Origin of the sequence: Pedobacter paludis (assembly GCF_003173575.1) — a bacterium.
In the GTDB taxonomy this organism is placed as follows: Bacteria; Bacteroidota; Bacteroidia; order Sphingobacteriales; family Sphingobacteriaceae; genus Pedobacter; species Pedobacter paludis.
Window position 1 is genome coordinate 57,672 of the sequence record NZ_QGNY01000007.1, and the last position, 57,671, is coordinate 115,342.

Annotated in this window: 51 protein-coding genes and 5 tRNA genes (2 of these 56 cut by a window edge); 30 read left to right on the plus strand and 26 right to left on the minus strand. The window is 38.7% G+C overall.

Annotated features, from left to right (window positions below; genetic code table 11):
- The 3 genes from DF947_RS17855 to asnS form a co-directional block, all read left to right on the plus strand.
- Positions 1 to 597, plus strand: partial view of a transglutaminase family protein gene (locus DF947_RS17855; protein ID WP_109931453.1) — the 3' portion only. Its footprint begins 390 nt before the window's first position; the window shows 597 of its 987 coding nt (coding positions 391-987); its start codon lies off the left edge, out of view; its stop codon occupies positions 595 to 597.
- Between the two features lie 306 nt (positions 598 to 903).
- Entirely contained in the window at positions 904 to 2,550 is a 1,647-nt protein-coding gene (locus DF947_RS17860) for a M28 family metallopeptidase (RefSeq protein ID WP_109931455.1), read from the plus strand.
- 197 nt (positions 2,551 to 2,747) lie between these two features.
- Complete coding sequence (gene asnS / locus DF947_RS17865; protein ID WP_109931457.1) at positions 2,748 to 4,196, plus strand: asparagine--tRNA ligase; 1,449 nt, start codon at positions 2,748 to 2,750, stop codon at positions 4,194 to 4,196.
- A 267-nt stretch (positions 4,197 to 4,463) separates the two neighbouring features.
- Here the strand turns inward: asnS and DF947_RS17870 are convergent, their stop codons facing one another.
- Positions 4,464 to 6,116, minus strand: a complete 1,653-nt coding sequence (locus tag DF947_RS17870; protein WP_109931459.1) for an FMN-binding glutamate synthase family protein — start codon at positions 6,114 to 6,116, stop codon at positions 4,464 to 4,466.
- 83 nt (positions 6,117 to 6,199) lie between these two features.
- On the opposite strand from DF947_RS17870, the gene DF947_RS17875 reads away from it, so the two are divergent.
- From DF947_RS17875 to DF947_RS17885, 3 genes are all read left to right on the plus strand, one after another.
- Positions 6,200 to 6,820 carry an L-threonylcarbamoyladenylate synthase gene (locus DF947_RS17875; protein WP_109931462.1) on the plus strand — a complete coding sequence of 207 codons (621 nt, stop codon included), beginning with the start codon at positions 6,200 to 6,202 and terminating at the stop codon, positions 6,818 to 6,820.
- Between the two features lie 480 nt (positions 6,821 to 7,300).
- Positions 7,301 to 12,229 (plus strand): T9SS type B sorting domain-containing protein, encoded by a 4,929-nt coding sequence (locus DF947_RS17880; protein ID WP_109931464.1) that lies wholly within the window; start codon positions 7,301 to 7,303, stop codon positions 12,227 to 12,229.
- Between the two features lie 8 nt (positions 12,230 to 12,237).
- On the plus strand, positions 12,238 to 13,158 hold the full coding sequence (locus DF947_RS17885) for a PorP/SprF family type IX secretion system membrane protein (RefSeq protein ID WP_109931466.1): 921 nt from the start codon (positions 12,238 to 12,240) through the stop codon (positions 13,156 to 13,158).
- 1,052 nt (positions 13,159 to 14,210) lie between these two features.
- On the opposite strand, the gene DF947_RS22305 is transcribed toward DF947_RS17885, so the two are convergent.
- Positions 14,211 to 14,351 (minus strand): hypothetical protein, encoded by a 141-nt coding sequence (locus DF947_RS22305; protein ID WP_158526292.1) that lies wholly within the window; start codon positions 14,349 to 14,351, stop codon positions 14,211 to 14,213.
- Between the two features lie 102 nt (positions 14,352 to 14,453).
- On the opposite strand from DF947_RS22305, the gene nhaA reads away from it, so the two are divergent.
- Complete coding sequence (gene nhaA, locus DF947_RS17895; protein WP_109931471.1) at positions 14,454 to 15,608, plus strand: Na+/H+ antiporter NhaA; 1,155 nt, start codon at positions 14,454 to 14,456, stop codon at positions 15,606 to 15,608.
- Between the two features lie 572 nt (positions 15,609 to 16,180).
- On the opposite strand, the gene DF947_RS17905 is transcribed toward nhaA, so the two are convergent.
- From DF947_RS17905 to DF947_RS17940, 7 genes are all read right to left on the minus strand, one after another.
- Positions 16,181 to 16,450: a hypothetical protein gene (locus DF947_RS17905; protein ID WP_109931475.1), complete on the minus strand. Its 270-nt coding sequence runs from the start codon at positions 16,448 to 16,450 to the stop codon at positions 16,181 to 16,183.
- A 134-nt stretch (positions 16,451 to 16,584) separates the two neighbouring features.
- Positions 16,585 to 17,268 (minus strand): hypothetical protein, encoded by a 684-nt coding sequence (locus DF947_RS17910; protein WP_109931477.1) that lies wholly within the window; start codon positions 17,266 to 17,268, stop codon positions 16,585 to 16,587.
- Between the two features lie 100 nt (positions 17,269 to 17,368).
- Complete coding sequence (locus DF947_RS17915; RefSeq protein WP_109931479.1) at positions 17,369 to 17,956, minus strand: Crp/Fnr family transcriptional regulator; 588 nt, start codon at positions 17,954 to 17,956, stop codon at positions 17,369 to 17,371.
- Positions 17,957 to 19,442: 1,486 nt separating this feature from the next.
- Entirely contained in the window at positions 19,443 to 20,849 is a 1,407-nt protein-coding gene (locus DF947_RS17925) for a TolC family protein (protein ID WP_109931483.1), read from the minus strand.
- Positions 20,836 to 24,033 (minus strand): efflux RND transporter permease subunit, encoded by a 3,198-nt coding sequence (locus DF947_RS17930; RefSeq protein WP_109931485.1) that lies wholly within the window; start codon positions 24,031 to 24,033, stop codon positions 20,836 to 20,838. The genes DF947_RS17925 and DF947_RS17930 overlap by 14 nt, the downstream gene beginning before the upstream one ends.
- Positions 24,034 to 24,057: 24 nt before the next feature.
- On the minus strand, positions 24,058 to 25,260 hold the full coding sequence (locus tag DF947_RS17935; protein ID WP_109931487.1) for an efflux RND transporter periplasmic adaptor subunit: 1,203 nt from the start codon (positions 25,258 to 25,260) through the stop codon (positions 24,058 to 24,060).
- Between the two features lie 69 nt (positions 25,261 to 25,329).
- A complete protein-coding gene (locus tag DF947_RS17940; RefSeq protein ID WP_109931489.1) occupies positions 25,330 to 25,935 on the minus strand; it encodes a TetR/AcrR family transcriptional regulator in 606 nt (201 codons plus the stop codon).
- Positions 25,936 to 26,192: 257 nt separating this feature from the next.
- Between DF947_RS17940 and DF947_RS17945 the strand changes: the two genes are divergently transcribed.
- A complete protein-coding gene (locus DF947_RS17945; protein ID WP_109931491.1) occupies positions 26,193 to 26,645 on the plus strand; it encodes a GNAT family N-acetyltransferase in 453 nt (150 codons plus the stop codon).
- Here DF947_RS17945 and arsC read toward each other — a convergent pair.
- From arsC to DF947_RS17960, 3 genes are all read right to left on the minus strand, one after another.
- Complete coding sequence (arsC, locus tag DF947_RS17950; RefSeq protein ID WP_109931493.1) at positions 26,642 to 26,986, minus strand: arsenate reductase (glutaredoxin); 345 nt, start codon at positions 26,984 to 26,986, stop codon at positions 26,642 to 26,644. The two genes, DF947_RS17945 and arsC, sit on opposite strands and share 4 nt — an antisense overlap.
- Before the next feature lie 9 nt (positions 26,987 to 26,995).
- Positions 26,996 to 27,586 carry a DUF502 domain-containing protein gene (locus DF947_RS17955; protein ID WP_109931495.1) on the minus strand — a complete coding sequence of 197 codons (591 nt, stop codon included), beginning with the start codon at positions 27,584 to 27,586 and terminating at the stop codon, positions 26,996 to 26,998.
- A gap of 153 nt (positions 27,587 to 27,739) precedes the next feature.
- Positions 27,740 to 30,199: a bifunctional UDP-N-acetylmuramoyl-tripeptide:D-alanyl-D-alanine ligase/alanine racemase gene (locus DF947_RS17960; protein ID WP_109931497.1), complete on the minus strand. Its 2,460-nt coding sequence runs from the start codon at positions 30,197 to 30,199 to the stop codon at positions 27,740 to 27,742.
- A gap of 61 nt (positions 30,200 to 30,260) precedes the next feature.
- On the opposite strand from DF947_RS17960, the gene DF947_RS17965 reads away from it, so the two are divergent.
- From DF947_RS17965 to DF947_RS17975, 3 genes are all read left to right on the plus strand, one after another.
- A complete protein-coding gene (locus tag DF947_RS17965; protein WP_109931499.1) occupies positions 30,261 to 30,749 on the plus strand; it encodes a regulatory protein RecX in 489 nt (162 codons plus the stop codon).
- A 94-nt stretch (positions 30,750 to 30,843) separates the two neighbouring features.
- Positions 30,844 to 30,919: transfer RNA gene (locus DF947_RS17970), tRNA-Gly, on the plus strand.
- Between the two features lie 68 nt (positions 30,920 to 30,987).
- Positions 30,988 to 31,071 (plus strand) — tRNA-Leu (locus tag DF947_RS17975).
- 109 nt (positions 31,072 to 31,180) lie between these two features.
- Here DF947_RS17975 and DF947_RS17980 read toward each other — a convergent pair.
- Positions 31,181 to 32,071, minus strand: a complete 891-nt coding sequence (locus tag DF947_RS17980; protein WP_109931501.1) for a winged helix-turn-helix domain-containing protein — start codon at positions 32,069 to 32,071, stop codon at positions 31,181 to 31,183.
- A gap of 232 nt (positions 32,072 to 32,303) precedes the next feature.
- On the opposite strand from DF947_RS17980, the gene DF947_RS17985 reads away from it, so the two are divergent.
- The 3 genes from DF947_RS17985 (at position 32,304) to DF947_RS17995 (ending at position 32,866) form a co-directional block, all read left to right on the plus strand.
- Positions 32,304 to 32,379: transfer RNA gene (locus DF947_RS17985), tRNA-Gly, on the plus strand.
- A 68-nt stretch (positions 32,380 to 32,447) separates the two neighbouring features.
- Positions 32,448 to 32,531 (plus strand) — tRNA-Leu (locus DF947_RS17990).
- 110 nt (positions 32,532 to 32,641) lie between these two features.
- A complete protein-coding gene (locus tag DF947_RS17995) occupies positions 32,642 to 32,866 on the plus strand; it encodes a hypothetical protein (protein WP_109931503.1) in 225 nt (74 codons plus the stop codon).
- A 124-nt stretch (positions 32,867 to 32,990) separates the two neighbouring features.
- Here the strand turns inward: DF947_RS17995 and DF947_RS18000 are convergent, their stop codons facing one another.
- Positions 32,991 to 33,197, minus strand: coding sequence for a hypothetical protein (locus tag DF947_RS18000; RefSeq protein ID WP_109931506.1), 207 nt, complete (start codon positions 33,195 to 33,197; stop codon positions 32,991 to 32,993).
- Positions 33,198 to 33,360: 163 nt separating this feature from the next.
- On the opposite strand from DF947_RS18000, the gene DF947_RS18005 reads away from it, so the two are divergent.
- The 6 genes from DF947_RS18005 (at position 33,361) to DF947_RS18030 (ending at position 36,176) form a co-directional block, all read left to right on the plus strand.
- Positions 33,361 to 34,128, plus strand: a complete 768-nt coding sequence (locus DF947_RS18005; RefSeq protein WP_109931508.1) for a S24 family peptidase — start codon at positions 33,361 to 33,363, stop codon at positions 34,126 to 34,128.
- Between the two features lie 31 nt (positions 34,129 to 34,159).
- Positions 34,160 to 34,609, plus strand: a complete 450-nt coding sequence (locus DF947_RS18010) for a hypothetical protein (RefSeq protein ID WP_109931510.1) — start codon at positions 34,160 to 34,162, stop codon at positions 34,607 to 34,609.
- Between the two features lie 6 nt (positions 34,610 to 34,615).
- Positions 34,616 to 35,029 (plus strand): ATP synthase subunit B family protein, encoded by a 414-nt coding sequence (locus DF947_RS18015; RefSeq protein WP_109931512.1) that lies wholly within the window; start codon positions 34,616 to 34,618, stop codon positions 35,027 to 35,029.
- Entirely contained in the window at positions 35,029 to 35,226 is a 198-nt protein-coding gene (locus DF947_RS18020) for a helix-turn-helix domain-containing protein (protein ID WP_109931514.1), read from the plus strand. The genes DF947_RS18015 and DF947_RS18020 overlap by 1 nt, the downstream gene beginning before the upstream one ends.
- A gap of 323 nt (positions 35,227 to 35,549) precedes the next feature.
- Positions 35,550 to 35,939: a c-type cytochrome gene (locus DF947_RS18025; protein ID WP_109931517.1), complete on the plus strand. Its 390-nt coding sequence runs from the start codon at positions 35,550 to 35,552 to the stop codon at positions 35,937 to 35,939.
- Between the two features lie 166 nt (positions 35,940 to 36,105).
- Positions 36,106 to 36,176 (plus strand) — tRNA-Cys (locus DF947_RS18030).
- Positions 36,177 to 36,186: 10 nt separating this feature from the next.
- On the opposite strand, the gene DF947_RS18035 is transcribed toward DF947_RS18030, so the two are convergent.
- The 3 genes from DF947_RS18035 to DF947_RS18045 all read right to left on the minus strand — a co-directional run bounded on the left by DF947_RS18035 (position 36,187) and on the right by DF947_RS18045 (position 40,162).
- The gene (locus tag DF947_RS18035; RefSeq protein WP_109931519.1) at positions 36,187 to 38,733 is read right to left on the minus strand and encodes a glycoside hydrolase family 38 C-terminal domain-containing protein; all 2,547 of its coding nucleotides are present in this window, start codon (positions 38,731 to 38,733) and stop codon (positions 36,187 to 36,189) included.
- 132 nt (positions 38,734 to 38,865) lie between these two features.
- Entirely contained in the window at positions 38,866 to 39,054 is a 189-nt protein-coding gene (locus tag DF947_RS18040; protein ID WP_109931521.1) for a Sec-independent protein translocase subunit TatA/TatB, read from the minus strand.
- A 103-nt stretch (positions 39,055 to 39,157) separates the two neighbouring features.
- Positions 39,158 to 40,162, minus strand: coding sequence for an LLM class flavin-dependent oxidoreductase (locus tag DF947_RS18045; RefSeq protein ID WP_109931523.1), 1,005 nt, complete (start codon positions 40,160 to 40,162; stop codon positions 39,158 to 39,160).
- A 227-nt stretch (positions 40,163 to 40,389) separates the two neighbouring features.
- Here DF947_RS18045 and DF947_RS18055 point away from each other — a divergent pair, with 227 nt between their 5' ends.
- The gene (locus DF947_RS18055; RefSeq protein WP_109931527.1) at positions 40,390 to 40,908 is read left to right on the plus strand and encodes a protease; all 519 of its coding nucleotides are present in this window, start codon (positions 40,390 to 40,392) and stop codon (positions 40,906 to 40,908) included.
- A gap of 62 nt (positions 40,909 to 40,970) precedes the next feature.
- Here the strand turns inward: DF947_RS18055 and DF947_RS22520 are convergent, their stop codons facing one another.
- Genes DF947_RS22520 through DF947_RS22530 form a run of 3 tightly spaced genes read right to left on the minus strand, consistent with a single transcriptional unit; the run spans position 40,971 to position 42,992 of the window.
- Positions 40,971 to 41,819: a M3 family metallopeptidase gene (locus tag DF947_RS22520; protein WP_240615407.1), complete on the minus strand. Its 849-nt coding sequence runs from the start codon at positions 41,817 to 41,819 to the stop codon at positions 40,971 to 40,973.
- Positions 41,755 to 42,723: a M3 family metallopeptidase gene (locus DF947_RS22525; protein WP_240615408.1), complete on the minus strand. Its 969-nt coding sequence runs from the start codon at positions 42,721 to 42,723 to the stop codon at positions 41,755 to 41,757. Before DF947_RS22525 ends, DF947_RS22520 begins: the two co-directional genes overlap by 65 nt.
- Positions 42,684 to 42,992: a hypothetical protein gene (locus DF947_RS22530; protein WP_240615409.1), complete on the minus strand. Its 309-nt coding sequence runs from the start codon at positions 42,990 to 42,992 to the stop codon at positions 42,684 to 42,686. Before DF947_RS22530 ends, DF947_RS22525 begins: the two co-directional genes overlap by 40 nt.
- Before the next feature lie 226 nt (positions 42,993 to 43,218).
- Between DF947_RS22530 and DF947_RS22310 the strand changes: the two genes are divergently transcribed.
- From DF947_RS22310 to DF947_RS18090, 6 genes are all read left to right on the plus strand, one after another.
- Positions 43,219 to 43,380, plus strand: coding sequence for a hypothetical protein (locus DF947_RS22310; protein WP_158526293.1), 162 nt, complete (start codon positions 43,219 to 43,221; stop codon positions 43,378 to 43,380).
- Positions 43,381 to 43,569: 189 nt separating this feature from the next.
- On the plus strand, positions 43,570 to 43,989 hold the full coding sequence (locus DF947_RS18065) for an SRPBCC family protein (RefSeq protein WP_109931529.1): 420 nt from the start codon (positions 43,570 to 43,572) through the stop codon (positions 43,987 to 43,989).
- A gap of 408 nt (positions 43,990 to 44,397) precedes the next feature.
- Positions 44,398 to 45,789 (plus strand): TolC family protein, encoded by a 1,392-nt coding sequence (locus DF947_RS18075; RefSeq protein WP_109931533.1) that lies wholly within the window; start codon positions 44,398 to 44,400, stop codon positions 45,787 to 45,789.
- A 13-nt stretch (positions 45,790 to 45,802) separates the two neighbouring features.
- A complete protein-coding gene (locus tag DF947_RS18080; protein WP_109931535.1) occupies positions 45,803 to 49,087 on the plus strand; it encodes an efflux RND transporter permease subunit in 3,285 nt (1,094 codons plus the stop codon).
- A gap of 13 nt (positions 49,088 to 49,100) precedes the next feature.
- Positions 49,101 to 50,201 (plus strand): efflux RND transporter periplasmic adaptor subunit, encoded by a 1,101-nt coding sequence (locus DF947_RS18085; RefSeq protein ID WP_109931537.1) that lies wholly within the window; start codon positions 49,101 to 49,103, stop codon positions 50,199 to 50,201.
- Positions 50,202 to 50,228: 27 nt separating this feature from the next.
- Complete coding sequence (locus DF947_RS18090; protein ID WP_109931539.1) at positions 50,229 to 51,167, plus strand: helix-turn-helix domain-containing protein; 939 nt, start codon at positions 50,229 to 50,231, stop codon at positions 51,165 to 51,167.
- On the opposite strand, the gene DF947_RS18095 is transcribed toward DF947_RS18090, so the two are convergent.
- A complete protein-coding gene (locus tag DF947_RS18095) occupies positions 51,164 to 51,433 on the minus strand; it encodes a 2OG-Fe(II) oxygenase family protein (RefSeq protein WP_109931541.1) in 270 nt (89 codons plus the stop codon). The genes DF947_RS18090 and DF947_RS18095 overlap by 4 nt on opposite strands.
- Positions 51,434 to 51,562: 129 nt before the next feature.
- Between DF947_RS18095 and DF947_RS18100 the strand changes: the two genes are divergently transcribed.
- The 3 genes from DF947_RS18100 (at position 51,563) to DF947_RS18110 (ending at position 54,267) form a co-directional block, all read left to right on the plus strand.
- Positions 51,563 to 52,315, plus strand: a complete 753-nt coding sequence (locus DF947_RS18100; protein ID WP_109931543.1) for a peroxiredoxin family protein — start codon at positions 51,563 to 51,565, stop codon at positions 52,313 to 52,315.
- A gap of 23 nt (positions 52,316 to 52,338) precedes the next feature.
- Entirely contained in the window at positions 52,339 to 53,340 is a 1,002-nt protein-coding gene (locus DF947_RS18105; RefSeq protein WP_109931544.1) for a phosphotransferase enzyme family protein, read from the plus strand.
- 63 nt (positions 53,341 to 53,403) lie between these two features.
- Entirely contained in the window at positions 53,404 to 54,267 is an 864-nt protein-coding gene (locus DF947_RS18110; protein WP_109931546.1) for a dienelactone hydrolase family protein, read from the plus strand.
- Between the two features lie 89 nt (positions 54,268 to 54,356).
- Here DF947_RS18110 and DF947_RS18115 read toward each other — a convergent pair whose 3' ends face one another.
- The 5 genes in view from DF947_RS18115 to DF947_RS18135 are tightly spaced (at most 24 nt apart) and all read right to left on the minus strand, a layout consistent with a single transcriptional unit that may run on beyond the window.
- Positions 54,357 to 55,319, minus strand: coding sequence for a hypothetical protein (locus DF947_RS18115; protein WP_109931548.1), 963 nt, complete (start codon positions 55,317 to 55,319; stop codon positions 54,357 to 54,359).
- A gap of 8 nt (positions 55,320 to 55,327) precedes the next feature.
- Positions 55,328 to 56,425 (minus strand): toxic anion resistance protein, encoded by a 1,098-nt coding sequence (locus tag DF947_RS18120; RefSeq protein ID WP_109931551.1) that lies wholly within the window; start codon positions 56,423 to 56,425, stop codon positions 55,328 to 55,330.
- A gap of 24 nt (positions 56,426 to 56,449) precedes the next feature.
- Positions 56,450 to 57,064 carry a TerD family protein gene (locus tag DF947_RS18125; RefSeq protein WP_109931553.1) on the minus strand — a complete coding sequence of 205 codons (615 nt, stop codon included), beginning with the start codon at positions 57,062 to 57,064 and terminating at the stop codon, positions 56,450 to 56,452.
- A gap of 3 nt (positions 57,065 to 57,067) precedes the next feature.
- Positions 57,068 to 57,622: a TerD family protein gene (locus tag DF947_RS18130; RefSeq protein WP_109931555.1), complete on the minus strand. Its 555-nt coding sequence runs from the start codon at positions 57,620 to 57,622 to the stop codon at positions 57,068 to 57,070.
- A gap of 3 nt (positions 57,623 to 57,625) precedes the next feature.
- Positions 57,626 to 57,671 carry the final stretch of a phosphoribosyltransferase family protein gene (locus tag DF947_RS18135; protein ID WP_109931557.1) on the minus strand. The gene runs 791 nt beyond the window's last position, so 46 of the gene's 837 nt are visible here — the last part of the coding sequence; its start codon lies beyond the right edge, outside the window; it ends in the stop codon at positions 57,626 to 57,628.

The window sequence follows — 57,671 nt, forward strand, 5'->3', positions numbered from 1 at the left end:
TTAAGCATCAGAGGTGCCGAAGATACACCTTACCAAACTGCAATAAAATATTGCGCTCATGTATTTCAGAATTATGAATACATAAAGGGAATAACGGCGGTTGATACAACAATTGAGGAAATTATGAAATTAAAGGCAGGTGTTTGCCAGGATTTTGCCCATGTACTAACTGCAATGCTACGTTTAACCGGAATCCCAGCTCGATACGTAAGCGGTTACATTTGCCCAAATCGGGATGGAATGCGTGGCGAAGGGGCTACACATGCTTGGGCAGAGGCATATTTACCAGAATACGGATGGTTGGGTTTAGACCCTACAAATAATTGCATCGCAAACGAAAACCATGTACGTTTGGCCGTGGGGAGAAACTTTACCGATTGTTCGCCGGTTAAGGGTGTTTATAAAGGCGGTTTCGAGCATATTATGGAAGTAAATGTTTCTGTAGGATACAACGATGAAGACTTTAACGATAACGAAAATTATTTCCAGCCGAAGGAAATCAACTATTCCAAACCATCAGCAACCCTTACTACGGCCAGAAAGCAAAATAGCTATCAGCAATATATGGAGGCAATCCAGCAACAACAACAACAATAATCAGAATTTAGCAGGATTAGATTCTTCATTAAAGTCATCGGATGAATACCTGCAGTTTGCTTATATTCATCCGATGACTTTTTATCAGCTCGATATTCTATCGAATTAATAGCCATTAAACTAATGAAGTCATCTGATGAATACCTGCAGTTTGCTTATATTCATCCGATGACTTTTTATCAGCTCGATATTCTATCGAATTAATAACCATTAAACTAATGAAGTCATCTGATGAATACCTGCAGTTTGCTTATATTCATCCGATGACTTTATTACTTTGCTTATTCTATTGAACCAATAACTAATATGAATAAAATTAAAACAGGACTTTTAGCAGTTTTAAGTATTACTGCATTATCCAATTGTAAAGAAGATAAAAAAGCAGAAAGCTTAGGCCCAATTGAATCAAAAACAATCAAATCTCATATAGCTGTTTTGGCAAATGATAGTTTACAGGGACGAAAGCCTTTTACCATCGGAGAAACCAAAACCGTAAATTACTTGTCGGCACAGTTCAAAAAAATGGGTATTGAACCAGGCAATGGAGAGAGTTATGTGCAGAAAGTACCCATGGTAGAAATCACTTCTACCCCATCTTCAACAATGGAAATTACTGGTGGTAAACAAAACGTCAGCTTAAAGGCAGTGGAGGATTTTGTAGCTTTTACAAGAAGAGAGCAAGATACCATTCAACTTAAAAATTCACCCTTGGTATTTGCAGGTTATGGCGTTGTTGCCCCAGAATACAAATGGAACGATTATAAAAATCTTGATGTGAAGGGAAAAACCGTAATTGTTTTGGTAAACGATCCCGGATTTAAGTCAAATGAAAAAGGATTTTTCAGAGGAGACACCATGACCTATTACGGCCGTTGGACATATAAATATGAAGAAGCAGCGAGACAGGGTGCCGCTGGAGTCATTATTGTTCATCAGACAGAACCGGCAAGTTATGATTGGTCGGTTATAAAAAATAGCAATACCGGCGCAAAGCTATATCTACAGGAAAAGGACAAGCACATGTCTAGATGCAAAATAGAAGGATGGATGACAGAGCAAGCGGCGGCTAAGTTATTGGCAAGTGCTGGTATTACGGGCGATATACGTGCGTATGCCCGAAAAAAGGATTTCAAAGCCGTGCCTTTAAATCTAAATGTTTCTGTAAACCTGAGCAATAAACTAAAATATGCCACTTCTCAAAATGTAATTGCTAAGATAAAAGGCAGCAAAAGGCCAAACGAATACATCATCTATTCAGCGCACTGGGATCATTTCGGCATTGGACCAAAAATAAACGGAGATTCCATTTATAATGGTGCTGTAGATAATGCAAGTGGTGTCGCCGCAATGCTAGGCGTAGCAAAAGCATTTCAGGATTCCAAAGAGAAACCAGAGCGATCAATTATATTTTTGGCCGTAACAGGCGAAGAGCAGGGCTTATTGGGTTCAGAATATTATGGCTCCAACCCCATTTACCCTCTAAATAAAACTGTAGCCAATTTAAATATGGATGCTTTAGGTTTCTATGGAAAAACCAAAGATGTATCCATCAAAGGAAAAGGCCAAAACGAGGTAGAAGATTATGTAGTTAAGGAATTAGAACAGAACAAAATGATTGCAGTGGGCGACCAAAGACCAGGTGCCGGAAGCTATTACCGCTCCGATCACTTTAATTTTGCAAAAGTGGGCGTACCGGCAATAGATATTGTAAACGGAGTGGAGAGTATTGCTAAAGGTGCGGATTATGGAAAAGCACAGAAAAAAGAATATAACGAAAAACATTACCACCAGCCCTCTGATGAATATAACGACAAAATGAATGTTGATGGCTTTGCCCAAATTGCAAACATTTTATTTAATGTAGGCTTTAAGCTCAGCAATGAAACTACATTTCCCGAATGGAAGAAAGGTTCAGAATTCAAAGCCATTAGGGATAAATCGATGGGAAAATAGTTAGGATTTAATCCGATCAAAAGCATTCTTTTGCTAGAACGATCAATTAACCAATAAACGATTTTAGCAATCAATAGGTTAAAGCAATTCCAACAACTAACCAATTTCCACAATTAACCGCTCCATCAATTAAACAATTTGCCAGGCTTAACATTCTAACAATTTTTCCTAAATTTGCGCCTTTTACAAATAACAATATGATTAAGAGACAGCAAATTAAAGATTTATTAAAATCGACAGCATTTGACACAGAGGTAACGGTTATGGGATGGGTTAGAACCTTCCGGAATAATCAGTTTATTGCATTAAATGACGGATCTTGCATGGGCAATATCCAGGTTGTACTAGATTTTAATAATTTACCAGAGGAGCTGTTAAAAAGAATAACAACCGGCGCTGCAATTGCGGCTACTGGTAAATTGGTAGAATCTTTAGGTAAGGGACAAAGCGTAGAAATTAAAGCAACAACTGTAGAAATTTTAGGGGATAGCGATCCCGAAAAATTTCCTTTGCAGCCTAAGAAACACAGCCTTGAGTTTTTACGCGAAATTGCGCACTTACGTTTCCGCACCAATACTTTTAACGCAGTTTTCAAAGTGCGTCATGCTTTAGCTTTTGCAATTCATCAGTTTTACAACGAGCGTGGTTTCGTGTATATGCATACACCGGTAATTACGGCAAGTGATGCCGAAGGGGCAGGCGAAATGTTTAAGGTAACCACTTTAGATTTCGACAATACACCAAGAACTGCAGATGGAAAGGTCGATTTCTCCGAAGACTTCTTTGCTAGAGCAACTAATTTAACGGTGTCTGGACAGTTAGAAGGCGAATTGGCAGCCATGGCATTCGGACAGATTTATACATTCGGCCCAACATTTAGAGCAGAAAACTCGAACACCACCCGGCACTTGGCAGAATTTTGGATGATAGAACCTGAGGTTGCCTTTGCCGATTTAGAAGACAATATGCAACTTGCAGAAGACATGATGAAGTATGTAATTAAATATGCTTTAAACAACTGCAAGGATGAATTAGAATTTTTAAATACACGCTTGGCAGAAGAAGATAAACAAAAACCTCAAAACGAGCGCAGTGAATTTACTTTGTTGGAGAAACTGGATTTCTGCTTGGCTAATGATTTTGAACGATTAACCTACACGGAAGCAATCAGAATTTTAAAATCATCTAAACCCAATCAGAAAAAACAATTTAAATATTTAATTGATGAGTGGGGAGCTGATTTACAAAGTGAGCATGAGCGTTATCTTGTTGAAAAACACTTTAAAAAACCGGTAATTCTAACGGATTATCCGGCAGATATCAAATCGTTCTACATGCGCCAAAATGAACCGGATGCAGAAGGAAGACAAACTGTTGCAGCGATGGACATTTTGTTTCCCGGAATTGGTGAAATGATCGGTGGTTCACAACGTGAAGAGCGTTTAGATCGCTTAACCAAACGCATGGAAGACATGAATATCCCTCAGGATGAACTTTGGTGGTATTTAGATACACGTCGTTTTGGTTCTGCACCACACGCAGGTTTTGGCTTAGGCTTCGAACGTTTGGTATTGTTCGTTACCGGCATGACCAACATCCGTGATGTAATTGCTTTCCCAAGATTCCCTAAAAATGCAGAGTTTTAAACCCCTAAATTCCCTAAAGGGTACTTTTATAAATTAATAAAAAACCGTTTGAGTAACTCAAACGGTTTTTTTATCTAACAATCAATCGTCATTTCGACTGGAGTGCAACGAAACGGAGAAATCTTTAAAATATAAAATATTCTGTCATCCGGAGGCACGAAGGATCTGATTCATCGGAGGCAGATTAACCAATCGGTTGTTGTCTCACCACCCATCTCAGCCAAATATTCTCAACAATCAAAATAATTATTCTTCAGCATATTATCCCTAATCATGCATGGCATCACCATATGGATTAGCATGTGCATAATCAATTGCCGAAACTTTATAATCTGTTGGAGCAAAGCTTTTTGAGCTGCTGAGCGCCATGCCCAATTCGAAACGGGTTGGATAAGGCGTTTGCAATAAACTTCCTGCCGGAATGTATGGAAAACTTTCCAGATAGGTTTGCATAACACTTGGGCTAACCCTTCTATTGATATAAGCCCGACTCAACTGACTCGTTTCTCTCAAGCCAGCAGCACCCAAAAGCTCTACTGCACTGGCCACCGTTAAGTTGTGGAAGTTTTTAACACGAACCGTTTTATCTTCTACAACCAAGCCCTTCATTAAACTTTGGTCTTGTGTAGCAACCCCTGTAGGGCAAGTATTACTGTTACATTCCAGCGCTTGGATGCAGCCTAGAGCGAACATCATGCCACGGGCGGCGTTGCACATGTCTGCGCCAAGCGAAATATTCTTAACCAAATCAAAACCAGTGGCTACTTTACCAGAGGCAATAATTTTGATGTGCTTTTTAAGGTCGAAACCATTTAAAACATCGTAAACAAAGGCAACACCCTCACGCAACGGCATCCCTACAGAATTTGAAAATTCCTGTGGCGCAGCGCCCGTTCCGCCCTCGCCCCCATCTACGGTAATAAAATCCGGATAAATTCCAGTTTCGATCATGGCTTTGCAAATGGCATAAAACTCACTCTTCCGTCCAATACAAAGTTTAAAACCAACTGGCTTACCATCAGATAAATCTCTTAACTTTTTAACAAATTCCAATAAGCCTATCGGCGTATTGAAGGCCGAATGTGCCGGTGGCGATAAAACATCCTTTCCTTCGGGCACTAAACGAATCCGGGCAACTTCAGGGGTTACCTTTTTTGCAGGCAACATACCGCCGTGTCCTGGCTTTGCGCCCTGAGACAGTTTAATTTCGATCATTTTAACCTGATCCGTTTTCGCCCGCTCAGAATAAGCTTCATAATTAAAGGTGCCATCGGCATTGCGGCAACCAAAATATCCTGTACCAATTTGCCAGATTAAATCGCCCCCCGGCTGGCGGTGATAATCACTGATTCCGCCTTCACCCGTATTATGGGCAAAGTTGCCCATTTTGGCGCCACCATTTAAGGCTAAAATTGCGTTCTGACTCAAAGACCCAAAACTCATGGCCGAAATATTATAGATACTCGCCGAATATGGTTTTTTACAATCCGGTCCGCCTACCAAAACCCTAGGATCTAAATTTAATTCGTGATGGGAAATGGCGGCAATACTATGGCTCAACCATTCATAGCCATTATCGTAAACGTTCAATTGCGTTCCAAAAGGAATGGTATCATTATCTTTTTTTGCCCTTTGATAAATTAGCGAACGGTTTAAACGACTGTACGGCGTTCCGTTGGTATCGCTTTCTACAAAATATTGGTAAACCTTTGGACGAAGTTCTTCCATGAAATACCTCAAACGTCCAAAAACCGGGTAATTTCTAACAATACTGTGTTTTGGCTGATATAAATCGTACACACCTAGAATTACAAACGGACCGGTAAAAATAAATGTCCACCATAAAAATGGATGATAAAGGCCCAACATTATGGTTAAGGCAACTAAAAATGCGGCAATCGCGACGAAAGCTTTTCTCATAATTATAGATTAGCGTATGTTTTGTTAATGCAAAGATTAGGATTATTAAACAACTGACACCATTAAATTGTTATTTTTACGCTATGCTTATTAAGATCTATCCAGAAAACCCCAACGAAAGAGCCATCGAACAAGTGGTAGAAGTTCTGAGAAAAGGGGGAATCATCATTTATCCTACAGATACGATTTATGGTTTGGGCTGTGACATTACCAATCCAAAAGCAATCGAAAAAATTTGCCGTATTCGTGGCATAAAACCCGAAAAGGCCAATTTTTCTTTTATTTGCCATGATTTAAAGCACATTTCTGATTTTATAAAACCCATTGACAATACAACTTTCCGAGTTTTAAAAAAAGCGCTTCCAGGGCCATTTACATTTATCTTCAATGCAAACAACAATGTTCCAAAGCTTTTAAGCTCCAACAAGAAAACAGTTGGTATCCGTGTTCCAGATAATAACATCGCCCGCTGTATAGTAGAAGAACTGGGAAATCCCATCCTATCCACTTCAATTAAAGACGACGATGAATTGATTGAATATTCGACCGATCCGGAATTGATCCACGAAAAATATGAAAATCTGGTCGATTTGGTGATTGACGGCGGCTATGGAGATAATGAAGCATCAACTGTAGTGGATTGCACCAATGGAGAATTGGAAATCATTCGGGAGGGTAAAGGAAATATCGACGATTTTCTGTAAAAAAACAATCAAAAAAAGCCTTTCTACTCAATTCTCAATTAATTTTATCCACATTGGATTAAAATAAACTAGAAATATATAAATTTATATTTTCATTTCCTGATTACGCAATCATTTTTATCAAGCAAGCTCCTGATTTAACATCCTTGTAATATTAAATTAATACTAGCCCCCTATTTTTACATCCTAATCATCCCATATGACGACACAATTACTTCAATAAGGCTGTCATCCAGCAAAAAATCGTTTGCTATGCAAATTGGTTTCCCTTAATATTTTCAGTTAAAGCAGTAATCTCCCACATGGGATAAAATACCTGTGAATATTTAAATCGTCCAACAACCATCCTTATTCCCTCTTATGTTAAAACGCTACCACTTCAGATTAAAATCTTAATCAAAATCTTCATTAATAGCATTTTTTGCTGAACATCATGATCAAATAAGATTATAAAACATTTTATATCCCTATAAAATTTATATGAAAAAACTTTTACTATTATCTCTATTATTTACCCTGTATTTCTCTGGAACGTCGCTAGCACAGATAGCCACTTGGGATTTTACCGGGCAATCTACCCTTGCAACCTCTACCGCATCATCTTCAGATCCAGGCTTGGCCAGTGTTCCGGTTTTAACACGCGGAGCAGGTGCAGTTGCCAGTGCAGGAAACAATTCATTCAGAACGGTTGGATTTCAAAACAATGGCATTTCTGTTGCAAACACAGATTATTTTCAGGTTACGATCGCCGCCTCTGCGGGCAATAAAGTTTCTTTGTCTTCTCTAGATGCACTTTTTGCCGGAACAGCTACTTACTATGCCAATGCGGGTGTAAGCTCGCAATATGCATATAGTTTGGATGGAACAAATTTTACATTAATTGGTGCTCCATCTGCGATTACAAGTGCAACAATAGCACCCAACGCTGCCCCAACAGTAAATTTATCAGGCATTACTGCATTACAAAATGTTGCATCCGGAACCACAATAACCATTCGCTATTATGCCAGCGGACAAACCGCAACGGGTGGATGGGGATTCAATTCCCCTGCAGCCGGAAGACCGGGCTTTAGCATCGGTGGTACCGTTACCACATCCGGAACGGTTGATACCACACCACCAACCAATGCAAGCGGTTATCCAAAAACGGCTTCGATAACGAGTACAACCGTTAACTTGCTCAGCAACATTAACGAAGCAGGAAATACTTATTACGTATTAATTCCGGCAACCGGAACGGCACCAAGCACTACAGCCCAAATAAAGGCCGGAAGAGATGGAAATAATGTGGCTGCATTTAAATCTGGCACAATTACAAATTTAGCCAATACAGACGCAACTGCAACCATTACGGGCTTAACACTGTCTACAGCTTACAGAATTTACACTGTATCAGAAGATGGTGCAACAACACCGAATGTACAAACCAGCTTTACCACTTTAAATTTTTCTACGCTTGGTGCTGCGGATATAACGCCTCCTGTTAATGCGGCCAATTATCCTAAAACCAGTAATGCAACCCTAACTTCGATTGATTTTACACACAACATCAACGAAGCAGGAACAACCTATTATGTATTGTTACCATCTGGTTCAACCGCCCCAACACCTGCTCAGGTAAAGGCTGGCCAAGATGCTACAGGCGCCGTTGTAACAAAATCAGGTTCGTTAACCAATGTTGCCAATGTAGATGCGACAGCAACCATTAGCGGTTTATCATCAGGAACAACTTATACCTTATATGTTGCAGCTCAAGACAATATTGGAAACCTACAAACGGCGGTTGCAAATTTAGATGTAACCACAACCAATCCTCCCTTGGTAAGTGCGCCAATAATCATCAGTCAATACTACGAAGGCACTTCGGTAAATAAATGGATCGAATTAACCAACCTAAGTAATGCGCCTATAAACACGGCCTCCCCTCAATTAAAACTAGCTTTATACAACATTTCTGGCGATGCTGGAAACATCAACATTACCGGAGCGCCATCTCAGATTGTAAATTTAAACTTTACCATTCCAGCACGGGGAAGCGTTTTATTGGGCAACACCGGCAATAGTAACACAGAAGTTCCATACCTAACTACCGCTAGTGCTGTATTGAATAGCAATACCGTAATCAATTTTAATGGTAATGATGGCGTTGCGCTTCTAGATGCAAACAACAATATTATCGATGCCTTCGGACAAGGGGTAAATGCGAAGGATGTTTCTTACGTAAGAAGTTTAAATGTAACGGCACCAAGTCCAGCTTATATTGATGATGATTGGACCAAAACCCCACTTGCTACCGTACAAAACGCCATTGATGATGATGATGTAAATAGATTGGGCGTTCATTTTCCGCCAAATTTACCACCATGTGCCGCACCTTCAAACCCTGCTACGGCATTGGTTTTCAGCAGCGTAACCACAAACAGCATTTCGGCAAGTTTTACAAAATCTACTGATGCAAACGAATATTTAATCATCAGAAGCTTAAATACAACCTTATCTGCACTTCCTGTTGATGGAACAGTTTACACGGTAGGTTCGGCTTTTGGAGGCGGTGTTGTAGCCAATAGAATTGTAACCAATACTTTTACGGATAATGCCCTCGCCGATGCAACAAGCTATAGTTATTTTATTATTCCCTTAAATAACATTTCATGCACCGGCGGACCAAAATATTTAACCAGCAATATTTTAACAGCTCGTCAGGCTACAAAAGCATTGTTGCCATGTGCAACACCAACTGCACAACCTACAAACTTTACCGTAACCTCATCAAATTACAATTTTATTCAGGCTGCATTTACGGCATCTACCAGCGCAGATGAATATCTCGTGGTAATGAGCACAACGAATACTTTATCTGCCGCTCCGGTGAATCAGACCACATATGCGGTTGGCGATCAATTAGGTGGTGGTATCGTAGTTAAAAGAGGAACCGGAAATACTTTTATTAGAAACGGATTAAGCCAAAACACCAATTACTATTTCTTTATTTATTCAATTAATAGTGCATGTAGTGGAGGCCCATTATACTTAACCGCTCAACCGCTCTTGGGCAATTTAAAAACAGGAATTCTAGATGTAAACAAGCTGAATTTTTATTATGGAAACCTACACAGCCACAGCAGTTATTCTGATGGAAACAAAGACGATTTAACTAAAAAACCAGAGGATGATTATGCTTTCGCCAAAAATTCGATGAATCTTGATTTCCTGGGCATATCCGAGCACAACCATACACAAGCAGGCATGTCTTTAGCCAGCTGGCAACCCGGTATTGATGCGGCCAAAAAAGCAACAACCTCTACATTCGTTGCCATGCACGGAATGGAATGGGGCGTAATTAGTGGTGGCGGACACGTAATTGTTTATGGAATTGATTCCTTAATTGGATGGGAATCTGGAGAGAATCAGATTTATGTTCCTAAAAGTGTATATACGGGCCCGACGGGATTATTTAGAATCATCAACAGATACGGATTAAATGCGGTGGCAACCTTGGCGCACCCAAACACAACAGACTACAATAATATTTCAGCCACTTACGATTTAAGTGCAGATAGTGCAATTGTTGGAACGGCGCTAGAAAGCGGACCGGCATTTTCAACCAATGTAACTTATTCAGACCCGGCAAGCTCGATGAGTTACTTAAGTTATTACAATCGCATGCTGGCCAAAGGCTATCACCTGGGGGCGAGTATCGATCATGATAATCACAATTTAACTTTCGGAAGACACACACGGGCACGATTGGTTGTACTTGCTCCTGCACTTACTGAAAACGATTTGCTTGATGCAATCAAAAAAATGCGTTTTTATGCCTCGCAGGATTCAGCGGCAAAAATCGTTTTCACCATAAATAAACAACCTGTTGGCAGTGTATTTAAAACAGCTGGCGCACCACAAATTGAAGTCAGCTCCATTACCACAAGTCCGGTAACAAGCATTAAAATTATTTATGGAACACCCGGAAGCGGTACAAACCCGGTAGAATTAACGGCTGGCGCTTCAACAAGTTTAACCTATACGCATAATGCATTGACGAATTTAGCTACAGGTTATTATTATGCTGATATCGTAGAAGCCGATGGAAGTAGAATTATAACTTCGCCCATTTGGTATACCCGTGATGATGCAGTTGTAAAAAAAGCACAGAACATTACCTTCGCCGCAACAAGAACAGCAACGTATGGCGATGCCGATTTACCCGCAGCTGCGACAAGTGATAATACAAACATCAACATTACCTATACCAGCAGCGATACCAATATTGCAACAATCACCAATACAGATATCCACATTGTAAAAGCAGGTACGGTTACCATTACAGCGAACCAGCCGGGCGATACATTTTACAATCCGGCTGTAGCCAAGCAACAGGTTTTAACCATAAACCCAAAAACCATTAATGTTACGGCCGATGCGAAAACTAAAATAGAAGGAACGGTCGATCCTCCACTTACCTATATCTCTACTCCTGCATTGTTAGGATCAGATACGTTTAGTGGCGCATTGGTTCGCGTGGCTGGAGAAACAGGGGGCGATTATGCCATTAACCAAGGCACTTTGGCCATCAATGCCAATTATGCAATAAACTTTAAATCGGCCAACTTTCACATCACGCCTAAACCGGTGGCAACCATTTCTGGCAATACGGCACTATGCATCAACAGCACCGCTCCAACAATTACCTTTACAGGTACAAAGGGAACCGCACCATATACCTTTACCTACAACATTAACGGCGGAACAAACAGAACGGTTTCCACAACCGGAACAAATACTACGGCTACGGTTACCGCAACAACAAGCGCAGTGGGCAATTTTGTGTATAATTTGGTGAGCGTGGCTGATGTAAATACCAGTCAGGCGCAAACGGGTACGGCTACGGTAACCATCAATCCACTTCCGGTGGTGTCCATTAGCAGCAATAAAGGCCTATCAATTTCTAAGGGCGATGTCATTATTTTAACAGCAACAGGAGGCAATCAATACAGCTGGACTGGTAGCGAAATCATTAGCGGACAAAGCACTGCAACAGTAACCATTAGGCCAAAGCAAACTGGCACTTATAAAGTTACCGTAACCAATACCAGCGGCTGCAGCATCGATCAAACCATCAGCATAACCGTAATTGATGATTATAAACTGGATGCAAGTAATGTGGTAACACCTAATGGGGATGGAATAAACGATAAGTTTATCATCAAAAACATCGATTATTATCCTAATAATACCCTTAAGATTTTCGATAAGGCTGGTCGGGTTTTATATACCGTGCATACTTACGCCAACGATTGGGACGGAACAATTAACGGAAGTCCACTTGCGGAAGGAACGTATTATTACATTCTGGACTTAGGCAGCAACTTAGGCAACTTTAAAGGTTTTATTAACATCATTAGAGACTAATTAAAAACATGAAAGCAATTACAAAAAATATAAAGCAAATTAGTCGCTTAACCCTCTTATTTGCAGCGAGCACCTTAATATTTAACAAAGCAAACGCTCAGATTTTACCTTTAAATGCACAGTATTTTCAAAATAAGTATTTGGTAAACCCATCAATGGCGGGTGTAAACGAAGGCTTTAACATCAATGGAAGTTTTAGAAAGCAGTGGTCCAACATTCCAGGCGCACCGATTACACAAAGCGTAACTTTAGATCAACAAGTAAATAAAGTTGGCTGGGGGGTAAATTTCTACAACGAAAAATCGGGAGGTATCCAGCGTACCAAAGCCGTAGGAACGTTTGCCTATCACCTGCCCTTGAATGGCGAAGATCAGAAATTAAATTTCGGAGTCTCTTTTGGCGCCAGTCAGGATAAACTGGATTTGAGCAGTATTAGAAACATCGATTTCAACGATCCATCAATTGCCCGTTTTAACGATAGAGGTTATTATTTGGATGGAGATTTTGGAGTTTCCTACACTTCTAACGGATTAAATATAGAAGGAGCAGTTCCAAACATGCGTTCTGTATTCAGAAATGATGATTTAAGCTTTGCCGATAAACCCACATTTTATTCTGCCATCAGCTATAAATTTGCCTTAGGAACAGGCTTAAACGGAATTACTTTAGAGCCCAAAGGCGTTTTTAGAGGAATCAAAAATTACGATAATTTATGGGATGCGGGCATCAACGCCAATTTTGCAAATGATAAATTATACGTGATGGCCATGTATCACAATACCGAAAATGCAACGGTTGGCTTCGGAATGAACTATAAATCGACACTTTATTTTATGGCCTATTACAATACGGCAACTTCGGCCATCAGTGGATATACCGATGGAGATTTCGAAATCAATGTAAGGGTAAACATTGGCAAGAAACCATAACATGTCGTCACTCTGAACTTGTTTCAGAACCTTAGCCTTAAAAGTTAAGCCACAGATTCGCAGATTTAAAAATCCAAGAATCTGTGGCTTTTTTCTTAAAATTAATACACTCACCTCGCAATAATGGATTGGTCTACTTAAAGAAAAACACCCCGCACTACGGGCACCCCTCCAAAAGAGGGGAATTATAAAGCGCTTGGATCCCCCACATTCTAATATCCTTCCCCTTTAAGGGTGGAAAATTGGGAACTCCAAATAATAGCTCCCTCTCCTTCGGAGAGGGTTGGGGTGAGGAATTAACCACCCCGCCCCTCCTAAATTAAGAGTGGGAGTTCCCCTCATAGTCTTTAACCCTTGAACTGAAATTAACTCCAAAAAAGGAATATAAGCACCTAGGTTTTTCTGCATCATGCTACCTTCACCCTTCAGGGGGAAGGTGCCCACCGGGCGGATGGGGGTTTTTGCACCCTACCTTCCGGCATAGGAAGTGCTGGAAGGAGAAAACGTTAAAGCTTTGCAAAAACGTTCAATCCACCACAGCCCAAGGCATCACCTCCTTCCCGATCTTTCGTCGGGAAGGAGGTGATGCCGCTCTAAAAGCTTTGACGAGTTTATCCGACATCAGTTCCAAGCCTTTCAATTATGCCCTATTGTTTAAGGCTTAATGGAGGGCATGCTTTCGCTGCGCTCAGGTTTTTTACTTTTTTGATCAAGCAAAGAAGTAAGTGTCCCTCGACGTCGGTGAGCCGAGAAAAGAAACATTTTTGGGATAAGGGAAACCATAAAAGCATTAAGATACGCGGATGACGAGATGGTCTAACTTCAAGAGAAACACCCCGCCCTACGGGCACCCCTCTAAAAGAGGGGAATTATAAAGCGCCTAAATCCCCCACATTCTAATATTCTTCCCCTTTAAGGGTGGATAAATTGGGAACTCCGAATCATAGCTCCCTCTCCTTCGGAGAGGGTTGGGGTGAGGCTTTACTACCTTCACGCTTCAGGGGGAAGGTGCCCACCGGGCGGATGGGGGTTTTTGCATCCTGCATTCCGGCCTAGGAACTGCTGGAAGGAGAAAACGTTAAAGCTTTTGCAAAAACGTTCAATCCACCACAGCCCAAGGCATCACGTCCTTCCCGATCCTTCATCGGGACTTGTGATGCCGCTCTAAAAGCTTTAACGAATTTATCCGACATCAGTTCCAAGCCTTGATTTTTGTTTCTTTTTATAAAGAAAAAGAAAAAAGCCCTCGGTGGCAAACCGTAACAAAACAATAATAATTCCTTATTTTTACAACAATGGCTAAAATCATCAACTTAGAAGTATTCAAGCGTTTTTTCAAATCAGAACAAATCGGCGGATTTATACTTTTAACCTTCGTGATCATTTCCTTAATCCTTGCAAATACAGCCTTTAAAGAAAGTTTCGCCAATTTCTTGGAAATCAAATTGGTTTTTGGGCCGGTAAATTACAGCATTCTGGCTTGGATTAATGATGGATTAATGGCTGTTTTCTTTTTATTGGTCGGTTTAGAAATCAAAAGAGAATTAATTGAAGGCGAGTTATCCTCAACTAAAAGTGCAACCTTACCCGTAATTGCTGCGCTAGGCGGAATGCTTGTTCCTGCAACCATTTATTTCCTCTTCAATAAAGGAGCGGGTACCGCTTCTGGATGGGGAATCCCAATGGCCACAGATATTGCATTTGCCTTAGCCATCATTGCCATGCTTGGAAAAAATGTACCCACAAGTTTGAAAATATTTTTAGCCGCTTTGGCAATTGTAGATGACTTGGGTGCGATATTGGTCATTGCCATTTTTTACACCAATGAAATTCATTTTGAATACCTGGCAATGGCTGGAGGAATTTTCATTCTACTAAGTTTAATGAATTATTTCGGCGTAAAAAACCTTTTCTTCTATATCATCCCTGGAATATTCCTTTGGTACTTCATTCATCATTCTGGTATTCATGCTACAGTTGCCGGGGTGCTTCTGGCTTTTACCATTCCCACAAATGAAACAGATGTTTTATCGCCTTTAGAAAAATTGGAGCACTTTTTAACTGTTCCAGTCAATTACATCATTATGCCAATATTCGCCTTGGCAAATACCAACATTACCTTTCAAAAAGAAATGATTTCGGGTCTGATCTCTCCGCTCGGACTTGGAATAATTATCGGTTTATTTGTCGGTAAAACGATTGGCGTAACTTTTTTCAGTTGGCTTGCCGTAAAACTTAAGTGGGCAGATTTACCAACTGGAGCTGGCTGGAAACATATTTTAGGCTTGGGCATGTTGGCCGGAATCGGCTTCACGATGTCGATTTTTATTGCCCTGCTTTCTTTTAGTGAAGCACTGCACATTGCTGAAGCAAAGTTTGCCATATTAACCGCATCGGTATTATCGGGCGTGGTTGGTTTTGTATTTTTGAAATCGGTGAAGAAAGTTTAAGCGATCACAAAAACCATCATTGCTAGGCCGGACATGAGCGAGCCGAAGCAATCCCCCTTGCCATCCTGAGTTTACGAAGCATCTCCAACCTAATAGCACTTCCTCTAAATAAGCACCAGCCCCTAGCTACCTTAAACATCTTTCTTACCACCAACAATGAACACCAACCATGAACGGTCATCCTCAGCTTGACTGGGGATCTTAATGCAATAATAAGCACCGTCATTGCGAGGATGGACATGAGCGAGCCGAACAATCCCCCTTGTCATCCTGAGTTTACGAAGGATCTCCAACCTAATAGCACTTCCTCTAAACAAGCACCAAACAGGAACGATCTTAAACATCTTTCGTACCACCAACTATGAACGGCCGTCATCCTCAGCTTGACTAGGGATCTCAATGAACTTAAAAAGCCACCGTCATTGCGAGGATGGAAATGAGCGAACTGAAGCAATCACCCTTGTCATCCTGAGCATACGAAGCCATAGCCAGCGCTTTAAAATTCCCGCCTATGCGGGAATAACCACCGCCCGATTCAAATCATTTTTCCTTGCAAAGCACAATCTGAGCAACTAACCATAAATACTAAGCAAAATCAGCCAGGTAACAAAGCCAACCGGCGCCAACACACCCGCACTTATAAAAAAAGATTTCACAAACGCTTTCTTACCCAGCACTAAAAAAACAATTGCTGTAACCAGGTTTAACATCACGTGAAAAAAAATACATACCCCCATCCCTACAGCGATGCTAAATCCCCTGTCTGCTACAGCGCTGGTGCGGACAATTAGTAAAGCATATACAGCAAATACCAATAAGTTTATCCCGATGATTTTGAACATAATTTGGTTTTTTATTGTTCATGACTAGCTTCAAATGAAGCACTTACCTATTCCTAAGCATCAAACCGATAAAAATGTTTTAATCAACGGGATTTAATTGTCAGCCTCTGGCTCCGAGACTATAAAATCAATCCTTATGATCCGAACGGCATCTTCAATAACTGCCTGATTGTGGCAACCGTTGAAAGCAAAACCAATGGAACCAATACAGCGGGCAATAAAATAAAGGGAAAATAGCCTAACGCAACATTAGGCTGCTCAAAGCCGAATAAAACAAACCTTGCTGGTAAAGAAAGAATAGCCGATGAAACTACGTTAAGCAACAACGCCAGACAAACCAGGTTCCATGTTATAATAACCCATTTGTTCAGTTTCTTGTTCACAAATCCAAAGTAGTAAATAAACGGAGCGGAGATCCCGGAAAAGACATCAAAATTCCGCCCGTGGAAGGTCATAGCCTCAGGAACGCCTTTGCTTAAGTAGAGCCAAAACAAAACCAATTCCACCGGTATTCGGATCACATGGAAAACAGTTAATGTAGGAAGGTTCAATCCATCCAGAAAAGTTCTTCCGCTTTTGGTTACCAGTCTTGAGATCAGAAACAACAGTGGTGGCACAATCAGAAGCGGGAAGCGTTCGGTGAGCGTATTCGGGTCTTTGTAGAAACCGCTTATGGCCAGTATCGATTGAAGTAAAATCCAGAGCAAAAGTGCTGTTAAGAAAGTTCGTGAATAATTAGTAGCCCGGTAAAATAACCAGATGGCAATTACAACAGTAATACCGAATGTTAAATAAACATAAATTGGTAAATGTTCCATGGTCTTGTTTTTAAGTACAATACAAAGAACGCCAGCATTAGCCAGAACCTACTTACCAATTGACAGGAAACAAATTGCCAAATGGCAAGAAATTAAATACTTACCTTTTAATAAATTCCTTTCTTATGCGGCTCAGGGAAGTATCTGTAATACCAAGATAAGACGCAATGTGCTTTAACTGGGCATATTTAAAAACCTCGTTATGGTGCTCAATCATGTCTGCATATCGCTCTTCTGCGCTCTTGTTAATCATCGAGAGTGTACGCTGCTTGTAGGCCACAAATTCTTTCACCAGCATGGCCCGGGCAAACTCCCTAAACTCTGGCACCGAATGAAACAGCATATTCAGTTTTTCAAAACTCGTTGCATACACTTTACAATCCGTAATGGCCTGCAAGTACTCCGCAGAGGGTTCCCGAAGAAAAAATGACGAGGCTTCAAAAGCAACCCGTCCCGCAGGGTAGAAAAAAGTAGTAATCTCGTTGCCCGCTGCATCAAAGGTAAAGGCCCTTACAAAACCTTCATCCAAATAATAATAGTCACTCACCTTTCCCTGTTTCAACAGAAACTCATTTTTCGAAAACTCGATTTCTTCAAAATGGGCAGCTATAACTTCAAGACCAGCAGGCGTAACATTGATATTCGGAATATTTGCCTTGATAAATTGAATGAGCGGTTCTTTTTCCATTGCTACAATGTACTAAAAAAATTGATTTTGTTCTTTCAAATCCACTCGCAACGGCAAGCCGAAACAAGCCAGCGAACCAGAGTTAAGAATACCAACGCATTATGATTCTACCAGCTCAGCAATAACGACCGGCCTGTTTAGCTTATCGTCAGTTCAAATTTAATCTGTAATTGGCCATAACACTTGGTTTAGAAATTCAATAGGATCAAAATCGATAATTACTTGAATGGTTTCTTACAGTTTACCGTAATGCGACTTAATAATTGGAGCTAATGAGCATTAATTCCATAACCTTTATCAATCACATCAGTATTAGATTCCCCTTGATGGTCCATCGCACTCCTATTGCATCCCTAAGGCATGTTGATTGCATTTTAAGGCATGTATTAAAATCGGGATGGGTTCATGCTACAAAAGGCCATATTCAGAAATATTTTAAGCTAGTGACTAGCCTGAACGATTGAAAATTTCGCAAGCCTGACTACGCAAATAAGATGCAACCCGAAATTTAGTTCAATCTGATCTGGCCAAGGCGGATAGGGATCTGCACCATGCTGCCGTACTCCTTCAAGTGAGGAAGATTAACGTGCTTCGAATCATAGCCCCCTCTCCTTCGGAGAGGGTTGGGGTGAGGCTTTTACAATGATCAAAAACCACCCCCGCCCCTCCTAAATTAAGAGGGGAGTTCCCCTCATAGTCTTTAACCGTTGAGCCGAAATTAACTTCCTAAAAAAGGAATGTTAAGCACCCAGTTTTTTCTGCACCATGCTCCCTTCACCCTTCGGGGGGAAGGTGCCCACCGGGCGGATGGGGGTTCGGCACCCTGCTTTCCGGCATAGGAGATGATCGCAGAAGAAACCACCAAAAGCTTTTCAAAATAAATCTTTATTACAAGAAAAGCTGCAGTGCGCACGCTCAATTTTTCATTGAGCCTTGCACTGCAGTAAAAAGCGTTGGTAGGTTTGTTTAAGATCAGAGCCAAGCCTTGATTTTTGTTTCTTTTTATCAAGAAAAAGAAAAAAGCCCTCGGCGGCGATGAGCTGAAGAGAAAACCAAAAGGAGTTTAGCTTTGCGCACGCTCAATTTTTCATTAGCCTGTCCCGATTTATATCGGGAAGCCTTGCACAGCAGTAAAAAAGCGTTGGTAGGTTTGTTTAAGATCAGATCCAAGCCTTTAAGTTATGCCCTATTGTTTAAAGCTTAATGGCGGGCATGCTTTCGCTACGCTCAGGTTTGTTACTTTTTTGATCAAGCAAAAATTAAGTGCCCCTCGGCGACGCCGAGCCGAAAAGTAACATTATTGGGATAAGGGAAAGAGCGGAATTATAAAGTGACTCTATATTACGCATTCTCGTGTCCCTCCCACTTAGGGTGGAAAATTGGGAACTCTGAATAATAGCTCCCTCTCCTTCGGAGAGGGTTGGGGTGAGGCTTTACAACCCTTCACCCTTCAGGGGGGAAGGTGCCCACCGGGCGGATGGGGGCTTTAATTCCAGCCCCCACCCAACGATCTATACAAGCCAACAACAGCATTTAACTGTTCTGTTTTGATGGTGGTTAATTCCAGTTCGCTCTGCAATAAATTGCCTTGAGCCGTAATCACTTCCAAATAGCTGGCCATGCCACTTTTAAAAAGCAGACTGGCATTTCTAGAAGCCTGTTGTAAAGTTTGAGCCCTTTTTTCTGCGATGCCATATTGAGTTTTCAATTTTTCAACCTTGGTCAATTCATCAGAAACCTCTCCTACTGCATTTAAAACCGACTGACGAAATTGAATCACCGTTTTATCGCGATCTATTTTAGCCAGTTCGTAACTTGCCTTTAACTGTCCGCGTTGAAAAATGGGTTGAGTAATCCCACCAGAAACCATTCCGAACAAGGATGCCGGAACATTAAACCAATTGCTTGCCTTAAAAGAATTTACACCACCACTAGCGGTAATCACAAGAGAGGGATATAAACTGGCCTTTGCAACACCGACTTTGGCATTAGCCACATTTAAAGCCAATTCTGCTGACTTAATATCTGGTCTACGGCTCAACAAAGCCGATGGAAACCCCGTACTTAAATTTTGTGGAATCTCCATGTTTTCCAGTCTGGTTTGCCTGTTGATGGCTTTAGGCAATGTACCGATTAAAACACTTAGTGCATTTTCTTGCAAGATTACATTTTGCTCCAAGCGGGGAATGAGCTGGGCCGCAACCAACTGCTGAGCCTCTGCCTGTTGTATAGCCAATGAAGTTACCTGTCCGGCACCAAACTGTAAGTTTATAATCCTTAAAGTGCTATCGTTTAGTTTTAGGTTTTTCTTCGCAATTTCCAGCTGGGCATCCATCATTAAAAGATTGTAATAACCCTCTGCTACGTTGGCCACTAAACGTGTCTGAATGGCTTTTCTAGCTTCTTCTGTTTGCAAAAAACTGGCTAAAGCGCCAGCTTTTTGATTACGGATTTTACCCCAGATATCGGCCTCCCAAAACACACCCAGATTGGCATTGTAATCTTCGATATGTTTTGAGCCAGTAAATTGACTGATGCTTAAACCATTTAAGCTATTATCAGAAGGGCGACTTGAGCTCGCTGCCACCTGCAGCTTAAGCTCAGGTAAATAGCCCAATTTCGATTGTTTAAAAAGCACCTCTGCCGCATCGATATTTTTCAATGCAATTTGCATATCGTAATTTTTCTCCAGCGCGGTATCGATTAAATTCTGAACAGTTAAATCTGAAATAAAACTTTTTAAAGGCAAATCGCCAATGCTTGCCGAATCTTTCGGCGCTGAATTTCTAAATAAGCCTGGCGCAACATTGGGCAAGGATAAATCTTTAGAAACCGAACATCCACTCCATACCATAACAAGGAGCAGGATGGTAAAAATATTAAACCGTTTCATAAACTGCATGATTATTTATAGGTTCTTCATGGTGACGAACAACCTCATTTGTTGATTTTTTTGATAGTTTTTCCTGTAAAGCCTGGAAGATGACGAAAAGTACCGGAATGATAAATAAACCTAAAACAACACCAGATACCATCCCGCCTGCGGCACCGATACTGATGGAGTGGTTACCTTGGGCTGATGGGCCCGTTGCAATACTCATTGGGAATAAACCGAACACAAAGGCAAGTGACGTCATAATAATCGGTCTGATCCTTAATCGTGCGGCCTCAATAGCCGAATCAACCAAACTCAGTCCTGCCTTTCGCCGCTGAACCGCAAACTCCACAATCAGAATCGCGTTTTTAGCCAGCAACCCGATCAGCATAATCAGTGCTACCTGTACATAAATGTTATTTTCGATACCGGTTAAACCCAACACCACAAATACACCGAATATACCTGTAGGGATAGAAAGTATTACGGCCAATGGCAAGATATAACTTTCATACTGAGCCGATAATAAGAAATATACGAACACCAAACAAAGCAGAAAGATTACGGTCGATTGCCCGCCTGAAGAAATTTCCTCACGGGTTTGTCCCGAGAATTCGTAAGCATATCCCGTTGGCAATTGTTCTTTAGCCGTTTCTTCTATTGCCTTAATCGCATCACCAGAACTAAAACCAGGTTTAGGGATGGCATTTACCTCGATAGAGTTAAACAGGTTATAACGCGAAGCGGTTTCAGAGCCATATACACGGGTTAATTTAACCAATGTACTAATCGGTACACTTTCGCCTGCCTTGTTTTTAACAAACACGCGATCGATAGCCGAAGGATCGGTTCTGTCGGCAATATCGGCCTGCACCACTACACGATAATATTTACCGAAGCGGTTAAAATCTGATGCCTGTGCCGTACCAAAATAAGTCTGCATGGTTTGCAGAATATCTTTTTTGCTTACACCCAGCTGATCGGCTTTTTCATCGTTAACATCCAATTGCAACTGCGGATAATCGGCTTTATAAGAAGTAAAAGCATAGGCAATTGCAGGTTTCGTCATTAACTTTCCAATAAAATTATTTGCTACACCGCTAAATTTATCCAGCCTTCCATTGGTTTTATCCTGTAACATCACGTTCATCGCCTCAACGTTACTAAAACCGGGTACCGTTGGAAAACTGAATACAAAGAAGGTCCCGGCCGATATAGCAGCCATTTTAGCCCTTACAATATTCTGGATTTCATCGATGTTTTTAACGGCTCCCCTTTCTTCATTTGGTTTTAACAACAAGAAAATCTGACCCGCTGAAGGACTATTAGAAGCGGTTAAAAAGTTATAACCGGCCAACGACATTACAAACCTGGCTGATGGCATAGCCCTCAATTCGGCTTCAGCCTGTTTCAGCATTTTATTGGTATTGGCTAATGAGGTTCCCGATGGACTGGCGACGGCAATCGCCACAAAACCCTGATCCTCTGTAGGAATAAAGCCTGTTTTTGTTCTGCTCACTAGGAAAACGGTAACCAGAACGATTAAGGCTAAGCCGCCCACACTCAGCCATTTATTACGGATCAGCACTTTTAATCCACCAACGTATCTGTTGGTCATATAATTGAAGCCACCGTTAAAGCCGGCATAAAATTTTTCTACAAAACCTTTTTTAGGGGCATGATGTCCACCTCCTGCATGTTTGTTCTTTAAAAATAAGGCAGCCAAAGCCGGACTTAAAGTTAAAGCGTTAACTGCCGAGATAATGATGGCGATGGCCATGGTTAGGGCAAACTGTTTGTAAAATATACCTGTAGAACCCGTCATAAACCCAACCGGTAAAAATACCGCAGCCATAACCAATGTAATCGAGATAATTGCCCCGGTAATTTCGCTCATTGCCTGTGTAGTGGCCTCTTTAGGCGAAAGCGTGGGGTCTTCTTCCATTTTGGCATGCACCGCTTCAACCACAACAATCGCGTCATCCACCACAATACCTATGGCCAGTACCAGTGCAAACAAGGTTAAAAGGTTTACCGAGAAACCGAACAATTGCATAAAAAAGAATGTACCGATAATGGCAACCGGAACCGCAATGGCCGGGATTAAGGTAGATCTGAAATCCTGAAGGAAGATAAACACAACGATAAATACCAATAAGAAAGCCTCGATCAAAGTATGCTCTACCTGGTTTATGGATTCATCTAAATCGGTTTTGGTACGGTAAAACTGATTGTATTTAATCCCCGCAGGAAAATCCTTTGATAATTTTGCCAAAAGCTTATCAATGGAAATCTGAATTTCGTTGGCATTCGATCCAGATAATTGGATTACACCAATGGTAATACCATCATGACCATTCAAACGGTTTACGCTACCATAACTATAAGCACCCAGTTCCACACGGGCAACATCTTTTAAGCGTAAGATAGAACCATCCGAATTAGAACGGATCGCAATGTTCTGATACTCTTCTGGTTTGGTAAGTTTACCTTTATATTTAATAATGTATTCAAATGCCTCATCACTGCGTTCACCAACCCGACCAGGTGCCGCTTCCAGGTTTTTATCCTGAATAGCCGTAATCACTTCGTTGGGTGTAATTTTATAGGTAGCCAATTGGCTTGGGTTTAACCATACCCGCATCGAATAATCTTTAATTCCACCAAATACACTGGCAGAACCTACACCCGGAATACGCTTAAGCTCCGGAATAATATTGATCTGTGCATAGTTATTTACAAAAACAGCATCATATTTTTTTGGATCTTCGGAGTAAACCCCAATCGCACCAATAAAGCTGTTTTGCTGTTTGGTAGTGGTTATACCATATTGTACAACCTCTGCAGGCAATTGGCTGGTAGCTTGCGAAACACGGTTCTGCACATTAACGGCAGCCTGATCGGGGTTGGTACCCTGTTGAAAGTAAACCGTGATGGCCAATGTACCATCGTTACTGGCGCTGGAAGTCATGTAAGTCATGTTCTCCACACCGTTAATTGCTTCCTCCAATGATGGAGTTACCGAACGTAAAATCGTTTCGGCATTGGCCCCAGGATATACAGCAGTAACCAATACCGACGGAGGTGCGATATTTGGAAAGCGCTCTAAGGGCAACTTGGTTAAGCCAAGTATACCAACGATTACCAATAAGATGGAAATAACCGTCGAAAGTACAGGCCTGTCTATAAATTTCTGAAACATGACTTTTTATATTTTATTGTCGTATTATTTTTTTCTAACTGCAACAGCTACTTTATCTGCTGCCTTTTGAGGCTGGATCACCATGCCTTCCTGTAATTTATCAACACCACTTAATACAATCTGGTCACCAACCTTTACCCCGTCTTTAACCAGGTAATTTTCGCCGGCTTTACCAACAATAGTAATGGCTTGTTTTTTCACTTTGCTGCTATCCCCTACGGTAAATACAAATACTTTATCCTGCATTTCCACGGTAGACGACTGAGGTACCAAAATGGCATCGTCATGTTGCAAGCCTAAACGGATTTTGCCCGTATTACCCGAGCGAAGAACACCACTCGCATTAGGAAAACTTGCCCTTAAGGTAATGGCTCCTGTGTTTTTATCAAACTGACCATCAATCATATCAATTTTACCTTTAATTGGATAGGCAGCGTTGTCGGCCAGCAAAAGCTCAACTGCTGGTAAATGTTTAATCCTGTCGGCAGGCGTTTTACCTGGGTAGTTTGCATTAAAGCTGTTGAAATCGTTTTCGGCAAGGGCGAAATAAACGTGTACTTCGTGGATATCCGATAACTGTGTTAAAGCCACCTGATCCGTTGGCGAAACCAAACTTCCCTGTTTTTTGGGGATACGGCCAATGTAACCACTTACCGTAGCCTTAACATTGGTATAACCCAGGTTGATTTGTGCCGAAGCTACACTTGCCCTAGCCTGTTCGGCATTGGCCTGTGCAATTTTATAAGCCGTTTTTGCAGTCTTTAACTGAAAATCAGAAACAACTTTGTTCTGCACCAATGGAGTCAGCTTGTCTACTTCCAACTGTGCATTTAAAATCGCGGCTTCTGCAGCATGTAAGCTTGCTTTTGCGTTGTTCAATGCCTCACGGAAAGGGTTTTCGTTTATTTTGAATAAGGTTTGTCCGGCAGTTACATAAGCGCCTTCGTTAACCAAAACGCTTTGCAGGTAACCACTTACCTGCGGACGAACATCAATATCAACAGCGCCCTGAATAGAAGCCGGATACTCGATATAGGTGGTTTCGGTGCTGGAGCTAATGGCACTTACAGGCAATGCTGGTGGTGGAGGTGCCGCTGCAGACTGGTCAGGAGAAGACTTACAGCTTACCAAAATTATAGATAGGAAAGAAATTGTTAACATTAAATTAATACCATTAAACCATTTAACGGTGTTAAGTAGTGGATACAAGCGATGTAGAGATTTCATATAATTAAATTTATTGGAATTAAAGTGTATAAATGATTTAACACTGTTAAATCATTAGGAAAAAATATATTAGTTGTTAATGGATAAAGTAATGCCTTTAATGGCGTCTTTTAAAATTTGTTGGTTCAGTTCATTTGTTGTTCTACCATTTGGGCGAACGAGATTGATCGAGATTAAACCATGAATAATCGACCAGTAGGTATAATATTTCATGCAGATATCATCTTCAGAAACGGGCTTTTTAATAAATAACGATTCAATTACATCGCCCAACATCCCGCCAACGTTCTCTGCTTCGGGCATTGCACTTTTCACATTGCAACAAACCATATCCACACCGTACATCAGCTGATAAAATTCTTTATGTGCAAAAGCAAAATTCCAGTAGGCAATCCACATGGCTTCCATTTTATCCTCAGCCGATTCATGCTGATCTCTGGCTTCACGAATATCTTTGGCCAAGATTAAATAACCTCTTCTGGTTAATTCTAACAAGATGCCTTCTTTATTAGAAAAATATTCATAAATAATGGGTGCTGTATACTCAATCTGGTCGGCAATTTTACGCATACTCAATGCCTGCCAGCCCTCAGTTTGAACAATGTTCAAGGCTGCATCCAGGATTTTGGTCCTGGTTTCATCTTTTAAACGTAGAATTCTTTCTTTGCTTCCCATGATATGGAATATTAGGTGTAAATAATCTAACACCGTTAAGCAAATGTATAACCAATTCGGAAATTGTAAATCATTGAATTGTAAAATGAAATAATGAAATTATAAATTGTGTTTAAAGAGCATTAAATGCAGATTTCTAATGCTGATTATTTTGAAGTACTCGTCATTTCGACTGAAGTGTAACGGAATGGAGAATTCTTTGTACAAGTTCGTGGTGTCTTTGTAGTTAATTCAAATCAACCTATTATCTTAGCTGTATGATTTACCGCCAAGCAGAAATACGCGACATCCCCCAAATCCAAATTGTAAGACATACCGTAAAGGAAAACACCCTTTCTAACCCTGCACTGGTAACCGATGCAGATTGCGAAGATTTTATCACCAAAAGAGGTAGAGGCTGGGTTTGTGAAGTTAATGGCGATGTTGTTGGTTTTTCAATCGTTGATTTGGAAGAAAACAACATTTGGGCCTTATTTTTACAACCAGAGTTTGAAGGCAATGGAATTGGAAAAGAACTGCATCGATTAATGATGGATTGGTATTTCGACCAAACACAAGAAACAGTTTGGCTAGGAACAGCCCCAAACACAAGGGCCGAAAAGTTTTACGAAAAACAGGGCTGGAAAAACGTTGGACTGGTAAATAAGGGCGAAGTAAAGTTTGAAATGAATTATGAAGACTGGATCAAATCCAGACCAAAAAATACTTAATCTAAAATTTGGTTAATGCTTTCGGTTGGCCTGGCAATCACAGCTTTATCGCCCGAAACAACGATAGGTCTTTCGATCAGAATTGGATATTCGACCATTACGTCAATCCATTCAGAATCACTCAGCGTTTTATCTTTATAATGGTCGATAAAAATCTTTTCCGTTTTACGAATAAGCGCTAAGGGTTTGATCTGGAGTTTTTCGATCAATTCGCTCAGTTGAATTTTGTTCAATGGCGTTTCCAAGTAATAAATAATCTCAAAAGCCTTCCCGCTATTTTCCAGCTCCTGCAAAGCCTGCCGACTTTTTGTGCATCTGTTGTTATGATAAATCTGAATCATTTTACGAATCTAAAGACCACTTACACCGCCACTCACCACCAATTTCATGGCATCAGCCGCACTCATATTTAAATCTTTAACCTGATCTCTTTTTACAATACAAAGTTGACCGGCAAAAGAATATGAAAGTGGAAAATAAACAGCTACATCATCAGGAAGTTCAAGTTTATGCAGATCGTTTTGAGTAAGAAAGCCGATTTTACGCAAACCACCCTCCACTTCTACAATTACAGGATGATTGAATTTCTTTTCATCTCCAACGAAAGCCTCTGTTAAATCTTTTATAGAAGAATAAATAAAATTGAGTAATGGCAATCGATGCATAACACGCTGAAACCAGTTATACATCGGCTCGGTAACGAAATTGGTTACAAAAATACCTGCCAATAAAATAATGGTTAACACGGTAAGTAAGCCCAAGCCAGGAATATTCCGACTCTCTCCTGTGCGAGGATTTACGCCCAGAATGTTGTTTACGTTTAACCAACTATCTACAGTTGTTACTGCCCAAACAACAATGAAAATGCTCACAGCTATGGGCACAACAATTAATAAACCTTTAATTAAATAGTTTAAAATAGCTTTCCCGACTTTGTTCATAGTGCAAACTTATTCAAAAATGTTTAATAGTTCACCAGTCATTAGTTCATTGGTTTAAAAGTTTATCAGTTCATTAGTCATTAACTCACTAATAGTCGCTGGTAATATATGCATCCAGACTATTAACTAATGACCATTGGCTACAGAACCAACCTATTCATAAAAATAAACCCTTTTTACCCTTTGAGAAATGTTAGTCAGGATTTCGTATGGAATGGTGTTAATCTCTTTAGCCAGTTCCATAATGTTATGTTCCTGATTAAAAACGATTGCCTCGTCACCTGGTTTTACATCAATACCTGTGATATCGAGCATAGTCATATCCATACAAATTGAGCCGATAGTTGGAACCAAATGGCCGTTAATGAGCATTTTACCTACTCCATTCCCAAAAGCACGATTGTAACCATCGGCATAGCCTATTTTTACTGTAGCAATTTTGCCTCCTTTTGGCATTACACCATTGCGACTGTATCCAACCGTTTCACCTGCATCTAAGGTTTTTACCTGGGTAACCGTTGTTTTCAGTACCATTGTAGTTTGCAGTCCACGGTTATTTAACAGGGCTGAGTCGAAACCATACAAACCAATTCCCAAACGCACCATGTCCATTTGTCCCTCCGGCCAACGACTAATGCCGGAAGTATTGGCGATGTGTAGAATGGGTTTATAGCCCAAAACATCAATTAACTGGCTCGCCATAAGTTTAAACTTTTCGATTTGATGCTGCGTAAAACCATCATGTTCTGCTTCTCCACTGGCAACCAGATGCGAAAATATGCTCTGAACTTTTACACGTTGAGAATCTTTCAGAAACGTAGACAGTTTATCAATTTCATTACCATCAAAACCCAAACGATGCATGCCACTATCTATTTTAATATGAACTGGGTAGCTGAAATCATAATCAGAAAGGGCATTTACGAAACCATTTAAAATCTCCAGACTGTAAATTTCAGGTTCCAGGTTGTGCTTGATAATGGCTTCAAATGCCGATTCCTCCGGACTCATCACCATAATGGGCAAAGTGATGCCCGCTTTACGCAAAGCGATCCCCTCATCTGCATAGGCAACAGCTAAATAATCCACCTTGTGAAATTGCAACAGGTTCGCGATTTCGAAACTGCCGCTTCCATAAGAGAAAGCCTTTACCATCGCCATTATTTTCACACCAGGTTTAATCTTCGAACGGTAGAACTGCAGGTTCCCAACCATCGCATTTAGGTCTATTTCTAAAACCGTATCGTGGATTTTCTGAGTGAGCAGCTTGCTGATTCTTCCAAACTCAAAACGCCTTGCGCCTTTTACCAAAATGGTTTCATGGCTAAACTGCAAACCCGGAAAAGCTTCAATAAAAGCATTCGTATCTTCAAAAAATTGGGCTTCAAATTTGAAAAGCTGAGCATATCTGGCAATATGGCTTCCAATGCCGATTAAGCGGTTTACTTTCTTCTGGCCAAGTAAATCGGCAATTTCAGTATATAAATCCAAATCATCCTGTCCGGTTTCAAAAAGCTCGGATAGAATTACGGTTTTCTTAGGATGCTGATTTTGTTGATTTAGAAAATCCAATGCAATGGCTAGGGAAGAAATATCGGCACTGTAAGAATCATCAATTATAGAACATTGATTAATACCGTTTTTGAGTTCTAAGCGCATACTTACAGGGCTTAGCTTCTCTAAACGTAAATCTGCCTGTTCTGCCGAATAACCCAAAGCCAGCAATGTTGCCCAGCAAATCATTCCATTCTCTATTGATGCCTTATCCTTAAACGGCAACATGCATTCAATTTCTTTATCCTTATAAATTGCTCTTAAATAGCAGTTTCCCTCAATGGGTTCTACTGCGATAATGCGCAAATCAGCACCTTGTTTACTGCTCCAGCTAAACTGCCTTTTTCCGGGTAAATCTTTGAAATTGATTTCAGAAACATAATCCGGAGAATAAATAAATAAGTCGGAATCTTTGAATAATTTTAATTTTTCGGTGAGTTTTTCCCTTTTAGAACTAAACCCCTCCGCATGGGCTTCACCAATATTGGTAAAAACGCCAATCTGGGGCTGAATAATTTCGGCCAACGTTTCCATTTCGTTTACGCCAGAAATGCCAGCTTCAAAAATAGCCAAAGTATGATCAGCATCAATTTGCCATACCGAAAGTGGAACCCCAATTTGTGAATTATAACTTTTCGGACTGCGAACGATATTATAATCTGCCGCTAAAAGCTGGTATAACCATTCCTTAACAATTGTTTTCCCGTTACTGCCCGTAATTCCAATCGTTTTTAAATCAAAATGATTTCGGTGTTCAATGGCAAGTTTCTGCAGTGCTGATAAGACCGCATCCACGATTATAAAATTGCAGTCAGGATATTCATCAACGTATTTCTCTTCCGTGATAACGAAATTTCTGATCTCCTTTCCGTACGCATCTTTAATAAATTCGTGCCCATCACGATGTGAAGACAATGCAAAGAACAAAGAATTTTCCGGCACCAAAACCGAGCGGCTATCAATCACCAAATATTGAATAATAACCTGCTCATCAACTAATTTGGCATCAGCATTTAAAATTTCGGCGATTCTGGAAATGGTATATATCGGGTTCAGCATTTTATTATATTCAGAAAAATACGTTAATCGTTTTTATTTTTACGAATTTCAGTAATTAATTATGAAAAGCGGTAAACAAGAGGGCGCAATATTAGATAAAAAACAGGCTTTGGCCAAAGCAGAAAGTTTTTGTGTTTATCAGGAACGATCGCAAAAGGAAGTTCGCTATAAGTTGGTAGAATGGGGAATGCGTGGAGATGAGCTGGAAGAAATTCTTTCAGACTTAATCATGAACAATTTTCTTAACGAAGAACGCTTTGCCAAATCTTATGCCTCTGGAAAGTTTAACATTAAAAAATGGGGCCGGGTAAAAATTAAACAGGGTTTGAAGTTGAAAGGTGTGCCCGATAGGATTTTACAAAAAGCACTATACAGTTTGGATGATGAGGATTACATGCAAACTTTGGAAAATCTGGCGATAAAAAAAGCCAACACTTTAGCTGAAAAGAATCCTTTAAAAAGAAAAATAAAGCTGATGAACTATTTGCAAGGAAGAGGTTTCGAATCTGATTTAATTTTACTTGCACTGAAAGCCAGCAATTTAAACTAAATATTAAATTTTTAACAAGAAATTTCTTGACAGAATTATAAATCTGTCTATATTTGCATCACCAAAACGAAACGGATGATCGGTTTTGTTATCTGCGAAAGTAGCTCAGTTGGTAGAGCACGACCTTGCCAAGGTCGGGGTCGCGAGTTCGAATCTCGTCTTTCGCTCCAAATGCCTTTCCTACCGGAAGGCATTTATTTTAAGACATTAATCATTCTGTTTATCAGGATTGACTAATGCTCGGGTGGTGGAACTGGTAGACACGCAGGACTTAAAATCCTGTGCTTTCAAAGGCGTGCGGGTTCGATTCCCGCCCCGAGTACTTCTAAAAAAAAATCGAAACTTAAGCCATCAGAAATGATGGCTTTTTTGTTATCACAAGATTTTAGTCATTATTCAATAAATATGATTTCCTTGATTCTAGTGCTTTTTTAAGCACCAATTTCAAGCTTATACCCTTTTCCTCGAATAACTATAATTTTGATGCTGGGATCAAGCTCTAGTTTTTTCCTAAGTTTTGAGATGAACATATCGAGACTGCGCCCAACGATAACACCTTCATCTTCCCAGATTTCCTTCTGTAGTCGGCTGCGCTCTATAACTTCATTTGGAGACAAGGCAAAAATGCGCAGTACACGCGTTTCAGTTCCAGTTAGGTCCGTTGTATATTCATTTATAGTGAGCTTCCTATTCTTTGAGTCAAACAAAGTTGATCCCAAAGTAAACATATCAATATTATGACTTTTTGGAAAAGCTTTTCTCTGCTCAACAGACCTAAAAAAAACAATCCCAACAAATGCTAAAAATGAAATACTCCCCAAAAGATACCCACTCTTTGCTGTATTTATCCCCCTGGATTTAAATTTAATGTCGATTGTATAACATGCTGTTGGTTGTTTTCTTCCTCTACAGGCTACAATATCATCTTTTTTATCGTTGGATATGACAAAGCCATAAACAATATTAGAGTTGCCACACTTAAGAACATTCACTATATAATCACTCGTTAAAGGATCTCCGACAAGTGAACGTTTAATCGTATTCACGAGCGAATCGGGTCGAAAAGTTAGTTCACGCTCAAACCTGATTTGGTATTCATTCTCTGCGATTTTTTCTACCGGAAGCACTCTTGATGTACGATCTCCTGATTGTAGAAGAAGTTCATGTCCAATTTTCCGAAGTAAAATTTCTCTTCTGGAAATATTAAAATTGTCGTTATCTCCCCAACTAAAAGCAACACAAATTATCGAGATAAAGGAGAGCAATATCAATCCAAATATATATCTGTTTTTGTTGAAAAGAAAATTGCCATTATGATGCATTTTAAAGCTTTTATTTACAAAGTTTATATTTTAATATTAAGATAAGAAAAATAAAGTAAAATCTTTTATATGGTCTGGTCATTATTTCCAAAGAGCTAATTTATTTTATATAAAAATGAATCAAACACTGTAAGCTTTTATATGAGAAATATTTATTAATTTATTTTTGAATCTGGAATTTATATTTCTATATTTGCAACCCCAAAGGGAATACAGCGATTGTATTTTATATGCGAAAGTAGCTCAGTTGGTAGAGCACGACCTTGCCAAGGTCGGGGTCGCGAGTTCGAATCTCGTCTTTCGCTCCAAATGCCTTTCCTACCGGAAGGCATTTATTTTAAGACATTAATCATTCTGTTTATCAGGATTGACTAATGCTCGGGTGGTGGAACTGGTAGACACGCAGGACTTAAAATCCTGTGCTTTCAAAGGCGTGCGGGTTCGATTCCCGCCCCGAGTACAAAAAAAAGCGATACTGCTAATCACAGTGGCGCTTTTTTCATTTCTGAGGATTTACCCGTACCAAAAAAAGTGCCACGTTCTAAAGCGTATAGAAAACGATTCCTGCACATGAAAAAACCATACAAGTTGCCAACGATCATCCGCTCCAAAAATGGCGATTGGTTCGTTAAATACTTTTATGAATGGCCGGATCGGCCTGGTGTGTTCAAAGAATTCAGGGTGCGCGATGGAATCAATTACATTCATGATCTGGAAGAAAAAGAGCGGGCAATACTTCAGCTTCAGTCCGATATTAGCATTGCTCTGGATCAATTGAACTATTCGCCTTTCTGAAATCCGCTTCTTCCTGAATCTGGACCCATCTTGAAGCCGATGCCATTTCGGCTTGCTTCTTTGATATCCTCGTTCTCGGTGGCTCAGACGTAGCAACTGGAGATTTTAAATACACTACCTTCATTTACTTCAATCTCCAGAGCTTCTTTTGTTTTGAAACCTTATCGGTCCTAATTGAAAACTCCTTACTGCTTTCAGGATTGCTGTGAAACGACCTTCCCATTTCAGCATTAAAGTTTTTGTACTCAGCATCATCTAGGATGTCTATGCAAGAGCCGACCTCGATTTCGTCAAGCCTTTCTCTAAATCTTTTAGGTATGGTTTGTTGCATGTTGTCATATTTTGTTTATGTTTGTTTTAATTACACAACAAATGTAAACAGTTTCTGTGAATTACAAAATTTATTTCACTTTTTCTGTGTGAAAAGTTATTAACATCTTGTTTATATATAAACAAAAACAGTGAAACAACTTCTAAAGACGCGATTTTTAACAATGTTCGATGCACTTCTTGCATCAGATAAGCAGCTGAATAAGGCAATTATTGCCCGTAGAATGAACAAAACCCCACAGGTAATATCGAATTACCTTAATCCAATGCGCCCCGTGCCGGAGGGTTTCGTTAGTGATTTTATTGATGAATTCAAATTGAACAGAGGCTTTTACGAAACAGGGAATGGCGACCCTGTACACAGAATCGATGAACCAATTTCCCAGCCAGAGATTAGAGAGAATGCCAAAGCCGTATCAGAAATACATTATCCTCTGGAAGGGGATGACGAGAACCCATATATCGAGCTTGGTAACGGTCAGTATTTAATGCTGATCCCTTTGGTCAATGAGTATGCATACGCTGGTTACATGTCCGGTTTCGCAGATCTCGAATACATTGAAGAGCTGCCAAAGCATACCATCATAGTAGGCAAAAAACACTCGGGCAAATACCTTTCGTTTGAGGCATTCGGGGATAGCATGTTTGACGGATCAAATGAAAGTATTGAAGATGGATCGATAGTAACGGGCCGTGACCTGCCTCGCCACCACTGGCAGAATAAATTTCACATCAACGCATATAAGTATTGGGTGATTGTACACAAAAACGGGATTCTGATCAAACAGATCCTGAAGCACGATTCCGAGAATGGAATCATAACCTGCCACTCCCTCAATCCGGACAAGGAAAAATTCCCAGATTTCACACTTCATCTCGATGAGGTTGATCAGCTTTTCAATATCGTAAACATTTCAAAACCTATTAGATAATAAACTCTTAAATTGCACAAATTAAAATCTCATGAAAAAACTACTACCTTTTATGTTCCTGATCGCTCTTCTGGGATGTAAGAAAAATGATCCAGCTCCGGTACCGGTTCATCCGGTTGACACTTTCAATGTTACGGGAAACTACAAAATCCAATCGAACAAGATCGAGACTTACAATTCATCCAATACTTTAACCGGTACAGAGAATGTAACGCCAACAGATGATGTTCTGACAATAATGTCTGACAAGTACGAGGTTTACTCGCCTTCAGGACGATTTGCAAAGCAAACCGCATCATTTAGCGTTGCATTCAAGGATAATGCTTACCATGCTTATTTTGGTACGATTCCGACGGACAGAACAATAATGAATAACGTAAGCGATGCCCTGATAACAAAGCCGAGCGCAACAACGATCGTTATCGTTTCTACTTACGGTACACCCAAAAAGGTTCAAACCATAACGTTTGTAAATCCATAACCCGAAATGAAGCCCCTGTTCATCTGGCTTGCAATAAGTATCATCATTTTCGTGGTGATACTTTGGTATGGACAGAAGTCAACTTTTGATGCCCTGGCCAGAAAGAAAGGATACATTAAGGCGACCGAAGCATTGAGCGATATCGATAAGCTTATTCTATACTATGAGGACAAACTCAAGGAAGTACAGCAAGAGCCAAAGACAAATGGTTATTCCGATAATCCATTTGGCTCCTATCTATTTCCATTGGTAAAGGTGAGCAGTCTTTACTCAATCAAGGACCACATCGACAAAGAACTGGCTGATGGCAAAATGAGCGAAGCGGACCACAAAATGAAATCCGACTGGCTGGCCAATGAAATCGTAATGAAAACCGGAAAGGATTATTATGATGATACCACGATTAACCTGGATGTCTGATGAAGTCTCACGAGCGTTTGAAAATGACCATGGATCAATTGAAGATCAGTCAGGAGATCCTTTCTTCAGATTCCGGCGTGTCTCAACCAACCATTCACCGAATGATAAAAGGCACCCAGAATCTGAACTTCAAAGTTTTGAATGTTTTAAGAAACAAGTATAAGGTTGATCTGAACATTTTCTTTGAGCAGAAATAATTCAAACATCGATTTCCTTAATTCATTCTTAAAAAATAAGTACCGCAAACCGTACCAAAAACACGTATAAACTTAGAATAAAAACCCGCTTGCACCACATGAAAACAGCGATTACACGAAACAGTTCGAGTTCGATTCCCTCCCCGAGTACTCTAAAGTAAATCGAATAAGAAGCCATCAGAAATGATGGCTTTTTTGTTAAACGTCCCGCGATCCCCTTATAAGCTTTCAAGTACTTCTAAATTAAAATTCTTGATACATAGAGATATTTGAAAATAAAATAATCCGCTTTTCTTATATTCGTTTACAACAACTAACAACACATGTATTATAAAAAAACAATCGCTATTGCGCTAATCTCTGGTTTGGCGTTTTCACTTAGCGCATTCATGCCACCTCCAGAGCAAAAGGCAAAAAACTTAAAGGTTCTTCCTAAAAACATCAGTCATGAAGAGCTGGATAAAGTAATGGACAATTTCAAAGTAGCGCTTGGCGTTCGATGTGGTTTTTGCCATGCTCCAATGAAAGATAATCCTAAAAAGATGGATTTCGCGAGTGACGAAAAGCCAGAAAAGGAACGCGCTCGCGAAATGATGAGAATGACTGAGAAAATCAATAAAAAATATTTCCATAACGAAATGAAGGATGGCAAGCCTTTTATGGCCGTGGCCTGTGTAACTTGTCACAATGGCAAATCAGAACCAGCAAAATAATTTAAAAGCATAATACAAATCATTATAAAAACTTCTTCTAAAAAAAGTATTAATAGGGATTTGTATTAAATTCAAAATAAACTACTAAATCTATAGATTATATTTTTTAGTTTATATATTTGACTATTCAAATTCCAGTATTGCTTTAAGCCAGAAACGAATGTATAGTCATGTGGCCGAGTGGTTAGGTAAAGGTCTGCAAAACCTACAACGGCGGTTCGATCCCGCCCATGACGTCTAAAAAAAATTACAAGGACAATTTGATTGTTCTAAACCCAAACTTCGGGATGGATAAGATGATGTTCTTATTTCCCTTTAGTTGATTAACCAACAATAGATCAGCCCGTTTTTTATGATTGAGCTCTATCAATTCTGCTTTTTTTACTTCTAAATTTAAACTCAGTACAACTCGGGCCAAATCATCATTTTCATTAAAAATCCTCAGCACCAAAGCCTTATTTTCTGTAGTTATTGATGATATTTCATAACCATCTCTGTTAAGCTGAAACAAAGATTCTTCCGTTTTTGATTTCGGAGAACCTGGGAATACCTGTAATGGTTCGTTCCATTTTACACTTTTATTCCAAACATTTGCCTTAGCCCAATTATTTCGATGTGGCAAAAGAGCGTAATTGTATCTCGAAACACCATCTATTTTATAATTCATTCCCCATAAACCCATTCCAGAATATTGTAAAGTTAAACCTAAAATGCCTTCCTCATTATGGGCATAGCTTGTTGTATGATCATTCAGCAAAGCCATTCCATATTTGTCGTTATCTCCTAAAACATCTACCCAATTCAAAATTAAATTATTTTTGATGCTGTCCCATGTATTAAAATAGGTGTTGCCAAGACCACTTTCCATTACATCAAATGCAGAATTTTTAAAAACTTTTTGATTGTTGATGTTCGTTGGAAAAACAGCCAAGAGCTTTAAGCTGTCATTATAAAATGCCTTTTTAACATCCTCCGCATTCCATCCTTTCTCCTGTGCGTAATCTTGGCCGATCCCAGGATGGCCAACCCATTTAACCTGGGTTTTAACATCAATAATTTCACTGTTTTTTGTTAATGTAATAATCTGTTCGAAATCGTGAATGGAGATTTTTCCTTCTATCTTAAGTTTTACTTCGATAGGGCCATTTTCTAGAATGCTGATTTTTGCCGGATGGTCAGCGCTCGATACATAGCTGCCTTCTTGATAAAAATATCCACGCATCTCATTAAAATAGCGTTTGCTTTTAGTATCAACAAAGTCTTTCTGATCAATTTTCTTGGCGATAAGCTGTTCAATAGTGCCACCTTTATTTGCATTGAGGATAATCTTATATTGATCTGTGTTTACAATACATTTATCGCCAGCCAAAACGGCCATTGGCTGAGCTTTAACATCTGATTTTATCTTAGTCTCTTTTATCTTGAAAGAAGAGAACCCAATTGCAGGAACGTGGGCAATAAAAAGTATTTTTCTTTCTGAGGTGTCGCTCTGTGCAACAACCTGCGAGGCTATTAATTTTCCATTAGAATTAAAAACCTGAGGATTTCTTAGATTATTGGGGAGACCTATTCTAACGATATCATCTCTTTGGTAAGCCTGTGTGTTATAAACGCTATAATTCAACTCTTCGCCAGCTTTAGGCTGAGCCATCGATTTGAGGATTATACCATCGCAAATTTCATTTGAAGTCTTTGTCCAATAACTTACCTGCTGGGCCCAATTCCAATTCTTTTCCTTATTAACAATGTTATAAGGCACAATCCAAGAATCGTGATGTTGTGCAAGCAGTAAATTTTCCCAAGCAGGATCGAATTTTCCCGCACTTAAGATAGATACATTGCCAATTGAATTTATAGCATCAATCTTTTCTGCCATGATAATTTTATTTTCTGCCCTTCTGGTTTCCTGAGCAAGTTTCTGCAAAATTTGAGCACCCCAAACAAGGCTAACCTGAAGATCTTCTTGATTTAATTTCCAGGTTTGTACGCTATTTTTATTCGCCATCTGCTGAATATAATTGCGCCAAGTTGTATAATTAAAGTTTTTTGGCGCACCCAACCATGGTCCGTTCTTCCAGCCTGCATCTTGTAAGCACATGCCTACCGGATTTTGAATCCCGTATTGCAATGCGCTGGTAACATAGTTTTCAGAATTGTTCCATGCTGTGGTTTGCCAGGTAGATTTAGGCAATAATCCTTCTGATGCATAGCGTGGAACAGTCAGCAAGCTAGAACCATCAGAACCTACCCAATTCAAAAGTTCACCGCCAAAGGCTCGGGTATAACCTCCCCAACAGGTATTTGGATTTTTGAGAGCGGCATATGAAAAACCAAATGAAGATAATATCTGGGGCAGTGCACTCGTAAAACAAGGCTCTTCTGAGCTGTACGTATGAAATTCTGCCGTTGGAAAATGAGATCTGATTTTTTTAATTCCGTATTCGAATTGCCTGATAACGGATTCTCCCTGAATGTTGAACAGATAACTCTGACCGTAAGATGGATTTACAAACTCAATCCTTCCACCTACGGATTGATCTTCAACATTTTTCTTAAACCGTAAATAATTTTGAGTATCGTTGGCTTTTACAAAATCCCAGGTAACGGGCTCTATCTCCAAATTGATTTTCCAGAATGGATTTTGATCTAACTTATCGACAATAAAACCGGTATATTGATTTGGATAGTGTCCCCAAATTCCTCCATGATAACCATCAACAAAAAAACTTTTCTGCGCTACTACAGGTTGAAACAGGCATAAAAGAAGAATTAATAGTATAAAACTACGATTCATTAGAAGAAATTTAGAAGGGATATAACTTCTGCCCTACTAATTAACTAAAAATATATGGTTATTAGAATTTCTATTCCAACAAAAAACCCCCAGCTAATACTGGAGGTTATTTAACATAAGGATATATTAATATTATAGTTTTGCTTCTTTTTGTATCACGGGTTCATCTGTACCCTCTTGGCCATTTTTAAACTCTTTAATGCCTTTACCGAGACCCTTCATTAACTCAGGAATTTTCTTGCCACCGAATAATAAAAGAATTGCTACACCTACGATAATCAATTCTGGTCCGCCAAGGATGGCTGCTGTTGTATTTAACATTGTTTTTAGTTTAGAAGGTTTTTATAATTATTGCTTTAATCTATATACTAAACATACGTGGAATAAAGCTTTATGGTTCTTATTTTTAAAAATAAATAATTGATTAGGCAAAAATTGTCGAAAATAACTTATTTGAATACAGTTTTGCTTCGAAATCGAAAATATGGGAAGTGGCCATCACTTCGTTTACCCCATAATATTGAACAAAACTATTCAGTTTTTCTTTTAAAGTTTCTGGGTTTCCCATAAAGGAATAAGTTAACATTTGTTCTACAGCTTCTTTCTCGTAAACACTCCAAACATCATCCATGTCATCTACTGGTGGTTTTAACAAACTTCTTTTTCCGGTAATTACACCTAAGAACATTTGCTTAACTGAATTGGATAATCTTTCGGCCTCCTCATTTGTATCGGCAACAACCACATTAACACAGGCAATAATGTAGGGCTCTTTCAAATACTGTGATGGTTTGAAATTGGCTTTATAAATTCCTATGGCTTGCTCAAAATAAGTCGGTGCAAAATGACTGGCAAAAGCATAAGGCAATCCTTTCTCTGCCGCAAGTCTGGCACTATCTGTACTAGAGCCTAAAATCCAAATCGGAATATCTAGTCCTTCGCCAGGTATTGCCCTAACATTGCTATCTCTGTTTTCTTTTGAAAATAATCTTTGAAGACGCTCCACATCTTTCGGGAAATTATGGGCAGCATTAAAATTCTCTCCCCTAATGGCCATTGCAGTTACCTGATCGGTGCCTGGGGCCCTACCTAAACCTAAATCTATTCTATTTGGATAAAGAGATGCCAATGTACCAAACTGCTCTGCAACAATTAACGGTGCATGGTTTGGAAGCATGATTCCTCCAGATCCTACTCGAATGGTTTTGGTACCGTTTGCGATATAGCCGATTAAAACCGCCGTTGCTGAGCTGGCTACACTTGCCATGTTATGATGCTCAGCAAACCAATATCGAGTATAACCCAATGATTCGGATTGGCGAGCGAGTTCAAGACTTTTTGGAAATGTATCTGCTGGAGTTTCTCCATCCAGTACGGTTGCAAGATCGAGAATTGAATATGGAATATTTTTTAAAACGGCTTCGTTCATGTTTTATTTATAGGGAATTAAACAAATAAGAAGCACAAAAATATTGGTAATTCTGGCAATCTTTTCATTTCCGAATACTTATGACGATAAGTATACATTTGATCTTATTCTTTACAAAATCGATTTATTAACACAGAATGACGTTTTTATCAAACAATATCTTCCTTTCTTTGCTTATAATAAAAATGTACCACAAATAATCATCTCAATTAAACCTGTAAATACAAATGAAAAACATTAAATTAATTGTACCCGCCCTACTTCTATTATTTTCAGCATGCAGCCAAGCGACGAGAACTACGGGAAACGATCTTAGCAATAATTCTAAAACAGACTCAACAGCAACAAGTGACTCTTTAGAAACAAAAATTGCCATAAATGGCAAAGTAATTCAGGGCGAGCCATTGGTAATGAGATTTGTGGTTTATAACAATACCGATTCCACTAAAAGTTTTTGTATTTGGCATACGCCTTTTGAGCCTTTGATGAGCAAATATTTAGACATTACGGATGAAAAGGGCGAAGAAGTTGCTTATAAAGGCCCGATGGCCAAAAGAGTAATGCCACCTCCGGCTGATAGCTATACCAAAATAAAATCTGGAGACAGTTTAGTTGGTAATGCAGATCTGCTTAAGGCATACGATTTAAAAAAAGGTTCAAGCTATAAAGTTGTTTACAACGGAGGCAATATGAGTGGTTTGGTATCGAAAGATACGGTGACCTTTGTTTATGAAGACATTCATTAACTGCTTAAGCTTTGACAACTCTTTTCTAAAATAGGAATAGAGTTGTCAAAACAATTAAGAATTTATAATAACCCCCTTTTTCTAAGCATTGGCTTGATATCTGGGTCATGACCTCTAAAATTGAAAAACATTTTACCCAAATCTTCCGTATTTCCCTTAGATAAAATCAGATCACGGAAACGCTGTCCGTTCGCTCTTGATAAACCGCCATTTTCCTGAAACCAAGAAAAGGCATCATTTTCAAGCATCGACGTCCAACTGTATGCGTAATAACCAGCAGCATAGCCATTGCTCCAAATGTGCAGGAAATAGCTGGATCTGTAACGTGGCGGAACATAAGATAAATTAAGATTTGTTTTCTTTAAAGCCTCTGCTTCGAATTTATCTACATCCTGTAAAGGCGCTTCAGCAGCAATGGTGTGCCATTGCATATCTAAATCGGCAGCAGCCAAAGCTTCAGTAAAAATATGGCCCTGATTAAACGAACTTGCCTTTTTAATTTTATCTAACAAAGCTTGTGGCATAGGTGCACCGGTTTGATAATGAACCGCATAATTTTTAAGCACTTTTGGATCGGATGCCCAATGCTCGTTAAACTGCGATGGAAATTCCACATAATCGCGAGCCACATTTGTACCCGAAAGACTTGAATATTGCTGGTTTGCAAAGAGCCCATGTAATCCATGCCCAAATTCATGAAACATCGTAGTCACATCATCAAAACTGATTAGAGCCGGCTTGCCAGCTTCAGGCTTGGTAAAATTGCAAACATTATAAATTACGGGCTTGTTACCGAACAGTTTAGATTGAGGGACCAGATTATCCATCCAAGCACCGCCATCCTTATTATCTCTTTTGTAATAATCGCAATAAAATAAACCCAATTGACTTCCGTCCTTTATCCAAAACATCAAAAACACGAACATCTTCCTGATAAATTGGCAAATCTTTACGCTCTTTAAAACTGATTCCATAAAGTTGATTTGCTGCATAAAAAACACCGTTTTCCAAAACTTTATTCAACTCGAAATACGGTTTAACTTCATTTTCATTCAAATCATATTTCGCTTTACGAACTTTTTCTGCATAAAAATCCCAATCCCAGGGCTCAACCTTAAACCCGCCTTTTTGTTGATCGATTACATACTGAATATCGGCAGCTTCGCCTTTCGCTTTTGCTGTTGCAGCTGGGATAACCTTGCTAAAGAATTCTTCTACAGCTTCTGGCGTTTTTGCCATCTGATTTTTAAGTTTCCACGAAGCATAATTTTTAAAACCTAGTAATTTTGCTTGAGCAGCACGAATCTGCGCTATCCTTGCAATATTTTTTCTAGTATCATTTGCATCGCCCTTTTCTGCACGGTTCCAGGAATCGCTGAATAATTTTTCACGTTTCGATCTATCCGTCATCAATTGCAATTCAGGCTGTTGTGTGGTATTTTTTAATCCTTTGCCCGCAGCTAGCAGCTGTGCCTTAAATTTTGCACTTAAAGAAGACTCTTCTTTATTCAGTTCTTTAAGTTTGTCTTTATCTGCTTCAGATAATTTAGCTCCCGCCAATTCAAATTTTTGATAATAATAATCCAATAAACTAAGCGATTCTGCATCCAGCTTAAGTTTGTCTTTTTGCTGAAAAACGGTTTCTACGCGTTTGAACAACTTTGTATTTAAATAGATTGCATCCGTATTTGCCGTTAATTTAGGCGCTTCTTCTTCCTTCACTTTTTGCAGATCAGGATTGTTATTTGCACCGGTAAGCAAAGTAAAAACCATATTTACCCGAGCCAATAATTGTCCACTTTTCTCGATCCCCAAAATTGTATTTCAAATGTTGGAGCCTCTGTTTGATCTGCAACTTTATTAATTTCAACCATTTGCTGTTTCATACCCTCTTCTAAGGCTGGCTTGAAATCGCCATTTTTTATTTTATCGAATGCCGGAGCCTGAAATGGAAGTTCGCTTGCTTTAAAGAATGGATTGGAGGAAGAAAAAGCAGCACCGCTTTCATCAGCAGTTTTATTGTTGTTGCAAGAACCCATAATAGCCAAGAAGGCAAGCATGGGCAGATAAGTTATTTTTTTCATGAAATTATAAAGTTAAGCTTGTGTTAAAAGTAAGAAATTAAACCGCAGGATTTTTTGTGGCAACCAATTTAGAATTTTATGCGTATTAGCTGTGTAATTTGTTTTAGGGTGATTAGTTGGTTGCTATCTTTCTATTTAAAAAGAAGAAAACTTTAAATTAATTTAACATATTTAAAACATTTACAACTTTAATCCGTTTCTTTAATGTAACCAAGTATATTCCATCATGAATGTAAACTATTATAAATCGCAACCAGCTCTTATAAAATTTGGTCAAGGCCATAAAGATTCTGATGAAAATTCTGTAACGATTCAGAAACTTGTTGATAACGATAAATATTACGTCGTGTTGGTAAACGGAAGAAGCATTTCGATAATCAAGAAATAAAATTTAAATAACATATTTTGTAAAAGCCACTCAAAAAAATTGAGTGGCTTTTTATGTTTTATAGTAATGCCTTATTTGGTGCAATATTTTATGAAGACAATATCCACCCTTAATTTGTCGTGATTACCCTTTTTGGGATGTTAAAAGTTCCGTTACCTTTATATCAACAATTTAAACAATCAAAGAATAATGGAAAATAGAACAGCAATCACAGTAAAGGCAACGGTTAATGCACCAGTAGAAAAAGTATGGGAATTTTGGAATAACCCAGAACATATTAAAGGTTGGGCTTTCGCATCTCCAGAATGGCATGCACCAAAAGCTGAAAATGATTTACGCAAAGACGGTAAATTTTCTACAACTATGGCCGCTAAGGATGGCAGCATGAGTTTCGATTTCGGCGGAACTTATACTACAGTTGAGGAAAATAAATTAATCGAATATGTATTGGAAGATGGCAGAAAGGTTAAGATCGTTTTCGAAGCCGATGGAGACCAGACTCATATTACCGAAACCTTCGACCCTGAAAACATGAACCCTATCGAAATGCAACAGGGTGGTTGGCAAGCCATTTTGGATAATTATAAAACATATACAGAAGAGAATTAAATACTAATATTTGTTATTACAGAGGGGGGCTTGCTACAATTTGAATTTTATGTTGGAGGCTATAAACACTCCCCTTTGATTCCTCCGCCAGCGGGGATACAATCCCACGCCTATAAAATCGCATATTTTTGTATACGTTGCTATCTGCACTTTGTCTCCCCCTCTCTAGGGGGATTGGAGGCTCGATTTTCCTGATAATCTCCTCCATCTGTAATTTATTGGATGAAGTTTGAGTTAGGCAATTTCATATCCATTAGGTAAGAAACAATCTTTCCACCACTTCATTTACGAATTAAAACTTCCCTTACGTAACAATTCCAATATTATTTGATTCTCATAATTTTTGATTTGAAAAGAATACTTTGATATTGCAACCATAATATAAATTTGCGGTGTAATTTATACACTATGCCCCGCACACCCAGATCTTATCTTTTAATTTTTTTTCTTTTTACGCTCCCTTTTTCTTCTAATGCCCAAATCCTGACACTTAAACAGGCTGTGAGTACGGCTTTGACTAATTATGGAACCATAAAGGCTAAGAATAATTATGCAAATGCATCCAAATCTATAATTCAGCAAACCAAAAGAGAATATCTTCCGAATTTTAACCTTAGTGCCCAGCAAGATTACGGAACCATTAATGGCCAAAACGGGCCACAGTATGGTTTAGGTGGATTGGGTACTGCCTCTTCTGGACCAGCTTTAGACAAACAAAATTGGAACGCTGCTTTTGGTGCGCTTTATTTGGCAAACATAAACTGGGATTTTTTCACTTTTGGAAGAATTAAACAGCGCATAAAAATTGCAGATGCAACTTACAAGAGAGATCAAAACGATTTTGAACAAGAAAAATTTCAGCAAGAGATTAAAGTTTCAGCTGCTTATTTAAATTTATTAGCGGCTCAGCGCTTGACGAAATCTCAGCAAAAAAATCTCAATAGAGCCATTACCTTTAAAAATACAGCTGTTGTTAGAGCGAAGAATGGTTTAATTGCGGGTGTAGATTCATCATTTGCAAAGGCAGAAGTTTCTAGTGCTAAAATTGCATTAACAAAAGCAAAAGATCTGGAACAAGAGCAAGCCAACAGATTAGGGGTATTGATGGGATTAACCGCAACTAACTACGATTTGGATACAGCTTCCATTAGTAGAATTCCCACTGATTTTATAAGCGATACCCTGATAAAATCGACCCATCCCATTTTAAAGTTTTATCAGAATAGAATTGATGTAAGCGATCAGCAAACCAGCTATTTAAAACGGCTTTACTACCCAACATTTTCTTTATTTGGGGTTATGCAAGGACGCGGTTCTGGCTTCGGTACAGGTTATGCACTAAACCAGATGGCCTATACAACGAGTTATGCAGATGGAATAAATCCGACAAGAGGAAACTATTTGATTGGAATAGGAATGACCTGGAATCTGACCACAATCTTACGAAATCACCCACAGGTTAGAGCTCAGCAATTTATTAGCGAGGCACTAAAAGATGAGTATGATTTGGTAGATCAGCAACTGAAATCGCAATTGGTTTTAGCAGATGCAAAACTTAAAAACGCACTCGATAATTACAATGAGGCACCTATTCAGGTAAAGGCAGCATCTGATGCCTATCTGCAGAAAAGTATATTATATAAAAACGGTTTAACAACTCTTGTCGATCTGACTCAGGCACTTTTCACATTAAATAGAGCTGAAACAGACAGAGACATTGCATACACCAATGTGTGGCAGGCATTGCTTTTAAAGTCGGCAGCACTTGGCAATTACGACATATTTATTAACGAATTTTAATCTTGCCTTATAAATGAATTTAATACGTTTCGCACTCCGAAAACCCATTTCTATCTTAGTTTTAGTTGCAGGATTATTTTTCTTCGGTATTGGTGCCATCAATCAGATCAAGGTTGATATCCTACCTCAAATGAATCTTCCGGTAATTTATATTGCACATCCATTTGGTGGTTATACGCCTAACCAAATGGAGGCTTATTTTGGTAAACAATACGTTAATATTTTATTGTTTGCCAACGGAATCAAAAGCATCGAAACCAAAAATACTCAAGGTTTAATGCTGATGAAATTAACCTATTACGAAGGCACTAACATGGCTCAGGCGGCAGCGGAACTGAGTGCCCTCTCCAATAGGGCGCAGGCAATTTTTCCGCCAGGTTCTCAGCCTCCGTTTGTAATTCGGTTTGATGCATCCTCTCTTCCTGTTGGACAATTGGTACTGAGCAGCTCCATCAGAAATAATAATGAGCTTCAAGATTTGGCCAATACCTATGTACGCCCCGGTTTCTCTTCAATTCCAGGTTTATTATCCCCAGCTCCTTTTGGCGGGAGTCCGAGAACTATAGAAATTAATGTAAATCCATCTTTACTTCGTTCTCACAATTTAACGGTCGATCAGGTTGTAGAAGCCATCAGGTTAAATAATCAAACGGCTCCATCCGGAAACATCAGAATTGGTGATAAGAATTATATTACACCTACCAATTACACCATTAAAAAAGTTAAGGATTTTGAGAACATTCCATTATTTAAGGGCGGCGTACAAAACTTACAGCTTCGGGATGTAGCAACAATTAAAGACGGCGCAGATTTGGTTGCCGGCTATGCATTAATTAATGGTAAACGATCTGTATATCTAAGTATCGCAAAATCTGGAGATGCTTCTACATGGGATGTGGTTAAAAACTTAAAGAAAAATCTGCCTACTATTCAAAATTCTTTACCAGAGGATGTAAAGCTTTCTTACGAATTTGATCAATCCGTTTATGTAATTAATGCAGTTAAAAGCTTGGTTAGCGAAGGCGCAATAGGCGCTATTTTAACAGGCTTAATGGTTTTACTTTTTTTAGGTGATAAAAGAGCTGCATTGATCGTTATTTTAACCATTCCTACATCAATTATAGCAGGTGTGCTTTTTTTAAAGCTATTTGGGCAAACCATCAACATCATGACTTTAAGTGGCCTGGCACTGGCCATTGGTATTTTGGTTGATGAATCTACCGTTACCATAGAAAATATTCACCAGCATTTTGACATGGGTAAACCAAAGGCGCTCGCCATTTGGGATGCTTGTAAAGAAATTGCCTTCCCTAAGCTTTTAATTCTATTTTGTATTCTGGCAGTGTTTGCTCCTGCATTTACGATGAGTGGAATTCCAGGGGCATTATTTTTGCCACTGGCATTGGCTATTGGTTTTTCTATGGTGATATCGTTTTTACTGTCACAAACTTTTGTGCCGATTATGGCAAACTGGTTAATGGTTGCACACCCAAAAACAGGAAATGAAAATCATCCAGGAGTTTCTCAGGATGAAGCCGATTTCCATGCAACCGGAATTACACTCGAATCTGAGAAAGACACGCTGAATCAGAAAAAAGTATTAGTAGAAAGAGAAGATTTTAGTGGAAACGGAAAAATTGGTTTCTTCGATAAATTTAGGAACCGCTTTATGCGTTTTCTTGATCGAATTCTGCCTTATCGAAAATCGGTTGTTCTGGTTTATCTAATTGCGATAATTGGTTTGGCTACATTGTTATTGTTTAATATCGGCCGCGATGTTTTGCCACGAGTTAATTCAAGCCAGTTTCAACTGCGCTTGCGGGCACCTGATGGAACGCGTTTGGAGCGAACAGAAGAAAAAGCGAATACAGTTTTAGCCGAACTGAAAAAAATGGTTGGTTCGGAGCATGTTGGTATTTCATCGGTTTACATTGGCCAGCATCCGGCGCAATATTCAGTAAATCCGATTTACCAATTTATGGCTGGTCCTCATGAAGCCGTTTTTCAGGTAAGTTTGAAAGATTATGAAGAAGATATGGATGATTTCAAAGATAAATTCAGGGCGAAAATTAAAACCGTTTTGCCTGATGTTAAACTTTCCTTTGAACCCATAGAACTTACCGACAAAGTTTTAAGTCAAGGCTCCCCTACCCCTGTTGAGGTTCGCATTGCTGGAAAAAACAAAAAACTGAACGAAAAGTACGCGAATAAAATTCTCTCAGAACTGAAGGAAATTCCGTACATGAGAGATGTTCAAATTGCACAGCCAATTAAATATCCTTCCCTAAATATTGATATTGATCGAACACGGGCTGCACAAATTGGAGTGGATATGGCAGATATTTCTAGATCACTTATTGCTTCAACTTCATCATCCCGTTATACGGATAAAAATATTTGGCTGGATGAAAAAAGTGCGCTACCCTATAATGTACAAGTTCAGGTTCCGCTTAACCAAATGACCACAAAAGATGATATTGGCGAAATACCATTATTAAAAAACGCGGCAAGGCCAGTTTTAAGTGATGTTGCTAAAGTTTCAGCAGATACAACCTATGGTGAAAATGACAATATTGGAGCAATGCCTTTCCTTTCTGTAACAGCGAATCTCTACCATAAAGATCTAGGATCAGCATCAAAAGATGTTGCTAAAGCGATAAAAGAGGTTGGCGAATTACCCCGTGGGTTAAATATATCGGCAATCGGACTAAGCAAGGTGTTAACGGAAACTTTGGATAGTTTGCAATCTGGATTATTGGTTGCTATTGTGGTAATCTTTTTAATGCTGGCGGCCAATTTCCAATCTTTTAAAGTTCCATTGGTTATTTTAGCAACCGTACCCGCTGTAATATTAGGTTCGCTTTTGCTGTTAACAATTACCGGTTCAACATTAAATCTTCAATCTTACATGGGTATCATTATGTCGGTCGGGGTATCTATAGCCAATGCCGTATTACTGATTACCAATGCAGAGCAGTTAAGAAAACACAACGGCAATGCATTGCAATCGGCAAGAGAGGCTGCCGCTTTACGCTTACGCCCCATTATAATGACGAGTATTGCGATGATTGCAGGTATGCTTCCAATGGCAATTGGTCATGGAGAAGGCGGCGGGGCAGTTTCGCCATTGGGTAGAGCCGTTATTGGTGGTTTGCTGGCATCAACGTTTGCCGTATTAATTATTTTGCCTCTGGTATTTGCTTGGGTTCAAGGTAAGGAAACTACAAATTCTATGTCGTTAGATCCAGAAGACAAAGAAAGCATTCATTACATTAAAGGTTTAGCAGAAAACGAATAAATTATCATTATAAATGAAAACAAAGATATTTACAAAAGCATTATTTTGCGCAGGTTTGGTTCTGTTAACAGCAATCTACAGCTGTGGCAATTCCGAAACAAAGACCGAAGCCAAAAAAGAAAAGGAAGTAACCATTGCAACTTTCGATTTAAAGAAAGATAAGTTATCAACAGCGTTAAGCTTACCCGGAGAATTGATTGCGTTACAGCAGGTAGATTTATACGCGAAGGTGAGCAGTTTTGTAAAAACCTTAAAAGTTGATATTGGCTCGGAAGTTACCAAAGGCCAACTATTAATGACTTTAGAGGCACCAGAAATGACTTCGCAAGTTGCCGCTGCTCAATCTAAACTCAAATCTCAGGAAGCGATTTATACCGCCAGCAAGGCAAATTACAATCGCTTGTACGAGACCAGCAAAACCCCGGGAACAATTTCTACAAATGATTTAGACCAGGCTATGGCCAGAAGAAATTCTGATTTAGCGCAACTTGAGGCGGCTAAGGCATCATATAAAGAAGTAGGTTCTGTACAGGATTATTTAACAATTAGAGCGCCATTCAGTGGAATTATTTCTGCAAGAAATGTAAACTTAGGTGCTTATGTGGGGCCATCGGGTAAAGGTTCAGATTTACCTTTATTTACTCTACAAGATCAAAAGAACTTACGTTTAGCAGTTTCAATTCCTGAGGTTTATACAGGTTATTTAAAAGACGGAGATGAGGTAAGTTTCACGGTAAAATCGCTTCCAAGTCAAACCTTTAAAGCCAGAGTAAAGAGAATGTCTGGCGCTTTAGATAGCCGTTTACGTTCTGAACGTGTAGAAATGGATGTTCCAAATGCGAGCAAAATACTTTTACCGGGTATGGTTGCGGAAGTAAACATTCCCCTACCGGCAAATGCAAGCACGTTCATAATTCCAAAAAAATCACTTTTAGATACCAGCGAAGGTTATTTTATTTTGAAAGTAGTTGATGGTAAAGCTGTAAAAGTATCCATTAAAAAAGGAAGAGAAACTGATGATCAAGTGGAAGTGTTCGGAGATTTAAAGGAAGGTGACAAATTAGTTGCAGAACCAACAGAGGAAATGCACGAAGGAATGCCGATTAAATCTTAAATTTGTTAGAAACAAGCAATTAAGATTATGTTTACCAAGCATCAGGAGCTTTCTACAATAAATAAGAAAGAAACGCTAGAGGATTTTTATAACCGTTTAAAAATTACGCGTCCAGAAATTCCTACGCCGAGCTTGGGCATGATAAACGATATCGGGCATTTTAATGTTTTTAACCGAGCGGTTGTTTGCACAAATATGCCTTCTGCATTTAGTAGACGAGATTTTTATAAAATTTCGCTTATTGTGGGCAATGGAATTCTGCATTATTCTGATGCCCAAATTGAAATAAATGGAAGGGCATTATTATTTACCAATCCAAACATCCCATACTCTTGGGAAAGTACTTCGCCAAAACCGGCTGGATATTTCTGTCTTTTTACCGAAAATTTCATTCATAACAGAAACGAAAGTTTAAGAGATTCGCTTCTTTGGAAAATAAATGACAGTCCGGTAATCCACGTTAATGAAGAGCAGGAAGAAACACTTAAAGGTATTTTCTGCAAAATGATGACGGAGATGGATGGCGATTACATCCATAAATACGATTTGCTTCGGAATTATGTACAGCTTATTGCACATGAAGCATTAAAAGTTCAGCCTTTGGGTATAACCTTTAAGCAAAATAATGCATCTGTTAGACTTACATCTCTGTTTATTGAACTTTTAGAAAGACAATTCCCTATAGGTTCTACCGAACACGTTTTAGAATTAAAAACGGCTCACGATTTTGCAGAACGGCTTTCCGTTCATGTAAATCATTTAAACCATGCGGTTAAAGAAGTTACTGGAAAAACAACATCAGAGCAGATTTCGAAGAGAATAACAACTGAAGCGGTTGCCCTTTTAAAACATACAGAGTGGAATATTTCTCAGATTGCCTATTGTTTAGGTTTCGAATATCCGGCTAATTTTAATATTTTCTTTAAACGGCAAATGCAATCTACACCAAAGTCTTTTAGAAATTAACTAATTTTCAGCCAGCCGATTATACTCATTCTTTGCGTGTTGGTTATTAAAACTTCATGTTCAAGTTTATTGCTTTTAAAAAATACGCTCTTCCCATTTTCTGGTGTAATGTATTGAAGAGAATTATTTTGGTGAATTTTATCGTTAAATAGGTTAATTAAATTTTCTTTAAGATGCGAGGCCAAAGAAACACTCAAAAAGTTATCTGCAATACCAACTTCGTCTTTAATAAAACTGTTGATTAGCACATCAAATATTTTCTCCAAACGAGATTGCGATTACCTTATTAAAGCAATTGCCAGTAATCTCGCTTAAGGTAGCCTTAATAAGTTGCTATTACATTAACTACCTTAATTATAACTCAAATTGTTAAATTGCATGCTTAAACCAAATACATGAAATACTTAATTGCCCTCTCACTGTTATTTTTTGCAAAGGCGCACATCTATGCGCAAGACACAACCAAAACAACCAAAAAAGGTGTTATAACTACGGTAAGCCAAATGCGTTCTAACCCGCTCGATACCAATAGAATCGTATATGATGAAAGTGGTAAAGGCTTGCATTATTATCAGTACAGCAGATTGATGAATACGGGTAATTTTTCAATTTCATACAATGGAAATCCTGCATTACCAGATACAAAAGCTTTTTTAAAAAAGATTTCACAAGAGGAACAATTTAAGCGCTTCGAGATGATTAAAGAACATCTTAAAATCAAAAATGATTACGTAGCCGAAAACAAAACGCTGGACATTGCTCCGTTAAGCGCATTTTATGAAAAGGAAAAATTAGAAAACAAGGTTATTGTATTGATATTTTGGTATGCAAACTGTCCGCCATGTACTGAAGATTTTGCAGATATAAGCGAGTTTATTAAGCAGATGGATAATCCCAAAGATTTGCTTGTTTTAGCCATCACAACTGACGATCAAAAAACAGCAAAGAAAAAATTAGAAGAGAAACCATTGCTTTATACTGAGCTGATCTCCTCTGGAAGGGCAATTGCTGATGCCTATCAAATCAAATCATATCCATCATATATAGTAACAGATAAAAACCATGTAATTAGATATGCTATGGCCGGAAGTTCTCAAATAACAATACCAGGCTTAAAGAATACAACTAAGGCTGTTTTGCAACAATAAAATAATTTATTTTTTTTAAAGGAATGAACATTTTTCCAGCTCAATATTCAACTTTATCTTCAGTTGCATTGAAGGGATATTTAATTGAAACTTACCAATTAGACAAAGCTACGCAATGTCGTCTGTTGATTCGAAATGTAAGCGATACCTATATTCTGGAAGGAAAAAACACAAAATATATCTTTAAAATTTACCGTGATGCTCATAGAAAACGGAGCGAAATTGAAGCTGAGGTAGAACTATTGAACATTTTAAAAGAAAACAATCACCCAATTTCATATCCTATAACAGATTCCAAAGGCAATCAGATACAGCAATTTAACGCCATAGAAGGAATTAGAAATGGCGTTTTGTTTTCTTATGCCGAGGGAAAAGTTATTATTGATTTAAGTACCCATAATTTAGAAATTTTAGGCACGGCCCTGGCTTCAATTCATAATACAACTTCATCTGTTAAACTTAAAAACTCAAGACAGCCATATAATTTCGAAACCACGCTTTTTGAACCTCTTAAAACTTTGAAACCTCATTTTGTAGAAATGGAAGGAGAATATCGATACCTAATTGAAGTCTCCAATAAAGTGGTTCAAAAATTTGAGCAGTTTGATGTCTCCAGTTTTAGTTTTGGATATTGTCACTACGATTTTTTTCCTAAAAACTTCCACTTTGATGATGCAGGAAACATTACTTTTTTTGATTTTGATTTCGCCGGAGAGGGATACTTAATCAACGATTTAATGTCTTTTCTAAACCATTACTTCTTTCATAGATTAAACAATTTGATTTCTGCCGAACAGGCGACTTTAGATTTTGAGGTTTTTTTAAATGCTTACCAAACGATTCGATGTCTTTCTAAGGAGGAGATCGAAGCCATTCCGTATTTGGGTATCACCTTTCATATTTTCTTTTTAAAATTCTTTTACGATAATTATGATGATTGGTCAAATACATTTTTAACTCCACGTTATGTTAAACATAGAGTTGAGTTGATAAAAAAGTGGGCAGAAATGTATTGTAACTTTTAAGCAATCGATTTTCAAATCTCCCAAAGCTTGGTTATATTGGGTAAATAATTCAAAATCAACCCTATGGATCAGAAAATAATCACCCTTTACGATCAGTACACCCACAGCCAGTTAAGCAGAAAAGATTTCATGAAAAAGCTTGCCATCATTGCTGGCAGTACAGCCTTGGCTATGACAATTTTACCTATGCTTGAGAATAACTATGTTGCAGCGGCAGAGTTTGTTAGTGATGAAATTGAAGTCGAAAACATAACTTACGGTGGCATTGATGGCGAAATCAAAGCCGTTTTGGCCAAACCCAAAGGAAAAAAGAATTTGGGATCAGTATTGGTTATTCATGAAAACAGAGGTTTAAATCCACACATTATTGATGTAACCAAACGCATTGCAGCAGAAGGTTTTATTGCCCTCGGTGTTGATGCCTTGTCTCCTCTTGGCGGCACACCAACTGATGAAGATAAAGGCAGAGAGTTGATTGGAAAACTTGATCCGGAAAAAAATCTACAGAATTATTTAAAGGGACTGGATTATTTGCGCAAAAGAAAAGATGGAAACGGCAAAGTGGCATGCGTTGGGTTTTGTTGGGGCGGTGGCATGGCGAATAAACTGGCTGTAAATGACCCAAAACTTAATGCGGCAGTGGCGTATTATGGAGCGCAACCAGCTCCGGCTGATGTTGCTAAAATAAAGGCAAGTGTAATGCTCCATTATGGTGGTTTAGATGAACGCATTAACGCTGGAATTCCTGCATACGAACAGGCTTTGAAAGACAATAAAATTGATTATAAACTGTATATATACGAAGGTGTAAATCATGCCTTTAACAACAATACTTCTCCTACTAGATACAATGAAGCGGCAGCCAAGCTGGCTTGGCAAAGAACTATAGATTTGTTTAAAAACAAGTTGGCCGTATTAACCCGATAATGGTAGGCGATCGTAACCCTGGATTCATTGCAGTGTCTATAAAGAAAAGATTCGGAAATGAATTCAGCATGATGCTATCAATAGATGGTTTAAAAAAGATCAGTCTTTAGCATGGCCTTTAAAATATTCGACTGAACATCGAAATTATTAAGGTGATTCAAGAAGTTTATATCCGAAATTTTATGGTAGCTATCTTCTAATAAAGCAATAATTTCATCGGGTATCGCTGTTTTTAAAACCGCGGCATTACTGCTGAGTTTGTCGTTTTTGTATTGCAATTCTTGAACAATTTTCTCTCTTTCTGATAAATTGTTAGATTGGTCAAGCCCATTCAAGATTTCTATGTCGCAGAAGAGAAAAAGATTTCGACTTGGAAAAAACAAGAAGTAGTTATCCGTTTCTAAAAACTTATAAACTTCAATAACAAGTTCTCCGGATTTTAAGCCAATAAAAAACTCAGTTTTAAAATCGTACTTACAAAGTTTGCCCATTAATTTTTTCTCAATGGTCGCAAATACATTGGTGTAAACCTGCTTGGTTTGGTAATCGATTAACTTTGAAAACTGATCTGTTTTTAAATCGAAATAAAAATCGTTGGCATATTTGGAACTGAAAACATTAATATTTTTAGCAAAAGGAAAATCGGATGTTAAATCTGAAAGTACTTCGAAGAGTTTTCGTAATGTTTGGTTAATTTTTAGAGATTGGCGCTGTTTATCAATATTGAAATTTTTCTGACTTACAACTGCTCCAGACATCCGCTCAATCAATTCCTCGTTTAAGTTGATTTCATCGTAAAGTAGAACAACATTTTTCTCATTGCTCTTCTTTATTTTTTTTAAAAGATCGATCACACTTGCAGTAAACTGAAGATGGAAGAGCTCTAATTTTTCAATTTCTAAGTCTTCGTTACCGGCAAATAATTGATGAATAACCTGGCTTCTAAGATAAATTTTATAAACAATTTCTTCATCAAAAAACACAGAGAGCAACTGTAAGCGGTTGATCTCTGTGTTTGATTGTTTTAGAATATTTAAACGGTATTCATCCATGGTTTAATTTAACTCACCCTCGTCACGTTCTTTTTCAACTCTGCTTCCAAAGTTTTCAGTTCGCCATCAAGTACTCTCCTACTTTGCGCACCCGCTTCATGAATTTGTTTCACTTCGTTTAGCGTTTCAATTAATGAAGAAGTTGTCATTTTTAATGTCTCAAGCGAAACTACAGTTTTTTCGTTTTCTTTTGCAACATCAATACTATTCTGTTTTAGCATTTCTGCATTTTTCTGTAGAATGGTATTTGTTGTATCCGAAATCTTTTTCTGCATTTCTACATTGGCTTTCTGCCTTTGTAGCGCAACTGCAATAGTCAATTGGTTTTTCCAAACCGGAATGGTTGTTGAAACAATAGATTGTGCCTTTTCTGCAATTGAGGTATTATTGTTTTGAACAACCCTAATCTGAGCCAGCGACTGCAACATAATGAAACGCACAATTTTCATATCGGCCAGTCTTTTATCCAATCGGCTAATAAAGTCTCTTAAATCGGCAATTTCATAATCCTGATAATCAGCTGGTCTGCCTTCCATTTCTGCAAGTTTTAAACTCAGCTCATTATATTTTAACTGACCAGAAATAATCAGATCTTCCATTTGATGGATATAGCCAACATTGCTATCAAACATGGTTTGCAGAGAGCTATTGTCTTTGATGGAATTTAACCTTCCTGCTTTAATCTTATTGGTTATCTTATCGATATTGTTAACCACAACATCGTATTTTTGAAATAGCTTTTTAACATCAACAACCAAATTCTTTAAAAATGGAATTTTGGAAATAAAAGATTTAAAACCACTTTGCTCAAGTTCAGAAACATCAATATAATTTAGTTCGGTAAGGAGTTCGTTTATCAATCCGCCTACTTCGCCACTATTGTACGTTCTAACAGATGAAAGAAATTCATTACTGTATTTCTCCATTGAGTTCTGCGCATCGCTTCCATAATTTAAAATAGAATTGACATCAGATGGTTCCAAAGATTTACCAAGCTCTTTATATTTTGCGGTTTCTTCGGTTGTTATATTTTCGAGGTTTACATTTCCATCTTTATCCAGCTTAACCGGAGTAAGATTTTGAGTAACATTAGGGTTGGTTTCCATAGTTTTAAATTTATAAGCTTAAGGCTATAAATAGGTTTGAGCTACTGTTTTAACGGTATCTTCTAGTTTTTTATCTTTTGTAGGCTCGCCAATTGCATTGAATTTCCATTCTCCATTTTTCTTATAAAAAACACCCATCACCATAGAAACATGACCAGCAAAGTTCGATCCATGCGCAATATCGTAGGTTGCAAAAACTTCATTTACTCTTTTAGTGGTTCCTTCGTAAATGCGGATGGATGCAAATGGAATGGTTCCGAAATCGTGGCCTCTAAAACTGTTCAAAACAAACGCAACATAACTTACGCTTGCATCAAGCCCTGAAAAATCTAACGTAATAATTTCATTATCCAAGCCATCATCGCCACCCATATCTCCGGTTAAATCATCACCGCTATGTTTAACTGAACCGTTTTTTGATTTTAAATTTCCAAAATAAACGACTTCTGTTAATTGTTTATTTTCGTTAAACAAGGCACAGCTTGCATCTAAATCAACCGCTTCTTTTGATGATCCGAAACCGAACAATCCTTTTTTCTCAATTGCGCCCCAGTTAATACCTACACAAACATTTTGTAATTTACTTCCGTTGCTTTTTTCTAGACTTATACGTTGTCCTTTTTGAAGATTGATTGCCATAACTTATTGATATTTATTGATATAATCCTGTAAACCACCTTTCATTCCAACACCTACAGCCTCGAATTTCCATTTGCCCTCGCGTTTGTAAATTCTTCCAAACTCTACAGCAGTTTCAATTGAGAAATCTTCTTCAAGCTCATATTTTAATACAACTTCGTTGGTTACTGCATCAAAAATACGTACGAAGGAATTTCTTACCTGACCGAAATTTTGACGTCGGTTTTCTGCATCGTGAATGGTTACAACGATACAGATTTCGTTAACTTTTGCATCGGCTTTAGTTAAATCAACCTTAATTTGTTCATCATCGCCATCGCCGTCGCCCGTTAAATTATCGCCAGTATGTTCAACAGATCCATCTGGAGAAACCAAATTGTTATAGAATACGAAGTTTTCATCAGAAATTAATTTTTTCTGATCGCTTAATAAAAAAACGGAAGCATCTAAATCAAAAGCAGAGCCTGTAGATGAACTATTGGTATCCCACCCTAAACCTATTGTAAATTTAGGAGCATCGATGTTTTCTCTTTGCCCCTTTTGCAAATTAATAGCCATATTTTAAATTAATTTATAATTGTTGTTTTTTATGTAATTCTTAATAAGA

What these genes read in the sequence shown, in the direction of transcription:
- DF947_RS17860 (WP_109931455.1), top strand. Translation starts at nt 904, where the DNA reads ATGAATAAAATTAAAACAGGACTTTTAGCAGTTTTAAGTATTACTGCA.
- asnS (WP_109931457.1), top strand. Translation starts at nt 2,748, where the DNA reads ATGATTAAGAGACAGCAAATTAAAGATTTATTAAAATCGACAGCATTT.
- DF947_RS17870 (WP_109931459.1), bottom strand. Translation starts at nt 6,116, where the DNA reads ATGAGAAAAGCTTTCGTCGCGATTGCCGCATTTTTAGTTGCCTTAACC.
- DF947_RS17875 (WP_109931462.1), top strand. Translation starts at nt 6,200, where the DNA reads ATGCTTATTAAGATCTATCCAGAAAACCCCAACGAAAGAGCCATCGAA.
- DF947_RS17880 (WP_109931464.1), top strand. Translation starts at nt 7,301, where the DNA reads ATGAAAAAACTTTTACTATTATCTCTATTATTTACCCTGTATTTCTCT.
- DF947_RS17885 (WP_109931466.1), top strand. Translation starts at nt 12,238, where the DNA reads ATGAAAGCAATTACAAAAAATATAAAGCAAATTAGTCGCTTAACCCTC.
- DF947_RS22305 (WP_158526292.1), bottom strand. Translation starts at nt 14,351, where the DNA reads ATGTCGGATAAATTCGTTAAAGCTTTTAGAGCGGCATCACAAGTCCCG.
- nhaA (WP_109931471.1), top strand. Translation starts at nt 14,454, where the DNA reads ATGGCTAAAATCATCAACTTAGAAGTATTCAAGCGTTTTTTCAAATCA.
- DF947_RS17905 (WP_109931475.1), bottom strand. Translation starts at nt 16,450, where the DNA reads ATGTTCAAAATCATCGGGATAAACTTATTGGTATTTGCTGTATATGCT.
- DF947_RS17910 (WP_109931477.1), bottom strand. Translation starts at nt 17,268, where the DNA reads ATGGAACATTTACCAATTTATGTTTATTTAACATTCGGTATTACTGTT.
- DF947_RS17915 (WP_109931479.1), bottom strand. Translation starts at nt 17,956, where the DNA reads ATGGAAAAAGAACCGCTCATTCAATTTATCAAGGCAAATATTCCGAAT.
- DF947_RS17925 (WP_109931483.1), bottom strand. Translation starts at nt 20,849, where the DNA reads ATGAAACGGTTTAATATTTTTACCATCCTGCTCCTTGTTATGGTATGG.
- DF947_RS17930 (WP_109931485.1), bottom strand. Translation starts at nt 24,033, where the DNA reads ATGTTTCAGAAATTTATAGACAGGCCTGTACTTTCGACGGTTATTTCC.
- DF947_RS17935 (WP_109931487.1), bottom strand. Translation starts at nt 25,260, where the DNA reads ATGAAATCTCTACATCGCTTGTATCCACTACTTAACACCGTTAAATGG.
- DF947_RS17940 (WP_109931489.1), bottom strand. Translation starts at nt 25,935, where the DNA reads ATGGGAAGCAAAGAAAGAATTCTACGTTTAAAAGATGAAACCAGGACC.
- DF947_RS17945 (WP_109931491.1), top strand. Translation starts at nt 26,193, where the DNA reads ATGATTTACCGCCAAGCAGAAATACGCGACATCCCCCAAATCCAAATT.
- arsC (WP_109931493.1), bottom strand. Translation starts at nt 26,986, where the DNA reads ATGATTCAGATTTATCATAACAACAGATGCACAAAAAGTCGGCAGGCT.
- DF947_RS17955 (WP_109931495.1), bottom strand. Translation starts at nt 27,586, where the DNA reads ATGAACAAAGTCGGGAAAGCTATTTTAAACTATTTAATTAAAGGTTTA.
- DF947_RS17960 (WP_109931497.1), bottom strand. Translation starts at nt 30,199, where the DNA reads ATGCTGAACCCGATATATACCATTTCCAGAATCGCCGAAATTTTAAAT.
- DF947_RS17965 (WP_109931499.1), top strand. Translation starts at nt 30,261, where the DNA reads ATGAAAAGCGGTAAACAAGAGGGCGCAATATTAGATAAAAAACAGGCT.
- DF947_RS17980 (WP_109931501.1), bottom strand. Translation starts at nt 32,071, where the DNA reads ATGCATCATAATGGCAATTTTCTTTTCAACAAAAACAGATATATATTT.
- DF947_RS17995 (WP_109931503.1), top strand. Translation starts at nt 32,642, where the DNA reads ATGAAAAAACCATACAAGTTGCCAACGATCATCCGCTCCAAAAATGGC.
- DF947_RS18000 (WP_109931506.1), bottom strand. Translation starts at nt 33,197, where the DNA reads ATGCAACAAACCATACCTAAAAGATTTAGAGAAAGGCTTGACGAAATC.
- DF947_RS18005 (WP_109931508.1), top strand. Translation starts at nt 33,361, where the DNA reads ATGTTCGATGCACTTCTTGCATCAGATAAGCAGCTGAATAAGGCAATT.
- DF947_RS18010 (WP_109931510.1), top strand. Translation starts at nt 34,160, where the DNA reads ATGAAAAAACTACTACCTTTTATGTTCCTGATCGCTCTTCTGGGATGT.
- DF947_RS18015 (WP_109931512.1), top strand. Translation starts at nt 34,616, where the DNA reads ATGAAGCCCCTGTTCATCTGGCTTGCAATAAGTATCATCATTTTCGTG.
- DF947_RS18020 (WP_109931514.1), top strand. Translation starts at nt 35,029, where the DNA reads ATGAAGTCTCACGAGCGTTTGAAAATGACCATGGATCAATTGAAGATC.
- DF947_RS18025 (WP_109931517.1), top strand. Translation starts at nt 35,550, where the DNA reads ATGTATTATAAAAAAACAATCGCTATTGCGCTAATCTCTGGTTTGGCG.
- DF947_RS18035 (WP_109931519.1), bottom strand. Translation starts at nt 38,733, where the DNA reads ATGAATCGTAGTTTTATACTATTAATTCTTCTTTTATGCCTGTTTCAA.
- DF947_RS18040 (WP_109931521.1), bottom strand. Translation starts at nt 39,054, where the DNA reads ATGTTAAATACAACAGCAGCCATCCTTGGCGGACCAGAATTGATTATC.
- DF947_RS18045 (WP_109931523.1), bottom strand. Translation starts at nt 40,162, where the DNA reads ATGAACGAAGCCGTTTTAAAAAATATTCCATATTCAATTCTCGATCTT.
- DF947_RS18055 (WP_109931527.1), top strand. Translation starts at nt 40,390, where the DNA reads ATGAAAAACATTAAATTAATTGTACCCGCCCTACTTCTATTATTTTCA.
- DF947_RS22520 (WP_240615407.1), bottom strand. Translation starts at nt 41,819, where the DNA reads ATGTTTTGGATAAAGGACGGAAGTCAATTGGGTTTATTTTATTGCGAT.
- DF947_RS22530 (WP_240615409.1), bottom strand. Translation starts at nt 42,992, where the DNA reads ATGAAAAAAATAACTTATCTGCCCATGCTTGCCTTCTTGGCTATTATG.
- DF947_RS22310 (WP_158526293.1), top strand. Translation starts at nt 43,219, where the DNA reads ATGAATGTAAACTATTATAAATCGCAACCAGCTCTTATAAAATTTGGT.
- DF947_RS18065 (WP_109931529.1), top strand. Translation starts at nt 43,570, where the DNA reads ATGGAAAATAGAACAGCAATCACAGTAAAGGCAACGGTTAATGCACCA.
- DF947_RS18075 (WP_109931533.1), top strand. Translation starts at nt 44,398, where the DNA reads ATGCCCCGCACACCCAGATCTTATCTTTTAATTTTTTTTCTTTTTACG.
- DF947_RS18080 (WP_109931535.1), top strand. Translation starts at nt 45,803, where the DNA reads ATGAATTTAATACGTTTCGCACTCCGAAAACCCATTTCTATCTTAGTT.
- DF947_RS18085 (WP_109931537.1), top strand. Translation starts at nt 49,101, where the DNA reads ATGAAAACAAAGATATTTACAAAAGCATTATTTTGCGCAGGTTTGGTT.
- DF947_RS18090 (WP_109931539.1), top strand. Translation starts at nt 50,229, where the DNA reads ATGTTTACCAAGCATCAGGAGCTTTCTACAATAAATAAGAAAGAAACG.
- DF947_RS18100 (WP_109931543.1), top strand. Translation starts at nt 51,563, where the DNA reads ATGAAATACTTAATTGCCCTCTCACTGTTATTTTTTGCAAAGGCGCAC.
- DF947_RS18105 (WP_109931544.1), top strand. Translation starts at nt 52,339, where the DNA reads ATGAACATTTTTCCAGCTCAATATTCAACTTTATCTTCAGTTGCATTG.
- DF947_RS18110 (WP_109931546.1), top strand. Translation starts at nt 53,404, where the DNA reads ATGGATCAGAAAATAATCACCCTTTACGATCAGTACACCCACAGCCAG.
- DF947_RS18115 (WP_109931548.1), bottom strand. Translation starts at nt 55,319, where the DNA reads ATGGATGAATACCGTTTAAATATTCTAAAACAATCAAACACAGAGATC.
- DF947_RS18120 (WP_109931551.1), bottom strand. Translation starts at nt 56,425, where the DNA reads ATGGAAACCAACCCTAATGTTACTCAAAATCTTACTCCGGTTAAGCTG.
- DF947_RS18125 (WP_109931553.1), bottom strand. Translation starts at nt 57,064, where the DNA reads ATGGCAATCAATCTTCAAAAAGGACAACGTATAAGTCTAGAAAAAAGC.
- DF947_RS18130 (WP_109931555.1), bottom strand. Translation starts at nt 57,622, where the DNA reads ATGGCTATTAATTTGCAAAAGGGGCAAAGAGAAAACATCGATGCTCCT.